Raw genomic sequence first — 57,671 nt, forward strand, 5'->3', positions numbered from 1 at the left:
AAAGCCATTTGCTAACATCCGGCCTTTCACCGTAACAAGCAGGGTTCGCTGTCCATGAGCAATGTTCGCAGCAAGATCTGCGGGATTACCCGCATCGAAGACGCACTGGCCGCTGCCGAAGCGGGTGCCGATGCCATCGGCTTCGTCTTCTATGCCAACAGCCCGCGGGCCGTGGATGTGCGCCAGGCACGGGCGATCATCGCCGAGCTGCCGCCATTCGTGAGCACGGTCGGGCTGTTCGTCAACGCCTCGCGTTGCGAGCTGAACGAGATCCTCGAAGTGGTTCCGCTGGACCTGCTACAGTTCCACGGCGATGAAACCCCGCAGGACTGCGAAGGCTACCACCGCCCCTGGATCAAGGCCCTGCGCGTGCGCCCGGGCGACGACCTGGAGGCGGCCTGCCAGCTTTACGCCGGTGCCCGGGGCATGTTGCTGGATACCTACGTGCCGGGCGTGCCCGGGGGCACTGGTGAAGCCTTCGACTGGTCGCTGGTGCCGGCACACTTGAGCAAGCCAATCATCCTCGCGGGCGGCTTGTCAGCCGACAACGTCGGCCAGGCCATTGCCCAGGTACGCCCTTACGCGGTGGATGTCAGCGGCGGCGTGGAGCAGGCCAAGGGCATCAAGGACGCGGCGAAGATCGAGGCGTTCATGCGTGCGGTGAAGCAGGCGTGAGTGGATGTGACGGCTGGCGGCGCGCCATCGTCCATAGCTATCGCAGCCCTGCGGGGCGACCGCCTGCACATCCGGCGGTCAATCGACATATCAACGGTGGGGCGGCATGCGGCAAGCCTGGCAGCCGCTCCATCATCGTTTCATAGAGATTTTGAGCTCAAAGGGCAGGGCAGGCCGGCCACGCCGGTCGCCGCCCGCCGATACTGGAGAAAGAAAGCATGAGCAACTGGTTAGTCGACAAACTGATCCCTTCGATCATGCGTTCCGAGGTGAAGAAGAGCTCGGTGCCTGAAGGCCTGTGGCACAAGTGCCCGTCCTGTGAGGCCGTGCTGTATCGTCCGGAGCTGGAAAAGACCCTGGATGTCTGCCCCAAGTGCAACCACCACATGCGCATCGGCGCACGTGCGCGCATCGACATCTTCCTCGACGCCGACGGCCGTGCCGAGCTGGGTGCCGACCTGGAGCCGGTCGACCGCCTGAAGTTCCGTGATGGCAAGAAGTACAAGGACCGCCTGACCGCCGCGCAGAAGCAGACCGGCGAAAAGGACGCGTTGATCTCCATGAGCGGTACCCTGATGGGCATGCCGATCGTGGTCAGTGCCTTCGAGTTCTCGTTCATGGGCGGCTCCATGGGTGCCATCGTCGGCGAGCGCTTCGTGCGCGCGGCCAACTATGCCCTGGAACACCACTGCCCGATGGTCTGCTTCTCTGCCTCGGGTGGTGCGCGCATGCAGGAAGCGCTGATCTCGCTGATGCAGATGGCCAAGACCTCGGCGGTACTGGCACGCCTGCGCGAAGAAGGCATCCCGTTCATCTCGGTACTGACCGACCCGGTCTACGGTGGTGTTTCCGCCAGCCTGGCCATGCTCGGTGACGTCATCGTCGGTGAGCCGAAGGCGCTGATCGGCTTCGCCGGCCCGCGGGTGATCGAGCAGACCGTACGCGAGAAGTTGCCAGAAGGCTTCCAGCGCAGCGAGTTCCTGCTGGAGCACGGCGCCATCGACCTGATCATCTCCCGTGGCGAACTGCGCCCGCGTCTGGCCCGCCTGCTGGCGCAGATGACCGGCCAGGAAACCCCGGAGCAAGCGCGTGAGGCGGCTGCCGTCGCGTGATGAAACAACGATCCCTGGGCGAATGGCTCGCCTACCTAGAGCAGTTGCACCCCTCGGCCATCGACATGGGCCTGGAGCGGTCGCAGCAGGTGCTTGCCCGGTTGGCGCTGGGCAAGCTGGCGCCACGCGTGGTGACGGTGACCGGCACCAACGGCAAGGGCTCTACCTGCGCCTTCGTGGCCTCGCTGCTGCGTGCCCAGGGGCTCAAGGTCGGCGTGTACAGCTCGCCGCACCTGTTGCGTTACAACGAGCGGGTGCTGATCGATGGCCAAGAGGCCAGTGACCAGCGCCTGTGCGAAGCCTTCGCCGCCGTCGAGGCGGCGCGGGGCGATATTTCCCTGACCTACTTCGAGATGGGCACCTTGGCAGCGTTCTGGTTGTTCTACCAGTCGCAACTGGATGCCGTGGTACTGGAAGTGGGTCTTGGTGGCCGCCTGGACACCGTGAACGTAGTGGATGCCGACCTGGCCCTGGTGACCAGCATTGGCGTCGACCATGTCGATTACCTGGGCGATACCCGCGAGTTGGTGGCCTTCGAGAAGGCCGGCATCTTCCGCCAGGGCAAGCCGGCTGTGTGCGGCGACCTCGACCCGCCACAGCCTTTGCTGGACAAGGCGGGCGAGCTGGCGGCACCGTTGTTCCTGCGCGGGCGTGATTTCGACCTGGCTTGCACCGATGCGAGCTGGAGCTGGCAGGGCACCACTGCCGACGGTGTGCGTGTGCAACTGTGCGACCTGCCATTGCTCGACCTGCCCATGGAGAACGCCGCGCTGGCCCTGCAGGCCTACCTGCTGACGGGCCTGCCCTGGGACGCTGGGCAGATTCGCCAGGCGCTACTGGATACCCGCATCACCGGGCGCCTCGACCGGCGCATGCTGAACTGGCAGGGTAAATCGCTGGAACTGCTGCTGGACGTGGGGCACAACCCGCATGCGGCCCAGTACCTGGCCCGGCGCCTGGCGGCCCGGCCGCTGCCAGGGCGGCGCCTGGTGGTGTTCGGCCTGCTCGCCGACAAGGACCTGGACGGTGTTGTCGCGCCGCTGCTGGGCCTGGTCGACGACTGGGCCGTAGCGCCGCTGGACACCCCGCGCAGCCGTCCGGCTGCGGAGCTGGCCACGGCCTTGACGAACCTCGGTGCCGCGGTGAAGTCTTATGCCAGCGTCGACGCCGCCCTTGAAGGGCAGTGCGCGCAGGCGACGGCAGATGACCAGGTCCTGCTGTTCGGTTCGTTTTTCTGTGTTGCCCAGGCACTGGAATGGCTGGAGCGGCACGCCCAGGAGGGTGGAGTAGATGGCAGTGCTGGATAAAGGGATGAAACAGCGCATGGTGGGTGCGTTGGTGCTGGTGGCGCTGGCGGTTATTTTCCTGCCGATGCTGTTCACCCGCGAGGACGAGATGCGCCAGGTGCACGTCGAAGCCCCGCAAGCACCGGCCATGCCAAGCCTGCCGGAAGTGAAGGTGGAACCGGTCGTCGTGCCGGAGCCGCAGGTCATTGCGCAGGAGCCGCAACAGCCTCCGGTGGTGGTCGACGAGTCCACTGCGCCAGCGAGCACGCCCACCCAGCCGATCACGCCGTCGCCGCAGACCCAGGCGCAGGTTCAGCCGGCCAAACCGCAGGCCCCCGCGCCCAAGGTCGAGCCCAAGCCGGCTGCGCCGGTGGCGAAACCGGCCGCACCTGCGGCGCCGTCGAAGATCGACGTCAACGGCCTGCCGGTCAGCTGGTCGATCCAGCTGGCCAGCTTGTCCAACCGTGCCGGTGCCGAAAAACTGCAGCAAACCCTGCGCAGCCAGGGTTACAACGCCTATATCCGCTCGGCCGGTGGCATGAACCGGGTATACGTCGGGCCGCTGATCGAACGCGCCGAGGCCGAGCGCGTGCGTGACGCGGTCAACCGCCAGAACGGCCTCAAGGGCTTTGTGGTGCGGTTCCAGCCTGAGCGCGGTTGATATCGCCGGGGCGGCTTTGCCGCCCATCGCCCTCCCACAGGGACTGCACATGGCTTGAGGCCTATACAGTCCCTGTGGGAGCTGGCTTGCCGGCGATGAAGCAAACACCAATCCACCTGACATTCCGCTTACCCAAGCCCCCACCGCTCTGGTAAAATGCGCCGCCTCAAACGTCTGCAGGCAGCACCGTGGCATTTACCTTGGTCGATTGGGCGATCATCGCGATCATCGCCGTCTCCACACTGATCAGTCTCAAGCGCGGCTTCGTCAAGGAAGCCTTGTCCTTGCTCATCTGGATCATTGCCGGTGCGGTTGCCTGGATGTTCGGCGGTTCGCTCTCGGTGTATCTTGAAAGCTATATCCAGACGCCGTCGATGCGCGTCATCGCCGGCTGCGCCATTCTTTTCGTCGCCACCTTGCTGGTGGGGGCCATGCTCAACTTCCTCATCGGCGAGCTGATCCGCGTGACCGGGCTGTCCGGCACCGATCGTTTCCTGGGCATGGCCTTCGGCGCCGCGCGCGGGGCCTTGCTGGTGGTGGTGGCCATCGGGCTGCTCAGCCTGGGGCCGGTTCAACAAGACACCTGGTGGCAGGAATCACGCCTGATACCACAATTTCTATTGGTCGCCGACTGGTCGAAAAACCTGATCCTGGGTTTCACCGGCCAGTGGATGTCCAGTGGGGCGATCAGCACTCCGGCTGATCTTCCGTTCAAGGAACAGTTGCTCGGGCCAGCCAGGCCCTGAGCGCTATTCACTCAAGTTTCGTCAAAGTAGGGGTTGCGTCGCATGTGTGGCATCGTCGGTATCGTCGGTAAGTCGAACGTCAATCAGGCGCTGTATGACGCGCTTACGGTCCTCCAGCACCGCGGCCAGGACGCTGCCGGTATCGTGACCAGCCATGACGGCCGGTTGTTCCTGCGCAAGGATAATGGCCTGGTGCGCGATGTCTTCCAGCAGCGCCACATGCAGCGCCTGGTCGGCAGCATCGGTATCGGCCATGTGCGCTACCCAACTGCAGGCAGCTCGACCTCGGCCGAGGCCCAGCCGTTCTACGTCAACTCGCCGTACGGCATCACCCTGGCCCACAACGGCAACCTGACCAACGTCGAGCAGTTGGCCAAGGAGATCTACGAGTCCGACCTGCGCCACGTCAACACCAACTCCGACTCGGAAGTGCTGCTGAACGTGTTCGCCCATGAGCTGGCGGTGCGCGGCAAGCTGCAGCCGACCGAAGAAGACGTATTCGCCGCGGTTTCCCACGTGCACAGCCGCTGCGTCGGCGGTTACGCCGTGGTGGCGATGATCACCGGCTACGGCATCGTCGGCTTCCGTGACCCCAACGGCATCCGCCCGGTGGTGTTCGGCCAGCGCCACACCGACGAAGGCGTGGAATACATGATCGCCTCGGAAAGCGTGGCCCTGGACGTGCTCGGTTTCACCCTGATCCGCGACCTGGCACCGGGCGAAGCGGTGTACATCACCGAAGAAGGCCAGCTATACACCAAGCAGTGCGCCGAAGCGCCGAAATTGCAGCCGTGCATCTTCGAACACGTCTACCTGGCCCGCCCGGACTCGATCATGGACGGTGTGTCGGTGTACAAGGCGCGCCTGCGCATGGGCGAGAAGCTGGCCGAGAAAATCCAGCGCGAGCGCCCGGACCACGACATCGACGTGGTCATCCCGATCCCGGACACCAGCCGTACCGCAGCGCTGGAGCTGGCCAACCACCTGGGCGTGAAGTTCCGCGAAGGCTTCGTCAAGAACCGCTACATTGGCCGTACCTTCATCATGCCGGGGCAGGCCGCGCGCAAGAAGTCGGTACGCCAGAAGCTCAACGCCATCGAACTGGAGTTCCGCGGCAAGAACGTGATGCTGGTGGACGACTCGATCGTGCGCGGCACCACTTGCAAGCAGATCATCCAGATGGCCCGCGAAGCTGGCGCCAAGAACGTCTACTTCTGCTCCGCAGCCCCTGCGGTGCGCTACCCCAACGTCTACGGCATCGACATGCCGAGCGCTCACGAACTGATCGCCCACAACCGTACCACCGAGCAGGTGGCCGAGTTGATCGGCGCCGACTGGCTGGTCTACCAGGACCTGCCGGACCTGATCGAATCGGTCGGTGGCGGCAAGATCAAGATCGAGCATTTCGATTGCGCAGTGTTCAACGGTGAATACGTCACCGGCGATATCGACGAAGCCTACCTCGACCGCATCGAACAGGCTCGTAATGACCTGGCCAAGGTCAAGAACCAGGCGGTCAGCGCGATCATCGACCTCTACAACAACTGATTTAGGGAGCGACGGCATGACGGATCAATGGGATGCCGGGCGACTGGACAGTGACCTCGAGGGTGTCGGTTTCGACACCCTGGCGGTGCGCGCCGGTCAGAACCGTACACCGGAGGCCGAGCACAGCGAAGCGCTGTTCCTGACCTCCAGCTATGTATTCCGCACGGCTGCCGATGCGGCCGCACGCTTTGCCGGTGAAACACCGGGCAACGTCTATTCGCGCTACACCAACCCGTCGGTGCGGGCCTTCGAGGAACGCCTGGCGGCCATGGAGGGCGCCGAGCAGGCTGTGGGCACCTCCACCGGCATGGCGGCGATCCTCGCCGTGGTGATGTCGCTGTGCAGCGCCGGTGACCATGTGCTGGTGTCGCAGAGCGTGTTCGGCTCGACCATCAGCCTGTTCGAGAAGTACTTCAAGCGCTTTGGCGTGCAGGTGGACTACGTGCCACTGGTCGACCTCGCTGGCTGGGAAAAGGCCATCAAGGCCAACACCAAGCTGCTGATCGTCGAGTCGCCGTCCAACCCGCTGGCCGAGTTGGTCGATATCACCGCCCTGAGCGAAATCGCCCATGCCCACGGTGCCATGCTGGTGGTGGACAACTGCTTCAGCACTCCAGCGCTGCAGCAGCCGCTGAAGCTGGGGGCCGACATCGTGTTCCACTCGGCCACCAAGTTCATCGACGGCCAGGGCCGCTGCATGGGCGGCGTGGTCGCCGGCCGTGCCGAACAGATGAAGGAAGTGGTGGGCTTCCTGCGTACCGCAGGCCCGACTCTCAGCCCGTTCAACGCCTGGATCTTCACCAAGGGCCTGGAAACCCTGCGCCTGCGCATGCGTGCGCACTGCGAAAGCGCCCAGGTACTGGCTGAATGGCTGGAGCAGCAGGAGGGTGTGGAGAAGGTGCATTACGCCGGCCTGCCGAGCCATCCGCAGCACGAACTGGCCAAGCGCCAGATGAGTGGCTTTGGTGCGGTGGTCAGCTTCGAGGTCAAGGGTGGCAAAGAAGGCGCCTGGCGCTTCATCGACGCCACCCGGGTGATTTCCATCACCACCAACCTGGGTGACAGCAAGACCACCATCGCCCACCCGGCCACCACCTCCCACGGCCGCCTGACGCCGCAGGAGCGTGAAGCTGCCGGTATTCGCGACAGCCTGATCCGCGTTGCCGTGGGCCTTGAAGACGTGGCCGACCTGCAGGCCGACCTGGCGCGCGGGCTGGCCGCATTGTGATCGAGATCAGCGGCGGTATGCCAGGCCATAATGGCCGGGTAGCCTTGGTGACCGGTGCCGCGCGCGGCATCGGCCTGGGCATTGCCGCCTGGCTGATCTGCGAAGGCTGGCAGGTGGTGCTCAGCGACCTTGACCGCCAGCGCGGTGCCAAGGCGGCCAAGGCCTTGGGTGACAACGCCTGGTTCATCACCATGGATGTTGCCGACGAAGCCCAGGTCAGTGCCGGGGTGTCCGAGGTGCTCGGGCAGTTTGGTCGCCTGGACGCGCTGGTGTGCAACGCGGCCATCGCCAACCCGCACAACCAGACCCTGGAAAGCCTGAGCCTGGCGCAATGGAACCGGGTGCTGGCGGTCAACCTCAATGGCCCGATGTTGCTGGCCAAGCACTGTGCGCCGTACTTGCGTGCGCACAATGGGGCGATCGTCAACCTGACCTCCACCCGGGCACGGCAGTCCGAGCCCGACACCGAGGCCTACGCCGCGAGCAAGGGCGGCCTGGTGGCCTTGACCCATGCCCTGGCCATGAGCCTGGGCCCGGAGATCCGCGTCAATGCGGTGAGCCCTGGCTGGATCGATGCCCGTGACCCGTCGCAGCGCCGTGCCGAGCCGTTGACCGAGGCCGACCACGCCCAGCACCCGACGGGCAGGGTAGGGACCGTGGAAGATGTTGCGGCCATGGTCGCCTGGCTGCTGTCGCGCCAGGCGGCGTTCGTCACTGGCCAGGAGTTCGTGGTCGATGGCGGCATGACCCGCAAGATGATCTACACCTGAGCGTAATGCTCTGCCTGTACTGGCCTCTTCGCGGGCATGCCCGCTCCCACAGGTATTTCACACAGTCAGGATCTGTAGAGAACCTGTGGGAGCGGGCGTGCCCGCGAAGGGGCCAGCACAGTACCGGCAGGTAAATCGCTTTTGCTCTTTCTTGAAAAAAATTCAATGGGGCTATTGACTTAGCTCTGTCACCTGCGTAAATTTCGCGGCCTCAGCGAAGCAAACGCAACAAGCAACATCGCGAGGGTGATTAGCTCAGCCGGGAGAGCATCTGCCTTACAAGCAGAGGGTCGGCGGTTCGATCCCGTCATCACCCACCACTTCCTGAGATGTTCCTGGCGCTTGAGGTTTTGCAAAAAGCCGAAAGCCAGAGAGGAACGCACTGCGCAGCGGTAGTTCAGTCGGTTAGAATACCGGCCTGTCACGCCGGGGGTCGCGGGTTCGAGTCCCGTCCGCTGCGCCATTTTTCAGTAACAGATGGGTGCCTGGCACCGGTCTGAAGCCACAAGGCAAATCGCCTTGGGCTGATCCCAGTTTCAATCGGGCGCAAGCCTGAACGATACGCAGCGGTAGTTCAGTCGGTTAGAATACCGGCCTGTCACGCCGGGGGTCGCGGGTTCGAGTCCCGTCCGCTGCGCCATCTTCGTTTCGAGGTCCCTTGAACACCTTGAAGCAAACACAAGAGAAGCGATCATGTCATCGCTTTTTTTGTGCCTGCCCTGAGGCCATCGCGCCGCAAGGGGAGACCCAGGTTTCAATCGGGCGCAAGCCTGAATGATACGCAGCGGTAGTTCAGTCGGTTAGAATACCGGCCTGTCACGCCGGGGGTCGCGGGTTCGAGTCCCGTCCGCTGCGCCATCTTCGCCTCGAGGCCCCTTGAACGCCTCGAAGCCACGAAAAAGCGACCTTCGGGTCGCTTTTTTCGTTTGTGCGTCTTGCAACCCTGCGCGCTGGCGACCAGATTTACACGAACCTGACAGACTCTTCACCGATTGAAGGTTCCTGCGGCCGCATGCGGTGTTGCACAATAGGCACCTTCTTGACTTACCCGGAATTCGCAATGACCAGATCATCCGTCTTTGGTGCGCTCGGGCTGGCCCTGGTGCTGGCGGGCGTGACCGGTTGTTCCTCGAAAAAAACCGCCATCTACGAGCACGAGAACTTCGATGACTCGGGCACCTTCTCGCGCAGTTTCCCGGTGAGCGATGCCGGCTCTTGCGAGGCCGCCCGGCGTGCCTTGCTCAGCCAGGGCTACATCATCACCAACAGCGGCGCCAACCAGGTGATGGGTAACAAGAGCTTCCAGCAGAACAGCGAGAACCACCTGCAGATCAGCTTCAACGTCACCTGCGCGCCGGATGTGAGCGACGAGCAGCGCTCGACCATGTTCGCCCATGCGCTGCAGGACCGCTACACCCTGAAAAAGTCCAACACTTCCGCCAGCCTGGGCGTGGGTGTGCTGGGATCGGTGTCGATGCCAATCGGCTCCAGCGACGACTCGATGGTCAAGGTGGCCAGCGAGACGGTGACGGCGGCGCAGTTCTATGACCGTTATTTCGCATTGGTGGAGAGCTATTTGCCCAAGCCCAAGCCGCAGATGGTGAGCAAGGCCAAGGTCGAGGAGCCGGCGCCCAAGGTGGAAAAGCCGGCGGTTAACCTGGGGCTGCCGGAGCAGGCCGCGGCGGCACCGGAGGCACCGGCTCCGGCTGTTGCGCCTGTGGCTGAAATTGCACCCGCACCGGCAGCCGTTGCCCCGGCCAGTGAGGCAGCAGTGGCGCCGGTGGTGGATGACAGCCAGGGGTCGCAGCCGGTAGCGCCGCCGGCGGAGGCGGCGCCGATTGAGGTACAGCAGGATGCGCAGCCAGCCGAGACCGTGCCCCCATCCCTTTGATGGGTTGCCTGCTCTGGCCCTATCGCCGGCAAGCCAGCTCCCACCTCGACGGCATAGGCCTCAAGCCCTGTGCAGTACCTGTGGGAGCTGGCTTGCCGGCGATGAGGCCAGTCCAGGCAATACATGACAGTTGCTCCCACAGGTTCACCACAGGCTCCGAAAACTGTGCAGTGCCTGTGGGAGCTGGCTTGCCGGCGATAGGGCCAGAGCAGGCAGCACAAATCCTGTGTTACAGACGCTCGGCGATAACTTCCTGAACACCTGCTACGTTTACCACTCATAAGCTTGTCATCATTCCTTCATCCCACCGACTTAGGGTGAAGACGACACCGATAAAGAACATGAGAAAAGAGGACGCAGGGCTATGGATGAATACCAGGAAGAACTACTCGAATTTCAGGCATACGAGCTGGACACCCCGGAGCCGGCCGACGACGCCACCGAGCTTTAACCCGCCCGTCGCTGGCTGCGGCGGAACTCCCCCGGTGTAAGGCCCGTCCAGCGCTTGAATGCGCGCTGGAAGGCCTCGGCCGAAGCGAACCCCAACAGATAGGCAATCTCGCCAAAAGCCAGCTCCGTATCACGGATGTAGGTCTCGGCCAGGTCGCGCCGTGTTTCGTTGAGCAAATCGCGAAAACGCGTGCCTTCCTCGGCCAGTTTGCGGCGCAAGGTCCAGGTCGGCAGTTGCAGCTGCAGTGCCACTTCTTCCAGGTCTGGTTCGAGGCCACCATTGAGCAGCGGGCCCAGCAGGTGAGTGATGCGCTCACCCAGGCTGCGCACCCGTGTGCGCTGGAGCATTTCTGCCTCGCACAGCTGCTGCAGGTGCTGCCACGTGCTCGGGCAATGCCTGGGGTTGGGCAACTGCAGCGTGGCGCGGCTCAGGCGCAGCTGGTTGCCGTCGGCGGCAAACTGCACGGGCGAGCTGCTCAGCGGCTGGTAGCGCGTGGCATAGGCGGGAGCGCTAAATTCGATGTCCAGGCGTTCGGCCTGCACCGGCTTGCCGGCCAGGTCGGCAAGCTGCGCCAGCCAGCCGGCGAGCAGCGAATCGACGACGAAACGGTTGTAGGCGTTGTAAGGGCTGATGGAGTAGAAACGCAGCCATGCGCCCTGGGCATCTTCCTGGAAGCTGGAATGGCCACGGTAGTTTGCCGCGTACAGCGGCTCGAAGCGCAACAGGGTGCGTGCCGCCTCGCCCAGGGTCGGCGCCTGGGCGGCGGTAACGCCCGCCAGGCCGGCATGCGCCAGGCGGCTCAGGCGCCCCATGTGCAGGCCCAGTGCGGGGTCACCGCACAGCTCGATGGCCGCGTGGCCCAAGTGCATGTAGCGGGGGATCGACAAGCGCGCGCCGGCTTCAGCCAGGCGCGCCGCATCCAGGCCATAGCGGCGTAGCAGCGGTTCGGGGTCGTGGCCCTGTTCGCGCAGGGCCTCGGTCAGCGGTTGCACAAAACCTACCGAAAGGTCACCCAGGCGCACACGGGGGCGGGTCATGGGCTTACAGCCACAGGTTCAGCAGGCGGGCGCCTGGGCTGGGAGTACCGGCCAGCAACTCACCCGCCTGGCGGGCAAAGCCCTGGCCGTCGCTGCCCTGTTCCCAGAACTGCCCACGCATGAACACGCTCATGCTGCTGACACCCGCCCCGGCCGCCTCGGTCAAGCGCTGCCAGGCGGCCTGTTCGCTGACTTCACCGCGCTGCACGGGCAGCCCGGAGCTGGCATGCTGGTGGCGATTGCCACGCCATGGCGCTTCCCAGCTGCCCTTGCCGCTCAGGAACACCGGGTTGGCGATCAGTTGTACCGCTTGTTGCGCCAGTTGCTGGTGGTTTTCCGGGTACCAGCTGTCACTGCCCACCAGCACCCCCAGGCGCCCGGCAGGGGTTTGCACTACCTGCAACGGGTGCTGGCGGCCATCGTGGACGTAGCGGCGCATTTCGCTGTCGGGGAACTGTTGGCGCTGGGGTTGGCCCAGCGGTGAGCCATCACTGGCAAACACCACGCTGCTGTTGAACAGCGGGCCGCTGCCGGCATGCAGCACGCCCTGTTTGACGTAGGGTGCAGGCAGCACGATCGAGCCGGCCACCAGGGTGACGCCGAACTCCTTGGCCAGGCCACCGAACAGCAACTGGTAGTCCGCGGCCATCTGCTCGGCCTTCATGCGCAGGTGCGCGTCGGCACGCCAGTCGTCGCCATCGGCGCCGAGCATGGCCAGGCCATAGCGCAGTGGGTTGCTTAGCTCCAGCCATTGCAAGGCCTCGCGGCTTTGCGTGACCTGGTACATCTCGTTCTTTTCACCGCGTGCCCACAGCCAGGTGCCAATATGCTCCGGCAGCACCACCACTGTGCGCGGGCCCACCAGCCCTTGGCTGCGCGCCTGCTCCAGGTAGGCCGCGAGCTTGCGGTGCAGGCGTTGCAGGTTCTGGTAGTCACCCGGGTACAGCAGTGGTTCGACGCCCAGCAGGTTGCCGTGCTCGCCAGGCACGCCGTGGTTGAGGGCCAGCTCGATGCGCAGGTCGGACAGGTAGTGGCCTTCCGGGCGCTGCAGGGTCCAGAAACCGTAGCCACAGAGGGCGGCAAGGATGACCAGCGCCAGGGCGCCAGCAAGCAGTTTTCGCATTGAGCCGTGTCTATTCAGTTGGAACTGTGACAAGGGTACGAGCAAACTGGCGCCGAGCGGAAGGTCAATTGTGCTATTCGCTGCGACCGGGGCCGAGAAACCGGTCCCGGTCGCCGGTTCAGAACTTGCCGCTCAGGCTGACCAGGAAGCTGCGTGGCTCGCCATACAGGTTGCCATAGCCAGTCGAGGACACCGTGCTGTAATAGGTCTTGTCGAACAGGTTGTTGGCGTTCAGAGCCAGCGTCCAGTGCTCGTCCAGGTCATACGCGGCACGTGCCGAGTAGATGGCGTAGCCGCTCTCGACGAACGAGTAGTCCAGCGACTCGCTGCCACCCAATGGCACCACGGTGCCCGATTCGCTGTGCTCGCTCTGGGCGATCACCCCGGCGCCAAGGCTCAGCGCTGGCAGGCGTTGGAAGCGATAATCGGTCCACAGCTTGAACAGGTGGCGGGGGGTATGGGTGCTGAAGCGGGCATCGCCGTCACGCTTGTTCTCGTTGGCGTTGTAGGTGTACCCCAACGCCACCTGCAGCCCCGGCATCACTTCGCCGTTCAGCTCGATTTCGAAACCCTGGCTCAGCTGATATCCATTGCCGACATAGCAGCAGGAAGTGACGGAGCCCCACTGACGTGGATAGTTGGGATCGATCTGGCCCTCGCCCTTTTTCTCGATGCGATACAGGGCGAAGCTGGCCAGCAGCCGGCCATCGGCCAGTTCGCTCTTGATGCCGACTTCGTAGTTGGTGCCGGTCAACGGGTCCAGGGCCTTGCTGCCAGGTGGCGGGCCCTGCAGCAAGGTCGCCTGCGACTTGTAGATCTCGGCGTGGCTGGCATACAGGCTGGTGGTTTCGCTGAGGTCGTAGACGATGCCGTAGTACGGCACGAACTGGCGGTCCTCATCGATGGAGTTCAGCTTCTCGCCGTTGGCGCCGACGTACTCGGTGTCTTCCATGAGCGTGTAGCGGCCACCGATGATCAGCGACAGGTCTTCCACGGGGCGGATACGCAGCGAGGTATAGGCGCCAGCTTTGCGTACATCGGTGCTGGTGTCGGGGAAGTTTTCCGCGGTGGGGAAGTGGCTCGGCAGGGTTGGCGAGAAGATCAGGTCGTCGTAGAGGAAGTTCCAGTAGCTGCCGCCACGGCTCTTGAGCTTGCTGCCATCCACCCCGACGGTCAGGTCGTGGACTTGGCCGAAGGCAGCGAACGAACCTTGCAGGTTCAGGTCCAGGGTGGTGTTGGTGGTACGGAAATCATGTTGGTTGTTCCACCATGAACCGCCGGTGCCGGTGGCCGGGTCGATGGGGTTTTCCAGTTCCACCACGTTCTGCGCGTTGCGGTTGATGTTGTGGCGCACATTGGCCACGGCTTTCCAGTTGTCGCTCAGTTGCTGGTCCAGGCGGGCGAACACCGTAGTGTTCTCGATATCGTTCCAGCTCCATGGTGTGGTCAGGTTGGTGCTGCGAGACAGGCCCAGATCGCTGCCGTCGGAGAAGCGCCCCAGGGTGTTGCGCACGCCATTGAGGTCGTCACGCTGGTGGCTGGCTCCGAAGAACAGCAGGGTGTCGTCGCTGGCATCGAGTTCGAACGAAACATAGTTGAGGTTGCGTTTCTTGTGGTCGTAGTCGACGAAGTTGTGCTTGTCCTCCAGCACACCCACATAGCGCCCGCGCAGGCGCCCGTCCATCGCCAGGGGGCCGGTCACATCGAATTCGCCGCGGTAGTTGTCCCAGCTACCGGCCGAGGTCAGGGTCTTGACCTGCGGCTGTGCCAGTGGGCGCTTGTAGCTGAAATTGATGACGCCGCCCGGTTCACCTGCGCCGTACAGGCCATCGGCACCCCGTAGCAGGCCGACGCTGTCGAACTGTGCAAGGTCTTCGTAACGGCTGCTGTCGAGCATGCTCGAGGTGGCGCCGCCTTCGTAGCGCACATCGTTGATTTCGAAGCCGCGTGACACATAGGTGTTCTTGGCCCACGCCTCCTTGCGGGTGACGCCGGTCATCTGGTTCATCACCTGGTCCATGTTGCGCAATTGCTGGTCCTGCAGGCGCTGGTCGGTGATAACGGTCACCGACTGGGGGATCTCGCGCAGTTTCTGCGGGCCTTTGCCGCCCATGGTGGTGGTGCCCGGCGCGTAGCTGCCGGTGTTTTCCGTATTGGCGCCCAGCCATTGGCTTTCAATGTTGGTGGCGGACAGTTCCAGTGCGGGTGAGACTTGCTTGCCGCCTTCCTTGGCAGCCTCCTGTGTCGTCAGGTCCAGCGTTTCGGCGCGCAGGGCGCTAGTGGGCAATGCCGCGGCGACGCCGAGGCACAGGTGCAGCGACAGGGGAGACAGCCGGGTGAGACGGGCTTTGACCATGAAAACGGCATCCAAGTGGTAATTATTTTCGGATGCGAATTATTTACAATTGGTTGTGGTTTTCAATACACAAGATGAAATATTTTTACAATTGTTGACATGGCCGCAGAAAAAAAGGGCTCGTTCAGTAACCGAGCCCAAAGGGAGGAAGGGTAAAGCAGGTTCTAGAGGCTTACAGGTACATCCGCCTCGCCGCCACCAAGCGCTTTGTAAAGTGAAATCAGGTTGTTGATCCTTGCCAGTTTCACCGTGATCAGGTCCTGTTCGGCGCTGAACAGATTTCTCTGTGCATCCAGGGTATTGAGAAACGTATCGACCCCTTCGCGATAACGGCTGTTGGCCAGCGCATAGCTTTTGCCGTTGGCCTGTACGCGCTTGTGTTCGGCAACCACTTGCGCATCCAGGTAGGACTTCGCCACCAACCCATCAGAGACCTCGCGGAACGCGGTCTGGATGGCCTTCTGGTAGTTCGCGACCTCGATCGAGGATTGAACCTTGGCTACATCGAGGTTCGCCTTGTTCCGGCCATGGTTGAAGATCGGAATATTGATCGACGGTATGAACGACCACGCGCCTTGCCCGCCGGCGAACAGCTCACCCAGTTGGGCGCTGGCCGAACCGGCCGAGGCGGTCAGGGTGATGCTTGGGAAAAACGCCGCACGGGCTGCCCCCACGTTTGCATTGGCAGCCTTGAGCTGGTGTTCCGCGGCGAGAATGTCGGGGCGGGCCGTCAGAAGTTGCGACGGCACGCCGGCCGGTAGATCTTCCTGCAGCTTCAGCTGGTCCAGCTCGACGGCTGCGAATGCGGCCTCGGGCAGTGGTTTGCCGACCAGCAGCACCAGTGCGTTCTTGTCCTGTTCGACAAGGCGCTGATAGCGAGCCTGGGCCGACTCGGCGGTCCTGACCGTGCTTTCGGCCTGGCTCAGGTCAAGCTCGGTCGCGACTTCGTGGTCATAGCTGCTCATGACCAGGTGGTAGCTTTGCTGCTGGCTTGCCAGGGTGCGCTGCGCGATGGCAAGGAGTTGCTGGTCTGCCTGGAGTTGGTAGTAAGCCGACGCCACCTCTGCGATCAATGCCAGTTTGGCGCTGCGCTTGGCCTCGATAGTAGAGAAATAGGTTTCCAGCGCCTGTTGGTTCAAGCTGCGCACACGGCCGAAAAAGTCCAGCTCATAGGAGGTGAAGCCCAACCCGGCGCTATAGGTATGCGTGGTTTCTGCCTGGCCGGTGCTACTCAGGTCCTGAGGTAGCCGTTGACTGCTGCCTGCGCCAGTTGCATTGATCGACGGCAGCAAGTCCGAGCGCTGGATGCGGTACAGTGCCTGCGCACGCTCAATGTTCAGGGCCGCGACGCGGTAGTCCCGGTTGTTCTCCAGCGCCTCCTGAATCAAAGCCTGCAGCCCTTGGCTCTGGAAGAATTGCTGCCAGGTCACGACCGCGCCGTCATCCGGCGCAGGTACGCTATAGGCAGGGGCGACAGGCGCTGATGGTCGCTCGTACTTGGGTATCAGCGAACAACCGCTGACCGACAGTAACGCAAGCGTCACCGCTGCATGGAGTAGTTTCTTTTTCATGCATTTGCCTCGTGCGAGTCGGATGCGTCGGCGTGTTTCACACGTTTCTTGACGAAGAGTTGGCAGATCACCACGTAGAACATTGGCACGAAGAACACCGCCAGGAAGGTCGCGGTGATCATGCCGCCGATCACGCCGGTACCGATGGAGTGCTGGCTTCCGGAACCTGCACCGTTGGAGATCGCCAGGGGCAGCACCCCCAGCATGAAGGCCAGAGAGGTCATGATGATCGGTCGCAGACGCAAGCGTGCGGCTTCGATGGCGGCATCCACCAGTGGTTTGCCCTGTTCCTCATGCAGCGCCTTGGCGAACTCGACGATCAGAATGGCGTTCTTCGCCGAAAGGCCCACGGTGGTCAGCAGGCCGACCTGGAAGAACACATCGTTCGACAGGCCACGGCCCAGGGTCGCGATGAGCGCGCCGATCACACCCAGCGGTACCACCATCATGACCGCTACGGGGACCGACCAGCTTTCATACAGCGCCGCCAGGCACAGGAACACGATCAGGATCGACAGCGCATACAGCGCGCCCGACTGAGAACCTGACAGGCGTTCCTCGTACGAGATACCGGTGAACTGCAGGCCGATGCCATCGGGTAGCTGTTTTTCGATCTCCTCTACCGCATCCATTGCATCACCCGAGCTGTAGCCCAAGGCCGGTTCCCCTTGGATCTGCACGGCTGGCACACCGTTGTAGCGCTCCAGCTTCGGCGAGCCGTAGGTCCAGTTGCCACTGGCGAACGAGGAGAACTTGACCATCTCTCCCTTGGCGTTGCGCACGTACCACTTCTCGAAGTCTTCAGGAGAGATACGCGATTGAATCTCGCCCTGGACGTAGACTTTCTTGACACGCCCACGATCGACGAAGTCGTTCACGTAGGCCGAGCCCCACGCGGTACTCATCGTCTCGTTGATGTCGGCGATGCTGACCTGCAGCGCACGGGCCTTTTCGTTGTCGATCCTGACTTGATATTGCGGCTCGTCATTCAGGCCATTGGGCCGTACGTTCATCAGGCGCGGGTCTTTGGCGGCAAGTGCCAGGAACTGGTCACGCGCTTCCATCAGGCGCGTATGGCCGAGGCCGGAACGGTCCTGCAGGAACATGTCGAAGCCCTTGGCATTGCCCAGCTCGAGAATGGCCGGCGGCACGATCGCGATCACGTTGCCATCCTTGATCTGCGCTGCACGTGCCTGGATACGCTTGGCCAGCGAGAAGATCGAGGTATCGTCGCCGCTGCGTTCTTCCCAGGCTTTCAGGCCAATGAACAGCATCCCCGAGTTCTGCCCGCGACCGGCGAAGTTGAAGCCGTTGACGGTATAGGCAGACTCCACCACAGCGGTTTCTTTCGTGAGCAGATAGTCGCGCATTTCGTCGAGCACGGCCTGGTTGCGCTCGGCACTGGCGTTGGGCGGCATCTGCACCTGGACCACCATGGTGCCCTGGTCCTCGTCGGGGAGAAACGCGGTAGGAATGCGATTGAACAACAGCACCACGCCCCCCACCACGCACAGGTAGATCACCAGGAACAGGCCTTTGCGTCCGAGGATGCCGGCCACCCCGGACTGGTAGCGGTCCGCGTTGCGCTCGAACATTCTGTTGAACCAGCCGAAGAAGCCTTTCTTCTCCAGGTGGGCGTGGTCGACAGGCTTGAGGATGGTCGCGCACAAGGCCGGGGTGAAGATCAGCGCCACCACCACCGACAGTGCCATCGCCGAGACGATGGTGATCGAGAACTGCCGGTAGATGATCCCGGTCGCCCCGCCGAAAAACGCCATGGGCACGAATACGGCCGACAGGACCATGGCGATGCCGACCAGGGCACCCTGGATCTCGCCCATCGACTGGCGGGTGGCCTCCTTGGGTGACAGCCTCTTTTCTACCATGAGCCGTTCGACGTTCTCGACCACCACGATCGCATCGTCGACCAGCAAGCCGATGGCCAGCACCATGCCGAACATGGTCAAGGTATTGATGGTGAAGCCGAACGCCGCCAGCACGCCAAAGGTGCCGAGCAACACGACCGGTACCGCCAAGGTTGGAATCAGCGTCGCCCGGAAGTTCTGCATGAACAGATACATCACCAGGAACACCAGCAGGATCCCTTCGAACAAGGTTTTCACCACCTCGTGAATCGAGGCGGAAACCACCGGCGAGGTGTCGTAAGGGAATACTACTTTGAGGCCCTTGGGCAGGTAGGGCTCGATCTCCGCCACGGTCTGGCGCACGGCCTTGACGGTTTCCAGGAGGTTGGCGCCGGTTGCCAGGCGCAGGGCGATGGCCGCAGCAGGCTTGCCGTTATAGCTGCCGGATATCGAGAAGTTCTCGGCGCCCAGGCCCACTTGCGCAACATCCTTGACCCGCACTTGCGAACCGTCCGGGTTGACCTTCAGCAAGATCTCGCGGAACTGCTCGGCCGTCTGCATGCGCGAGGTGCCGAGGATCGTGGCGTTGAGCTGCACACCCTTGCGCGTGGGCAGCCCACCGAGCGAGCCCGAGGAAATCTGTACGTTTTCCGCCTGCACAGCGTTGATGACGTCTTGTGGCGTCAGTTGGTAGCTCAGCAGTTTCTCGGGGTCGACCCAGATACGCATCGCATACTGGGCACCGAGCATCAGGTAGTCGCCAACACCTTTGGTACGGGTGATGGGGTCCTTCATGTTGGAGACGATGAAGTTGCCGATGTCGAAGTCGTCCATCGAGCCGTCTTCGGAGTAGAGGCCCACGATCAGCATGAAGTTGACCTGGTACTTGGCTACCCGCAGGCCTTGCTTCTGAACCTCCTGGGGTAATAGCGGGGTGGCCAGCTGGAGCTTGTTCTGCACCTGCACCTGGGCGATGTCGGCATCGGTCCCTTGGTCGAAGGTGACGATGATGCTCAGGCTGCCATCGCTGTTGCTCTCGGAGGTGATGTAGCGCAACCCGTCGAGGTTGTTGAGCTGTTGCTCGATGACCTGCACCACGGTGTCTTGCACGGTTTGCGCCGAGGCCCCGGGATAGGTGACCGTGACGATGATGGCCGGGGCGGCAATGTTGGGGTACTGGTTGACGGGCAGTTTCAGAATCGACAGCGCGCCTGCCAGCATCAGCACGATGGCGATCACCCAGGCAAAGATCGGCCTGTTGATGAAGAAGTTAGACATTGATAGGTATTCCTTCGCTACGAAAGCCGCTCGTGCTGCTATTGGGCAGCGCTCGCCATCGCCGGGTTGGGTTGAATGTTGCGCGCGGCGACCGCAGTGACCTGGATCCCGTCCTTGACGCGCTGCACGCCTTCGGTAATGACCCGATCCCCGGCCTGCAGGCCTGATCCCACCAGCCATTCATTGCCCAGCGTGCGCAGCACTTGCACTTCCCGCAGCAGCGCCTTGTCGCCGTTGTCCAGCACGAAGGCCGTGGCCTGGCCCTTCAGGTCGCGGGCGATACCTTGCTGGGGCACGAGCACCGCGTTGTCCCGCACACCCTCGGTCAAGGTCGCATGCACGAACATGCCTGGCAGCAGGGTGTTTTCCGGGTTGGGGAATGCCGCCCGGATGGTCACGGCGCCAGTCGTGGGGTCGACCGTCACTTCGGAAAACTTCATGGCGCCAGAGTGGCCATAGAGCGAGCCATCTTCGAGTTTCAGCTCGACCTTGGCCTGCTCAGGGCCTGCCAGGGTGAGTTCCCCGCGCGCCATTTCGCCGCGCAGCCTCAGCAGGTCGACCGAAGCCTGGGTCACGTCCACATAGATCGGATCAAGCTGATGAATGGACGCCAGTGCCTCGGCCTGGTTCTGGCTGACCAAGGCACCTTCGGTGACGGCAGAGCGACTGATCCGGCCATCGATCGGGGCCAGCACCTTGGTGTACTCCAGGTTGATCTGCGCCATCCGCAGGTCTGCCTGCGCCTGTTCTGCCGCAGCAACGGCATCGTCGTACTGCTGGCGGCTGATGGCGCGGCTTTCGACCAGGTGCTGGTAGCGCCGTGCCAGGTTGCTGGTGGTCTTCAGGGTGGCTTGCGCCTTGTCCACGGCCGCCTGATAGGTCGAGGGGTCGATCTGGTAGAGCTGCTGCCCCTTTTTCACCACCGCGCCTTCAGCGAACAAGCGCTTCTGGATGATGCCGCTGACCTGTGGGCGTACCTCGGCCACGCGAAATGCCGAGGTACGCCCGGGCAGATCGCTGCTGAGCAACACGCTTTGCGCCTGCAAGGTGACATAGCCAACCTCGGGTGGCTTGGCTGCGGCCGCGGTCTCCTGGTCCTTGCACGCGGACAAAGCCAGCATGGCCATGGGCAGCGCACACAAAAGCTGTCGACGTCTCATTTTCAACTTTTCCTCCTCAGAACATGCACGTGACCGCCTGGTGACGGTCATCGAAAATATTAACCACGATACGATTCGCTGTATCATAATGCGGTGCATCTGAGCCAGGCAAGGCAGAAAGTGAAACGACCACTCGGCAGAAGGCGATGTAGAATCGCCGCCATTGAGGAATGCACAGGGCTGCGGCCCGTGATGGGAAGGCTTATGAGTGACGAGATCGATAAAGACGGCGAGGGCAGGGCAGGGGGTATCCAGGTTATCGCCCGGGCCAGCGCCATCATGCGCACGCTGGGCGCCAATCCGAAGGGCCTGTCGCTGGCCGCGATTGCTCAGGAGGTTGGCCTGGCGCGCTCCACTGTGCAGCGCATCGTTGCCGCGCTGGAAGACGAAGCACTGGTGGAGCCGGCCCGCCCTGGCAATGGCTTTCGTCTGGGGCCAGCGCTGGCGCAACTGATCCACCAGAGCCACCGGGACATCATTTCGATTGCGCGCCGCTCATTGGAGGCTTTGTGCAATGAAGTGCAGGAGAGCGTCACGCTGTCCTGCATCAGCGGCAATCAGATCGCGGTCATCGACCGGGTGATTGCCGAGCGCGAACTGCGCGTGGTGTTTCCCATGGGCCAGTCGATGCAGATGCATGCCACTGCGGATGGCAAGGCGTTGCTGTCGACACTGAGCGATGGGCAGGTGCGCGAGCTGTTCCCCGAGCCCCTGGCGAAGCTGACCGACACCACCCTGAACCTCGATCAGTTGCTGGCCGAGTTGGCGACCATCCGCAGAACCGGGATTGCCATCGACAATCAGGAGCACACCAGCGGGATCAGTGCCTGCTGCACGCTGATCCCGACGTTCATGGGCCCGCATGCGGTGGCGATCGTTGCCCCCACAGCGCGATTCGCCAAGCACTCCGAGCAATTGATCGATGCGCTGGTTAAATGCAAGGCGTCCATTTCGCAGTTGGCGGGCGGCGGATAACGTTTCGAGAAAGCATTAGCGACCGGTACAAGCGTGCCAGTCGACTACACTGATGGGTATCGAACGTTTTACCCCCTTTTTCAACGTTCGATGAAAGCCCGCCATGGCGGGCTTTCCTTTTGCGGTGTTTCTTTTTCCCTCGGGTGATTAGAAGGTTCTTCGACTCATACAAGCTTCGGCGTCGATTTTTCAAATACGTTTCATCAGTCCACCTGAACAAGCGCATTGTTGGCGCATTTCAGGAAACTAATAGTAGCTATGGCTGCATTGGCCCACCCCCCGAATTGAACTGGTTTACGGGCAAGTTCCGTGGTGGCAAAGTGGAATTATCTAGCATAGTATGCTCTGGATGATCCGTTTTCTCCCGGTTTAGAAGGGTAGCCCCGTGCTGCTGAGTATTCCCACACTCCTGCTTGTCACTGACTTTCTCCTGGCGTTGATGGGGGGATTGACGCTTCATGCATGGAGTCGAGGCGCTCACGAGCCCCCTTTGGCTTATCTGGCGTCGATGCTGTTCATGGCATCACTAGGGTTCGCATTAGTGAGCTACCGCGGTTGGGGGTTTGATTTCGTACCGCTGGTAATGGGCAATATGATTCTGCTGACTTCGGCTGCCATGAGCTGGACAGCAATGCGAGCGTTCGCCGGACGGCCACCCCATTGGCCGGGAATCGTCCTGGGGGCTGGGCTCTGGTTTATCTTCGGTCTCACACCAGGCTTTGATGACTCTTTATCCACACGCGTGGCGATTTACTCGATACTGTCCGCAGGCTATGGTGGTTTGGCCGCGTTTGAACTTTGGCGTAGTCGTACACGCTTACAAGTGTCCTATCTACCGGCATTGCTGCTTTTGACCATGCATGCCGGCTTCTACATAGTACGGGCTTTTGTCGATGACGGAGAGTCGTTGGCGAATGCACTTTCCAAGCGAGAGGCAGAAAACCACTTTTTCTCGTTTATGCTGTTTGAATCAATGATTTATGCTATCGGAATCGCTTATATCACGTTGGCGATGGTGAGGGAGCAGGCGGAATTGAAGTTCAAGGCCGCAGCTTACACCGATATGCTGACGGGGGTAGGTAATCGCCGGGCATTCATGTTGGAGAGTGAAGCGGCATTGGCGGAGGCGCGAGTTCGTCAGAACCCAATGGCCTTGCTTATCTTTGATCTCGATAACTTCAAGCGGCTCAATGACACCCTGGGGCATCAAGCTGGCGACCAGGCGCTGGTGTCGTTCAGCCAAGTGGTGAAGGCGAACGTTAGATTATCTGACGTGTTCGGTCGCATCGGCGGAGAGGAGTTTGCGTGCCTGTTGCTCAATGCCAATGAACAAGATGCTGAACTGGTGGCCAAGAACATATGCTTGCAATTTCATCATTTGGCCTTGCCTTTACCTAAAAGCCAGAGTGTGAGTATAGGTGTTGCCACACATGAAGTTGGAGGGTATACGCTGTCGCGACTTCTCTCTCTGGCAGACGAAGCGTTATATGATGCGAAAAAAGATGGCCGTAATCGGGTGCGGATATACAGTTCCGCTAGTTCCTCTGCTGCACCGGCCACCATAATTGATTATGAGTGAGCAACTTCAGCTTATCGTGCTGCGCTGGGCCTGTCAGGTGAGCTCAAGGGCCGAGGGCTCAATCAGCTTTTGAGCGCGTGATGGTTCAGGACGCTGCGGGTAGTGGTCTCGTAATGAAGGGAAAGTAGCGCGCAGGCCTTCTCGACATCACGGGCTATGGCTGCATCGAGCAATTCACGGTGTTCCCCCGGTACGTCGCGCGTGGCGCTGTCATTGTAGTGCACCGAAAGCATCCGATAACGGGAGGTTTGGTCGCGCAACATTTGCGACAGGCGCAATAGCCAGGGCGAGCGGCAATTGGCGATCAGCGCCTGGTGAAAGGCTTCATGGGCCTTTTCCCACTCCGGTTTCATCAACCGCTCGGGGCCTTCGACGATCGGCAGGCGATCAAGGCGGTGATGGGCGGCGATCAATTGGCTTTCCCACTCCAGGTCGCCATGGCGGATGGATTCCGCCAATGCCTGGCATTCAATGAGCTGTCGCGTGTTGGTGATGTCGACGATCTCTTCGGCGGAGATACGCCCGACACTGAAGCCTTTCTGGTCTTCCGAGGAAACGAAGCCGCTTGTCGCCAGTCGCGACAGCGCTTCACGCAGCGGGATGACCCCCGCGTCGTAATGCTCGGCCAGTTCTTTCAAGCGCAGGCGGCTACCCGGCGCCAGATGACCGTTGATGATGTCTTCGCGCACACGGGCCTCCAATTGCGAGGCCATGGTGCGTTTTTCCGAGGCGGCGGGCTGCGGCGCCCAGCGTTCGGCTCTGTTCATGGGCTGTGCTACGGGTGATGGCTGATGTCCAAGATCATACACATCAGAAGGCATTGTCGATAATCAAAAGAAAATATATTTTTTCGTTGACGGCATATTTTCCTCGGATTAGCTTAGAGCTCATGCCGCTCTGCCTGGCGGCCGTCACGAATCAAAACAAGAGGTGAGCTCCATGCGTTACGTTCGTTTCTCCCATCAAGGTCGCCCGGTGCTGGGCGTTCGCACGGCCGAAGGGGTCAGGATTCTCGGCGAGGAATCGCTGGAGGCTTTGCTGGCACGCGGCGTAGACCTGGCGACGTACGGTGCCGATGCGCAGGGAGCGCTGGTCGAGATCGGCGAGCAGGATTATCTGCCGCTGATGAGCCGTCCCGGCAAAATCATCTGTGTTGGCTTGAACTACGCCGACCACACCAAGGAGTCGCCGTACGCCCAGCCGGACTATCCGACCCTGTTCCCGCGCTTCAACACCAGCCTCACCGCGCACAACAAGCCGCTGGTTCGCCCACGCGTCTCCGACACGCTGGATTACGAAGGTGAAATGGCCGTGGTGCTCAAGAGCGGCGGGCGTCATATCAGCAAGGAGCAGGCGCTGCAGCATGTCGCCGGTTATGCGCTGTTCAACGAAGGCTCGGTGCGCGAGTACCAGTTCAACTCTCCGCAGTGGACGGTGGGCAAGAACTTCGACGATACCGGCGCGTTCGGCCCTGACCTGGTAACCGCGGACGAGCTGCCTGCCGGCGGCAAAGGCCTGCTGCTGCAGACCCGGGTCAACGGTAAAGTGGTGCAGTCGGCCAATACCGAAGACATGCTGTTCGACGTGGCCACCATCATCTCCACCCTCAGCGAGGCGGTGACCCTGGAAGCGGGTGACGTGATCGTCAGCGGCACGCCGGCGGGCGTTGGTTTCGGTATGGACCCGAAGGTCTACCTGAAGGCCGGCGATGTCGTAGAAGTGTCAATCGAAGGCATCGGCACTTTGGTCAACCCCATCGTCGACGAAGCTTGATAGATTCCGGGCATTCCCGGCCTGATCGAAGCCTCCCGCTCCGAGGCTTCGACGCAAGAACAAAAACTGGAGGCGATCATGACTATCACGACCCGTGGTGTGCATTCGATCGATCATTACGCGCTGTTCGTGCCGTCATTGCCTGACGCGCAGGCATTCTTCGCCAGCTTCGGCCTGGACGTCGGGCAAAGCGCGGAAGGCCTGGAACTCAGTGCCGCCGATGGCCATCGCTGGGCACGCATGCTGCCAGGGCCTGGCAAGAGCCTGGCCTACCTGAGCCTGAACTGCTTTGCCGAGGATCATGCCGCGCTGCGCCAGCAGGCCGAGGCCGCTGGTGCCCGCTTCGAACAGGGCAACGGCGAGGGCTTCTGGTTCCGCGACCCTGACGGCAACCTGCTGCAAGTCAAGGTCGGCGCCAAGTACATGCCTGACCGCAAGCATCCCGTGGCCGAGCCGCAACCTGCCGTGCGCGGTGCCTGCACCCGCGACGCGGTAGCCCAGGTGCGTCCACGGCGCCTGTCCCATGTGTTGCTGTTCAGCCCCGACGTGCCGCGTGCCGTCGACTTCTATTCCCGCGCTCTTGGGCTGCGGCTGTCCGACCATTCCCAGGACATCATCGCCTTCACTCACGCCCCGCACGGCTGCGACCACCACTTGGTGGCCTTTTGCAAGAGCAGCGCCAAGGGCTTCCACCATGCCGCCTGGGAAGTCGACAGCGTCGACGACGTCGGTAACGGCGCAGAGCAGATGGCCAACGCGGGTTATCGGCAGGGTTGGGGCACCGGGCGGCATTGCCTGGGTTCGAACTACTTCCACTACGTCCGCGATCCGTGGGGATCGTTCTGCGAGTACTCGGCGGACATGGACTTCATCGACGCCGGCAGTCAATGGCCGGCGGGCGACTTCCCGCCTGAGAACTCGTTGTACCTGTGGGGCCCAGCAGTCCCCGAGTACTTCGTCCTCAACACCGAAACGGACAGCGCGCCCGTCAAGGGCTGACGCTCCAGCGACGCAAGCTGCTTCTGGCCCGCGCACTTCCCTGGCACCCAGGGAGGCGGGGAGCGGCTTGCCCAAGACCCACCCGGTTTCAGGTCAGCAAAGATGAACGAAAACAACAAGATTCATGACGTAGCCATCGTCGGCTACGGCCCTGTCGGACAAACCCTTGCCATCCTTCTCGGGCGCATGGGTTACAGCGTTGCCGTGTACGAACGCTGGCAATCCCTTTACCCCCTGCCGCGCGCGGTGTTCCACGATCATGAGATTCGCCGCGTCTTTCGCATGATGGGCCTGGAGGACGAGCTGCAGACTATCTCCCAGCCGTCGGCCTGCTACCAGTGGTTCAACGCCGACTGGAAAGTGCTGGTGGAGATCGACTGGTCCGCCGAGTCGATCAGTGATGGCCCGTTTGGCTACCTGTTCAACCAGCCTGCCCTGGAAGCGATCCTCGACCGCCGGGCCAAGGCCATCGCTAACGTCGAAATCCACCAGGGCTGGGAGCTGATGGCGCTGAGCCAGGATGCCCAGGGCTGCGACCTGCGCCTGCAGCGTACCCCGCAGAACGGCAAGGCCGAACCAGGCGAGGAGCGCCAGGTGCGCGCCCGTTATGTGATCGGTGCTGACGGCGCCAACAGCCTGGTACGTCGCCAGTGCGGCATCGACTGGCAGGACCTGGGCTTCCAGGAAGACTGGCTGGTAGTCGACCTGCAGCCCAAGCCGGGCGTGCAGCTGGATGTGCCGGATATTGGCCAGTGGTGCAACCCGGCGCGGCCGACCACCATGGTCCCCGGCGGACCCGGTTACCGCCGTTGGGAGTTCATGCGCCTGCCCCACGAGACCCTGGAAGACCTGCAGAACCTGGACAAGGTCTGGGAATTGCTGTCGCCGTGGGTCACCCCGGACACCGCCACGCTGGTGCGCCACGCTGTTTATCAGTTCCGCTCGCGCATCGCCGAAACCTGGCGCCACGGCCGTGTGTTGCTGGCCGGTGACGCCGCGCACCTGATGCCGCCGTTCATGGGCCAGGGGATGTGCTCGGGGATTCGTGATGCCTGGAACTTGTCCTGGCGCCTGGACCTGATCTTCAAGGGCCTGTGCTCCGAGCGCTTGCTGGACAGCTACACCCTGGAGCGTAAACCGCAGATCCGTGCAGTGATCGATGCTTCGGTGGCAATGGGCAAGGTGGTCTGTGTGGCTGATCCACAAAAGGCCGCCGAGCGGGACGCGGCGTTCCTCTCCGGTGAAGTGCCGCCGTTGCCGCCGTTCCCTGGTCTGGTCGATGGGGCGGTGCTCAAGGACCCGCGTACCGGCGCCGCGGTGGGGGCCGCCGGTTCGTTGGGCGTGCATGGCGAGGTCGAGCATGACGGTAGCATTCAGCGCTACGACGATGCGTTCGGCCGTGGCTTCCACCTGCTCAGCGTCGGCGACGATCCGCTGGCCGGCCTGAGCCCTGCGCAGCAGGCCTTGCTCGAGCATCTGCAGGTGAAAAGCGTCCGCCTGAGCCTCGATGGCGCGCCAGGCACCTGCCGCGACCTGTCCGGCAAGTATCACGACTTCCTCCGTGAAGCTGGGTTGCAGGCTGTGCTGGTGCGCCCGGACTTCTACGTCTATGGCGGTGTCAGCGACCTCGGCGAATTGCCGCAACTGCTGGATGCACTGCGTCGCGACCTGGACATCCAGCAAGCCCGAGGCGGCGCCCCTCGGCTGAATCAACCGCTCGCTGCACAGGTGTAGGTTCCGCTGCCGCAGGGGGGCGCCCCCTGCGGCAACGTTCTGAAAACAACAACAAGAGACAGATCGATGCACAACATCAAGGTGAAAGCGCTTGGTGCGGTTCTGGCCGCCCTGGCGATTGTGGAGTGCCATGCCGCCGAAGCACCGGCGCCGGGAGAAGGCACCCTGTTCAAGGGGCTTTTTGGCGACAGCCTGGAGCGTGACTACGGCATTACCGTTTCCAACCTGCTGGACATTGGCTACGTGCGTAACAACCGTTCCAACCATGCCGAACGCAAGGACGGCCTGAGCAATCTACCGCTCACCGGCATGTCCGATGAAGGCCTGGAATGGGGCAGCCTGCACCTGTTCGTGGACAAGGCACTCAACGGCACCTTCGTGCCGCGCATCACACCGCTGCCGGGCCCCAAGCCTGAAGCGTTCGCCTTCGGTTTCACCTTCGAGGCCAACTATGGGCGCAACGCGCAGTTTGCCCGTACCTTCGGCTGGGACATGCACTGGAACATGAACGAGGAGGACAACGCCAAGGCGCAGCAGGACAAGAAGCGCTTCCTGGCCATCCCCAACATCGCCGCCACGGCCTATGTTCCCTATGGCCCAGGCTTCAACTTCATGGCCGGGGTGTTCGGCCCGGCACTCGGCTACGAAATTCCCCCGAACATCCGTCAGGCCCGCAACCCGTTCGCCAGCAAGACCTACGCGTTCGTCAGCGAACCGGGGACGGTTTCCGGGGTGCTGGTCGGCACCCGCCTGCTCGACGGCGACCCAGGCATCCTTGGCCTGGAGCTGGGCGTGGTGCAGGGCTGGAACAACCTGCGTGACAATAACGACGGCAAGTCGTTGATCGGTGCGCTGCGTTGGCGCACGCCGGACATGAACACCTGGGTCGACTATGAATTCATCGTCGGCGATGAACAGAACGACAGCGTCAGCGATGTCCAGGCACCGACCTCGCGGTTGATCGCCGACAGCGGGCAGCTCAAGCAGCAGCACTCGCTCAACGGCTGGCACAAGTTCGACGAGCGCTGGTCGATGGGCGCCGAATTGGTCTATGGCCGCCAGGCCGGCGATGGCAAGGCCTCGACCGTGGATGTGGTGACCGGCCCAGGCTTCGATGGGGCGCATTGGTGGGGCGCGAATGCCGTGCTGACCTACCAGCACCGGCCAGACCTCTCGTTCTCGGTACGGGGTGAGCATTTCAGCGACCCGGACGGTTTCATCCTGTTTCCCACCAGCGTCAGCCGCGGCGATTTCAACGCCCTCACGGCCGGGCTGCGCTGGGATGTCAGCAGCAACCTCTCGCTGCGCCCGGAACTGCGTTACGGCTGGTTCGACGCACGCGGCCATGACCGCCCCTACGGCAACGGCCGAGATCGCTCGCAACTGACCACCATGATCGAAGCGCTGTTCTACTTCTGATCGCCCGCCACTGCCACGAGTACCCATGCCATGCACAACAACGACAAGAAATGGAATGCGCGTCACGAATACACGGCTGTTGCCATGCTCGCCCTGGGCTTTGGCCTGGTCGGCCTGGATCGCTTCATCATCCTTCCGCTGTTCCCGGTGATGATGGCGGACCTGCAGCTGGACTATCAGGACCTGGGCAATATCTCGGCAGTGCTGGCCATTGCCTGGGGGATTTCCTCGATCTTCATGGGCCGGCTGTCCGACCGTATCGGGCGGCGCAAAGTGTTGATCCCGGCAGTGTTGCTGTTCTCCCTGCTGGCCGGCCTGTCCGGGCTGGCCAATGGCATCGCCGCGCTGTTGCTGATCCGCGCGGTGATGGGGGTTTCCGAGGGGGCATTCACACCGACTGCCATTGCCGCCACGGCGGAGTCCTCGCATCCGTCACGGCGCGGGCTGAACATTGGCATCCAGCAGGCCTTCTTCCCGATTCTGGGCCTGGGGCTGGCGCCGATCCTTGCTACCCAGCTGTTGCTGGTGTTGCCTTCCTGGCGCTGGGTCTTCGTGGTGGTGTCATTGCCAGGCTTCCTGCTTGCCTGGTTCATGTATCGACACCTGCGGGAAACCCGCGTGGTGGCGCCGGCTGCTACCGAGGGGCAGGGCCAGCAGCAAGGCCGCTGGATGGATGCACTGCGCTACCGTAACGTGGCGCTGAACATTCTTGGCATGTTCTGCATGCTCACCAGCCTGTTCGTGCTCAGCGTGATGATGCCCAACTACCTCACCGACTATCTGCACCTGAGCCTGCAGCAGATGGGCTTCGTCATGTCCGCCATCGGCCTGGGTGGCTTCATCGGCCAGCTGCTGCTGCCGGCGTTGTCCGACCGGGTAGGGCGCAAGCCTGTGGTACTGGGCAGCTTCGTCGCGACTGCCCTGTGCATTGGCCTGTTGATGCGCACCGGCGCCGAGCCGCTGACGTTGTTCATCCTGTTGTTCATGACCACCTTCTTCAACTTCAGCATGATTTGCATGACTGTCGGGCCGATCACCAGCGAGTCGGTACCACTGCCGCTGGTGTCCACCGCCACCGGCCTGGTGGTGGGCATCGGCGAGGTGTTCGGTGGCGGCGTGGCGCCGGCCCTGGCCGGCTTCATCGCCCAGCAGCACGGCATCCAGTACACCCTTTACCTGGCGCTGGGCGGGGCACTCGTCGGCCTGCTCGTCGCCAGTGCGCTACGCGAGACCGCCCCGGCGCGCCGTGGTGCGTCGGCCACCCAGGCTGGAGACGCAGCCTGAGGCGGTTACCGGTAATGCTGGCTGGAGGTCGGCATGACGAGGCCAGGCGCATCGCCCGGCCTCGTTGTCGTCATGCGCCGGACGCGCATGCCGTTGCAAGCACTACCCGTGCTCTGTGGCGCTATTCCCCCACGCGGAGCTCGGCGGCACCGGTCACAAGCCGGTGCCGTCCGATCTTCATTTCGTTTTCCAGGGATTTTCCAGATGCTGTTTCTGCGTAATCTGAACCTCGCTACCCGCTCTGCGCTGGGTTGGTCCTGATGCTGGGGCTGTTCGCACTGTCGATGATCCAGCGCAGGCGCCGAGCAAACGCGCGGCGCAAGCGAAGAACTGGCGAGGCTGGCCAGTGGGCTACGTGAGGTGGTGGGGACCTTCCGGCTCTAGGCTAAGGGCGCAAGCCATGAAAACATGGCCAAGGCAACCTGCAGCGATCACCGCCCCGGGCTTTTCCTACCCAATGCTGATGAGTATTCCATGATCGAATTCCACAATGTCACCGCGTACCAGCAACACACCCGCGTGCTCGATGGTTTTTCCCTGAACATTGGCGCAGGCGAGAAGGTTGCCATCCTCGGCCCCAACGGTGCCGGCAAGAGCACGCTGCTCAAGCTGATCAGCCGTGAGTTGTATCCGGTCGAGCGCGCCGGTAGCCACCTGAAGCTGTTCGGTGACGAGACCGTCAATCTTTGGCAGTTGCGCAGCCGTATCGGTTTTGTCTCCCAGGATCTGCAAGAGGACTACACCCCCTACACCCAGGCCCTGGATGTGGTGGTCTCCGGATTTTTCGGTGCTATCGGCGCCCACGATCACATGCAACCGAGCGACGAGCAGGTGCAACAGGCCCGCAAGCTTCTGCAGGTGGTGGAAATGCTCGGCCACGAGCGGACCATGTTCCAGCGCCTTTCCACCGGGCAGAAGCGCCGCCTGCTGCTGGCCCGCGCCCTGGTCCACGGGCCCCAGGCGCTGATTCTCGATGAGCCCGCCAATGGCTTGGACATGGGGGCGAGCCTGGGCATGCTCAAACTGCTGAGAAACTTCTGCGGCCAGGGTCACGCCATGATCATCACCACCCATCACATCGATGAGATCATTCCGGAGATCGAACGTGTGGTGCTGCTCGACCAGGGCCGCATCGTCGCTGACGGCCCGAAGAGCGAGGTACTGGACAGCGCTTCGCTTTCCGAGCTTTACCAAACCGAGCTGCGGATTACCGAGCAGAACGGTTGGTACCGTTGCTGGCACGCCTGACGCCGGCCCATCCCTGATTACCCATTGGAGTTCCTTCATGAAAGCAGCCATCGTACACGCCTTCGACCAACCCCCCCGCTATGGTGAGATCCACCCACCACAGGCCGCACCGGGCGAGGTATTGGTGCGGGTTCGTGCTGCCGCGCTCAGCCAGTTGGTGCGTGCACAGGCCAGCGGCAAACACTACAGCAGCGGCAAGACACTGCCGTTGGTACCCGGTGCCGATGGTGTTGGCCTGCTCGAGGACGGCACCCGGGTGTACTTTGCCTTTCCCCGTGGCCCCATCGGCGCCATGGCCGAAATCGTCGCCGTGGACGCACGTAACTGTACGGTGATACCCGATGACATCGACGACATCACCGCGGCTGCGATTGCCAACCCAGGCATGTCGTCCTGGGCGGCGTTGCAGGAGCGGGCGGGTTTCAAACCGGGCGAGCGGGTGTTGATCAATGGTGCCGCGGGTGCCTCCGGCCGCTTGGCAATTCAAGTCGCCAAGCACCTGGGGGCCTCACGGGTGGTCGCCACCGCACGTAATCCCGCTGTGGAGGCGCAGTTGCGCGAACTGGGCGCGGACGACTTCATCTGCCTTGATCAGCCGCCGCAGCAGTTGACCGATGCGCTGCGTCAGGAAATACAAGGTAGAGGGATAGAGGTTGTGCTCGACTTCCTCTGGGGCCAACCGGCCGCCTGCATTCTCGATGCAGTGGTCAGCCATGGTGGAGGGGACTGTGCGCCACGTCTGCGCCTCGTCAATATCGGCGCGATTGCCGGGGCTACTTTGCCGCTGAACCCTGGCGTGTTCCGCAGTTCCGGCCTGGAGCTGCTTGGCAGTGGCTTGGGCAGCGTCTCCAACGAGGGGTTGGTGAAGGTAGTGGGGCAGTTGCTGCAGGCGATCAAGCCGGCAAACCTCAAGGTGGAGGCGAAGGCCGTTGCGCTAAGTGACGTCGAGGCAAGTTGGCAGGGCAATACCAGCGAGCGCATTGTCTTTACTCTGTAATCAAGAGGCCCTGGGCAGTACAGCTCTGCCAGGTGGTGTTCATCAGGATCAATAAGTTGTCAGTTTCGATCATTGAGCCGATTCAAACGGCTGTTTAATGTCGCAGGCAGACAAACGACGGGGCCCGCCGGCCGGTGAGGCTCCCGCATTCCGTGATCACGCCACCAGGGGACCTTTCCATGGCCGCCGACCGCTACCCGCACCTGCTCGCTCCGCTGGACCTGGGCTTCACTACTTTGCGCAACCGTACCCTGATGGGCTCGATGCACACCGGCCTCGAAGAGCGCCCCGGCGGTTTCGAGCGCATGGCCGCGTACTTTGCCGAGCGTGCCCGGGGGGGCGTTGGCCTGATGGTCACTGGCGGTATCGCGCCCAACGATGAAGGCGGGGTGTATTCCGGCGCGGCCAAGCTCAGCACCGAGGAAGAGGCTGACAAGCACCGCATCGTCACCGAGGCGGTGCATGCCGCCGGTGGCAAGATCTGCCTGCAGATCCTGCATGCCGGGCGCTATGCCTACAGCCCACGCCAGGTGGCGCCCAGCGCTATCCAGGCGCCGATCAACCCGTTCAAGCCCAAGGAGCTGGACGAGGCGGGCATCGAGAAGCAGATCGCCGACTTCGTCAATTGCGCGGTGCTGGCGCAGCGCGCCGGTTACGACGGTGTCGAGATCATGGGCTCGGAAGGCTACTTCATCAACCAGTTCCTCGCCGCTCACACCAACCACCGCAGCGACCGCTGGGGTGGCAGCTATGAGAACCGCATGCGCCTGGCGGTGGACATCGTCAGCCGGGTGCGTGGCGCGGTAGGGCCGAACTTCATCATCATCTTCCGCCTGTCGATGCTCGACCTGGTCGAGGGCGGTAGCACCTGGGACGAAATCGAGCTGCTGGCCAAGGCCATCGAGCAGGCTGGCGCGACCTTGATCAACACTGGTATCGGCTGGCACGAAGCGCGCATCCCGACCATCGCCACCAAGGTGCCGCGCGCGGCGTTCAGCAAAGTCACCGCCAAGCTGCGTGGCGTGGTGAACATTCCGTTGATCACCACCAACCGCATCAACACCCCGGAAGTGGCCGAAGCGGTGCTGGCCGAGGGCGATGCCGACATGGTCTCGATGGCCCGACCGTTCCTGGCCGACCCGGACTTTGTCAACAAGGCCGCCGCCGGGCGCAGCGACGAGATCAATACCTGCATCGGCTGTAACCAGGCCTGCCTGGACCACACCTTCGGCGGCAAGCTGACCAGTTGCCTGGTCAACCCGCGCGCCTGCCACGAGACCGAACTCAACTACCTGCCGGTGCGCGCGGTCAAGCGCATTGCCGTGGTCGGTGCCGGCCCGGCTGGCCTGGCTGCGGCCACCGTGGCGGCCGAGCGAGGCCACACGGTGACCCTGTTCGATGCCGCCAGCGAGATGGGTGGCCAGTTCAACGTGGCCAAGCGGGTGCCGGGCAAGGAAGAGTTCCACGAGACCCTGCGCTACTTCCGCAACAAAGTGAACAGCACCGGTGTGGAGTTGCGCCTGAATACCCGGGTCGATGTACAGGCACTGGTGGCCGGGGGCTACGACGAGATCATCCTGGCCACCGGCATCGCCCCGCGCACGCCGGCCATTCCCGGTATCGAGCATGCCAAGGTGCTCAGTTACCTGGATGTGTTGCTCGAGCGCAAGCCGGTAGGCAAGTCGGTCGCGGTGATTGGAGCCGGTGGCATTGGTTTCGATGTGTCCGAGTACCTGGTGCACCAGGGCGTGGCCACCAGCCAGGACCGTGAAGCGTTCTGGAAAGAGTGGGGGATTGATACCCACCTGGAGGCACGCGGTGGTGTGGCGGGGGTCAAGGGCGAGCCGCATGCCCCGGCGCGGCAGGTGTACCTGCTGCAGCGCAAGAAGTCCAAGGTGGGCGACGGGCTGGGCAAGACCACCGGCTGGATTCACCGCACCGGGTTGAAGAACAAGCGGGTGCAGATGCTCAACAGCGTCGAGTACCTGGGCATCGACGATAGCGGCCTGCACATCCGTGTGGCGGATGGCGAGCCGCAGGTGCTGGCGGTGGACAACGTGGTGATCTGTGCCGGGCAGGAGCCGCTGCGCGAGCTGCAGGACGGGCTGGTGGCGGCGGGGCAGTCGGTGCACCTGATCGGTGGCGCCGATGTCGCGGCCGAGCTGGATGCCAAGCGGGCGATCAACCAGGGTTCGAGATTGGCGGCTGAGCTCTGAGACCGCCGGGGCCGCTTTGCGGCCCTTCGCGGGCTTGCCCGCTCCCACAGGGATAGCGCACTCCTGAAATCAGCGCCATAGCTGTGGGAGCGGGCAAGCCCGCGAAGGGCTGCAAAGCAGCCCCAGGATTTCACTGGTAAACTCGCAACATGCTCCTCGACCTCCCCCAAGCCCCCCTGCAGCCCCTGAACCTGCCTTGGCTGGCAACCGCCAAGGTCGAAGCCGCGATCCTGCGCCTGGACCTGATCGACCCGCTGATCAGCGGCAACAAATGGTTCAAGCTACGCCATCACCTGCAGCAGGCTGCAGCCAGCAGCGCCCCGGGCCTGATCAGCCTCGGCGGCAACCATTCCAACCACCTGCACGCTCTGGCCGCGGCCGGCAAGCGCTTCGGCTTCGCCACCGCCGGCCTGCTGCGCGGCCACGCCCAGGACACGCCGACCGTGCGTGACCTGCAGGCGCTGGGCATGGAGCTTCACTGGCTGGGTTATGGCGGCTATCGCGCACGCCATGAGGCAGGTTTCTGGGCGCCCTGGCAGGCGCGTTACCCAGGTTGGCAATGTATCGCCGAAGGCGGCGGCGGGTTGGCCGGTGCGCAAGGCTGCGCGCTGATCATGGCCCAGGCACGCTCACAGCTTGCCGCACTCGGCTGGGCTGACTATGACGCCTGGTGGCTGGCCGCTGGCACCGGCACCACCCTGGCCGGCCTGGTGCTGGCCGAGGCGGGTGCGCATGCCGTACACGGGGCATTGGCCGTGCCCAGGGATCATGGTGTGCCGGAAACGGTGGCAGCGTTGGGCGGTGCCCAGGGTTACCAGCTGCACGACGCCAGCCGTGGTGGTTTTGGCAAATTCGACGAAGCACTCATGGCTTTCATCGCCGACTGCGAGCAGCTCACGGGCGTGCCGCTCGAAGCCCTCTACACCGGCAAGGCCCTGCTGGCCCTGCGTGAACAGGTCGAGGCCGGGCTGTTCGCGCCTGGCACTCGGCTGATTTTCGTCCACACCGGTGGCCTGCAGGGCCGACGCGGTTACTTGTAGGGCAGCATGCGCAGCAGCGTGTTGTCACGTCGCACATAGTGGTGATACAGCCCGGCCAGCGCGTGCAGGCCGATCAGCCAGTAGCCCCAGCTGCCAATGCGTTCATGCCAGCCTTTGATGAACTTGGCCTGGTCCGGGTCCGGGCCGATCAGGTGCGGCAACTCCAGGCCATAGAACGGCACCGGTTTGTCGGCGGCGCTGAGGATCAGCCAGCCGGCCAGCGGCATGCCGATCATCAACAGGTACAGCGCCAGGTGCACCAGGTGCGCAAGGCCGGTCTGCCAGGCGGGTGGCCTGGGCACGATGGGTGGGGTTGGGCGGCTCAGGCGCACGGCCAGGCGCAGCCAGACCAGCACGAACACACTGAGCCCGAGCATGAAGTGCAGGTCCTTCATCAGGTTGCGTTCGGCACTGTCCTTGGGGAACAGGCCGCGCAGTTCGATGCAGGCGTAGACGCTGGCCAGCAGCACCAGCATCAGCCAGTGCAGGGCGATGGACAGGCGCGCATAGTGGGCCGCGGGGGTGGATGAAACCATGGTCGGTCCTCGTCATCAGGTCGGTATTTACGCCTTTATATTTTTGGCGTTTATGAGATCGAGCGCCGCCCGCGCGGCGCTTCGCGGGCAAGTCCGCTCCTACGTTTGTTTCGGGCCAGTAACGCCTGTGGCTGGCGCGCGCGACCGCCTTGTTTGTACTACGCGATATCGCGCCATGCGCCAAGGCGTTCGCGCGCAAATCCCACAGGAATAATTGGCCCGAAACAAACGTAGGAGCGGGCTTGCCCGCGAAGCGCCGCGCGGGCGGCGCTCGATTTCAAAATCAACCAAGCTCCTAAGGCGAATATGGCCAATCATCAGCCACCAGAAACACCCTTTCCGCCTCCTGCCAGGCCCCATCCGCCTCCTCCGACAACCGCACCAGCAGTTGCGCCGGTGCCTGCCGCTCCAGCACATGCAGCCATGCCGCGAACTGCTCCGCCTGCCAGCACTCGTTAGCTTCGACCCGCGCCGGTGCCAGCCAGGCATGCCGCGGCAGCGGCTGCCAACGCTCGCCCTCAGCCATGACCCAGTCCCGCCGCCGCAGCCAGCGCCCGCGCAAATGCTGCGGGTTGGCGCCCTGCGGCGCATCGGCATGCCCGGGCCACGGATAGAACAGATAGCCACCCAGCCACACATGCGCCTGCAACTGCTCGACCCCCAGTTGGGTCAGTAGCTCGCGGCTGTGCGCCGCCGCCGACATGGGCAGCTGGTGCCCGGCCAGGTGCGCCAGCTTGCTCCCCAGCCGGTCATGGCAGCCTGGCCCCAGCCAGGTATCCGGGTCGCGCCCGGCGCCTTCCGGGCCCAGGTACAGCTTGATCGCCAGCTCCAGGTGATGCACGCCGTCGCGGTCGCGCAGCACGATGTCCAGCTCACCCAGGGTGCGCCCGCCCTCGCGAATCGCCAGGCTGGCCGCCAGCAGCTCGATCCCCGGCGCATGGCCCAGGGCGAATTGCCACAGGCGTTCGTAGTAATGCCCCAGGCGCCGGCTACCCAGTTTCGCCAGCCACTCGCGCAGCGGTCGGTCGTCGGCATCCAGCTCCCGCAACCACGCTTCAAGGCGCTGCGGCTGGTCCGCCCACAGGCTGCCCGCCAGCGGGTGGCGCTGGGGGCAGGGCGGGGCGCTGAGCAAGGGCGGCGACAGCAGGGCCCAGGCCAGGTCACGCACGGTGAGGCGTTGTAGCTGCCGGGGCAGGTCATCGAGCAGGGCGAATGGCATCATCCAGCGAGCATAGCCGGTTTGCCGCTGCCCGGTGGTTTCGCCCATAATCGGCCCATCGTCACCCGCCGCAAAGCCTCGCAGGAGCACCATGGAGCAATTTCGCAATATCGGTATCATCGGTCGCCTTGGCAGTTCGCAGGTGCTCGACACCATTCGCCGACTGAAAAAATTCCTCCTCGAGCGCCACCTGCATGTGATCCTCGAGGACACCATCGCCGAAGTCCTGCCCGGCCACGGCCTGCAAACCTCTACCCGCAAGCTGCTGGGCGAGGTCTGCGACCTGGTCATCGTGGTTGGCGGCGACGGCAGCCTGCTGGGCGCCGCGCGCGCCCTGGCTCGGCACAATATCCCGGTGCTGGGCATCAACCGTGGCAACCTGGGCTTCCTCACCGACATTCGCCCCGACGAGCTGGAAGAGAAGGTCGCCGAAGTGCTCGACGGCCACTATCTGGTGGAAAACCGCTTCCTGCTGCAGGCCGAGGTGCGTCGCCATCACGAGGCCATTGGCCAGGGCGATGCGCTGAACGACGTGGTGCTGCACCCGGGCAAGTCCACGCGCATGATCGAGTTCGAGATCTACATCGACGGCCAGTTCGTCTGCAGCCAGAAGGCCGACGGCCTGATCGTCGCCACCCCCACCGGCTCCACCGCCTACGCGCTGTCGGCCGGCGGCCCGATCATGCACCCCAAGCTCGACGCCATCGTCATCGTGCCGATGTACCCGCACACCTTGTCGGGCCGGCCGATCGTGGTGGATGGCAACAGCGAGCTGAAGATCGTGGTGTCCAAGGACCTGCAGATCTACCCGCAGGTGTCCTGTGACGGCCAGAACCACTTCACCTGCGCCCCCGGCGACACCATCACGGTAAGCAAGAAGCCGCAGAAGCTGCGCCTGATCCACCCGCTGGACCACAATTACTACGAGGTCTGCCGCACCAAGCTCGGTTGGGGCAGCCGCCTGGGAAGCAGGGACGACTGATGCTCGATCCGGCGCGAAGTTTCGACATCATCGGTGATGTGCACGGTTGTGCGCTGACCCTTGAACGCCTGCTCGACACCCTCGGTTACAAGCGTGTGGCCGGCGTGTGGCGCCACCCGCGGCGCCAGGCGCTGTTCCTCGGCGACATCGTCGATCGCGGACCACGCATCCGCGAGGCACTGCACATCGTCCACGACATGGTCGAGGCCGGCCAGGCGTTCTGCATCATGGGCAACCACGAGTACAACGCCCTGGGCTGGGTCACCCCGGCGCTGCCTGGCAGTGGCAAGGCCTATGTGCGCGAGCACACGCCACGCCATGCCCGGCTGATCGACGAAACCCTGACCCAGTTCGCCCACCACCCCGCTGACTGGCACGACTTCGTCAACTGGTTCTACCAACTGCCGTTGTTCGTCGACGCCGGGCGTTTCCGCTTGGTGCACGCCTGCTGGGACCCGCGGCTGATCGAGCCGCTGCGCCAGCAGTACCCCGATGGACGCATCGATGAGCACTTCATCCAGGCTTCGGCGGTGAGCGGCAGCTTCGCCGACACTGTGTGCAACCGCCTGCTGCGCGGCACCGACATGCGCCTGCCGGACGGCCTGACCCTGACCGGCGGCGACGGCCTGACCCGCGCCTTCTTCCGCACCAAGTTCTGGGAAGAAGACCCGCAAACCTACGGCGACATCGTGTTCCAGCCCGATGCCCTGCCGGCGGAAGTGGCCAGCACCCCGCTCAGCCACAGCCAGAAGAACGCCTTGTTGCGCTATGCCGAAGACGAGCCCTTGCTGTTCGTCGGCCACTACTGGCGCAGCGGCCGCCCGGCACCGATCCGCGCAAACCTGGCCTGCCTGGACTACAGCGCCGTACTCTACGGCAAGCTGGCCGCCTACCGGCTGGATGACGAAACCCACATCGACCCGCACAAGTTCGTCTGGGTCGATGTCGACCGCCCACAGGCCAACCAATGAACATTATCGAAGTGATGCGCCTGCCGCTGTCGGTCGACCTCAGCGGCTTCGTCCACCTGTTGCAGCGCCTGCAGGTGCCGCATCGGGTCAGCGAGGAGGGCGACGCCCAGGTGCTCTGGGCCCCCGACACCCTTGCCGAAGACGTCCGCGAACTCTATCAACGCTTCCCCGAGGGTAACGCCGACATCCAGGCAACCGATGCCCCCGTAGGAGCGGGTTTACCCGCGAATAGCCCCACACAGCCCTCCCTGACCGAACAAGCCCGCGCCTGCAAAGTCACCACCCTGACCCTGCTGCTGTGCTTCATCGTCGCCGGCCTCACTGGCCTGGGCGACAACTTCACCACCATCAGCTGGTTCACCTTCCTCGACTTCCGCGTCCAGGGCGACTACCTGTACTTCACCCCGCTGGCGCAAAGCCTGGACCAAGGCCAGTGGTGGCGCCTGGTATCGCCCATGCTGCTGCACTTCGGCGTACTGCACCTGGCCATGAACAGCCTGTGGTACTGGGAGCTGGGCAAACGCATCGAACTGCGCCAGGGCCCGTGGCGGCTGCTGGGCCTGACCCTGCTGTTCAGCCTGGTGTCCAACCTGGCCCAGCACTACAGCAGCGGGCCGAGCCTGTTCGGTGGCCTGTCTGGCGTGCTGTATGGCCTGCTCGGGCACATCTGGCTGTACCAGTGGCTGGCCCCCAACCCTTTCTTCAACCTGCCCAAGGGCGTGCTGGTGATGATGCTGATCTGGCTGGTGGTGTGCCTGACCGGCGTGGTCGGCACCCTGGGCCTCGGCCAGATCGCCAACGCCGCCCACGTCGGCGGGCTGCTCATCGGATGCCTGACCGGGCTCTTGGGTGGGGCGCTGGCCCGGCGTAAACTGTCGGCTTGAATCAGGAGACACTATGTCCACTTTCGCGCAAATGATCGAAAACATCACACCCGAAATCTACGAAAGCCTGAAAACGGCGGTGGAAATCGGCAAATGGTCCGATGGCCGCAAGCTCACCGCCGAGCAGAAAGAGCTGTCGCTGCAAGCGGTGATCGCCTGGGAAATGAAAAACCTGCCCGAAGACCAGCGCACCGGCTACATGGGCCCGCAGGAATGCGCCTCGAAGTCCGCGCCGATCGCCAACATTCTGTTCAAGTCGGACTCGGTACATTGATCGAACTCGCTCGTGGCTCGTTGAGCAAGATGGCGGTCAGCCTGGCTGCACCGGTGGTGCAGTACAGTTTCCGCCTGGATGACTCGCAGGTGCCGGTCAACCCGCTGATCGGCCAGCGCCTGCGCCTGGAATACCTCGGCGCCATTCACTGCAGCCATTGCGGCAAGCGCACCAAGACCAGCTTCAGCCAGGGTTACTGCTACCCGTGCATGACCAAGCTGGCGCAGTGCGACGTGTGCATCATGGCCCCGGAAAAATGCCACTACGACGCCGGTACCTGCCGTGAGCCGTCGTGGGGCGAACAGTTCTGCATGACCGACCACGTGGTCTACCTGGCCAATTCGTCGGGGATCAAGGTTGGTATCACCCGCACCACCCAGCTGCCTACCCGCTGGCTCGACCAGGGCGCCAGTCAGGCCCTGCCGATCATGCGCGTGGCCACCCGCCAGCAGTCGGGCCTGGTCGAAGACGTGCTGCGCAGCCAGGTGCCAGACCGTACCAACTGGCGCACGCTGCTCAAGGGCGATGCCGAGGCGCTCGACCTGGTCGCCATTCGCGAACAAATCTTCGACGCCTGCGCCGACGGCCTGCGCGAACTGCAGGCACGCTTCGGCCTGCAGGCGATCCAGCCGCTGCCCGACGCCGAAGTGGTGCAGATGAAATACCCGGTCGAGGCCTACCCGAAAAAGATCGTCAGCTTCAACCTCGACAAGGATCCGGTGGTGGAAGGCACGCTGCTGGGCATCAAGGGCCAGTACCTGATCTTCGACACCGGTGTGATCAATATTCGCAAGTACACGGCCTACCAGTTGGCCGTGCTCCAGTAAAAAGGACCTGCACATGCGTACCGAACAACCGCAAGTGATCTACCTCAAGGATTACCAGGCGCCCGAGTACCTGATCGACGAGACGCACCTGACCTTCGAGCTGTTCGAGGACCACACCCTGGTTCACGCGCAACTGGTCATGCGCCGCAACCCGGCACGCGGTGCCGGCCTGCCGCCACTGGAACTCGATGGCCAACAGCTGGAACTGCTGCGCGCTTCGCTGGATGACCAGGAGCTGCAGCCCGGCGACTACCAGCTCGACGCCGACAGCCTGACCGTGCAGCCCAAGGCCGAGCGCTTCACCCTCGACACCAGCGTGAAGATCCACCCCGAGAGCAACACCGCGCTGGAAGGCCTGTACAAGTCGGGCAAGATGTTCTGCACCCAGTGCGAGGCCGAAGGCTTCCGCAAGATCACCTACTACCTCGACCGCCCGGACGTGATGAGCACCTTCACCACCACGGTGATCGCCGAGCAGCATCGCTATCCGGTATTGCTGTCCAACGGCAACCCGATCGGCAGCGGGCCGGCGGAAGACGGCCGCCACTGGGCGACCTGGGAAGACCCGTTCATGAAGCCGGCCTACCTGTTCGCGCTGGTGGCCGGTGACCTGTGGTGTGTCGAAGACACCTTTACCCGCCAGTCTGGCCGCGACGTGACCCTGCGCATCTACGTTGAGCCCGAGAACATCGACAAGTGCGACCACGCCATGGTCAGCCTGAAGAAGTCCATGCGCTGGGACGAAGAAGTCTATGGCCGCGAGTACGACCTGGACATCTTCATGATCGTTGCGGTCAACGACTTCAACATGGGCGCCATGGAAAACAAGGGCCTGAACATCTTCAACTCCAGCTGTGTGCTGGCCCGCGCCGAAACCGCCACCGATGCCGCACACCAGCGCGTCGAAGGGGTGGTCGCCCACGAGTACTTCCACAACTGGTCGGGTAACCGCGTCACCTGCCGTGACTGGTTCCAGCTGTCGCTCAAGGAAGGCTTCACGGTGTTCCGCGATGCCGAGTTCAGCGCCGACATGAACTCGCGCACGGTCAAGCGCATCGAAGACGTCGCCTACCTGCGTACCCACCAGTTCGCCGAAGACGCCGGCCCCATGGCCCACCCGGTGCGCCCGGACAGCTTCATCGAAATCTCCAACTTCTACACCCTGACCGTGTACGAGAAAGGGGCCGAAGTGGTGCGCATGGTCCGTACCTTGCTGGGCGCCGAGGGCTTCCGCAAGGGCAGCGACCTGTACTTCGAGCGCCATGATGGCCAGGCGGTGACCACCGACGACTTCATCAAGGCCATGGAAGACGCCAATGGCGTGGACTTCACCCAGTTCAAGCGCTGGTACAACCAGGCCGGCACCCCGCGCCTGGAAGTCAGCGAGGCGTATGATGCCGCCGCGCAGACCTATAGCCTGACCTTCCGCCAAAGCTGCCCGCAAACTCCGGACAAGGCCGACAAGCTGCCGTTCGTGATCCCGGTGGAACTGGGCCTGCTGGATGCCGCAGGCAACGACCTGCCGCTGCAACTGGCCGGTGAAGCTGCCCCTGGAGGCGCCAGCCGCGTGCTGTCGGTGACCGAAGCCGAGCAGACCTTTACCTTCCTGGGCATTCAGGGCAAGCCGCTGCCGTCGCTGCTGCGTGGTTTCAGCGCCCCGGTCAAGCTCAGCTTCCCGTATGATCGCGACCAGCTGATGTTCCTGATGCAGCACGACAGCGATGGCTTCAACCGCTGGGAAGCGGGGCAGCAGCTGTCAGTGCAGGTATTGCAGGAACTGATCGGCCAGCATCAGCGCGGTGAAGCGCTGCAGCTTGACCAGCGCCTGATCACTGCCCTGGGCACTGTGCTGGGCAACGAGTCGCTGGACCCGGCCATGGTTGCCGAAATGCTTTCGCTGCCAGGTGAGGCCTACCTCACCGAGATCAGCCAGGTGGCCGACGTGGATGCCATCCACGCTGCCCGCGAGTTCGCCCGCCAGCAGATCGCCGAGCAGCTGTTCGACGCCCTGTGGGCGCGCTACCAGGCCAACCGCGAGGTGTCGCGCAGCACCGCCTATGTGGCCTCCGCCGAGCACTTCGCCCGTCGCAGCCTGCAGAACATCGCTCTGTCGTACCTGATGCAGAGCGGTAAGCCGCAGGTGCTGGAGGCGACCCTGGAGCAGTTCGAGCAGTGCGACAACATGACCGAGCGCCTGACCGCGCTGGCGGTGCTGGTCAACTCGCCGTTCGAAGCCGAACGGGCCAAGTCCCTGGAAGCCTTTGCCGAGCACTTCAAGGACAACCCGCTGGTCATGGACCAGTGGTTCAGCGTGCAGGCGGCCAGCACGCTGCCGGGCGGGCTGGCGCGGGTCAAGGCGCTGATGCAGCACCCGGCGTTCACCCTGAAGAACCCGAACAAGGTGCGCGCACTGATCGGTGCCTTTGCCGGGCAGAACCTGGTCAACTTCCATGCGGCGGATGGCTCGGGGTATCGCTTCCTGGCTGACCTGGTGATCGAGCTGAATGCGCTGAACCCGCAGATTGCCTCGCGTCAACTGGCGCCGCTGACCCGCTGGCGCAAGTATGACGCTGCGCGTCAGGGCCTGATGAAGGGCGAGCTGGAGCGGATTCTGGCTTCGGGTGAGCTGTCCAGTGATGTGTATGAGGTGGTGAGCAAGAGTTTGGCTTGAGGGCCAAGGGGGCTGCTTTGCAGCCCTTCGCGGGTAAACCCGCTCCTACTGGGGATCGCGTCAATCTTGTAGGAGCGGGTTTACCCGCGAAGGGCCGCACAGCGGCCCCGGCTTTCCCAAGCCGACAACAAAACATAACACCCCACCCGTTGTACTCCCGCAAACATCCCCGCTACGATCCCCTCAAGCTATTGCAGGCCTCTAGAGCGGGCTTTTCGCAGTACCTGCAATGCATTGAACCCACCAAGAACAACAATCAGGGGGACAGTCATGAGGGAACAGCTGATGGCGCCGGCCAGGCGTGGCGCCTGGCCACTGGCGGCCAGTGCAGTGCTGGCGCTGGCATTGGGGGTATGGGCCGATAGTGCCCAGGCCGCTGCGGCGGACGAATACTCCACCGAATCGGCCAAGGCCAGCCAGAGCCTGCTGATCGATGCCACCCATGCCGGCAAGCGCCTGGTGGTGGTGGGCGATCGCGGCCACATCCTCTTCTCCGACGACCAGGGCAACACCTGGACCCAGGCCCGGGTGCCCACCCGGCAACTGCTCACCGCGGTGTTCTTCCTCGACGACAAGCGCGGTTGGGCGGTCGGCCATGATGCGCAGATCCTCGCCAGCAGCGACGGTGGCGCCACCTGGACCAAGCAGTTCGAAGACCTTTCCCGTGAAGCGCCTTTGCTCGATGTGGCGTTCCTCGACGCTCAGCACGGCTTTGCCGTGGGTGCCTACGGTGCCTTGCTGGAAACCAGCGACGGCGGCCAGCACTGGCAGGATGTCGCCGAGCGGCTGGACAACCCCGACCAACTGCACCTGAACGGCATTGCCCAGGTGCGCGATGCCGGGCTGTTCATCGTCGGCGAGCAGGGCGGTATGTTCCGCTCCGCCGACAACGGCCAGACCTGGTCTACGGTCCAGGGGCCCTACGAGGGCTCGCTGTTCGGCGTGATCGCCACTGGCCAGCCACACACCCTGCTGGCCTACGGCCTGCGCGGTAACCTGTTCCGCTCTACCGACTTCGGTGACAGCTGGCAGCCGATCGAACTCAAGGCGGCGCGCGGTACCCTCGAATTCGGCCTGGCAAGCGCTACGCTTCTCGATGATGGCACCCTGGTGCTGGTCGGCAATGGCGGCAGCGTGCTGCGCAGCGCCGATGGCGGCCAGACCTTCAGCGTGTACAACCGTGCCGATCGTATCGCCCTGGCCGGTGTCAGTGGCCTGGTCAACGGTGGCCTGCTGCTGGTAGGGCAGGGCGGTGTGCACCTGGCCAGCGCCGAAGGTGCCGAACAGGCAGCCAAGGAGCCACGTCCATGACCAGCAGGGAGAGCATCACCATGCACCCGCATCACCAGGACAAGGCCACGCTGCTCGAGCGCCTGATCTTCAACAACCGCCCCGTGGTCATCGCCCTGTGCGTGCTGGTCAGCATTTTCCTGTTCTGGCAGGCCACGCAGATCCGCCCCTCCACCAGCTTCGAGAAGATGATCCCGCTGGAGCACCCGTTCATCGAACAGATGATGGAGCACCGCAACGACCTGGCCAACCTCGGCAACACCGTGCGTATCTCGGTGGAGGCGGTCAACGGCGACATCTTCGACAAGGACTACATGGAGACCCTGCGCCAGATCCATGACGAGGTGTTCTACATCCCCGGTGTCGACCGTGCCGGGTTGAAGTCGCTGTGGAGCCCCAGCGTGCGCTGGAGCGAGGTCACCGAAGAGGGCTTTTCCGGTGGCGAGGTGATCCCCAACACCTACAACGGCTCGCAGGACAGCCTCGACACCTTGCGCGATAACGTGCTCAAGTCGGGCCAGGTCGGGCGCCTGGTGGGCAACAACTTCAAGTCCAGCATCGTCGACGTGCCGCTGTTGGAGAGCTATCCCGACCCGCAGGACCCGGGCAAGCAGGTGAAGCTCGACTACCAGCAATTCTCCCACCTGCTGGAAGAGAAGATCCGCGACAAGTTCCAGGCGCAGAACCCCAATGTGAAGATCCACATCGTCGGCTTCGCCAAGAAGGTCGGCGACCTGATCGACGGCCTGGTGATGGTGGCGATGTTCTTCGGCGTAGCCCTGGCGATCACCTGGGTGCTGTTGTACTGGTTCACCTGGTGCATCCGCAGCACCATCGCCGTGCTCATCACCACCCTGGTGGCGGTGATCTGGCAGTTGGGGCTGATGCATGCGGTGGGCTTTGGCCTGGACCCATACTCGATGCTGGTGCCATTCCTGATCTTCGCCATCGGTATCTCCCACGGGGTGCAGAAGATCAACGGCATCGCCCTGCAGTCCAGTGGCGCCGACAACGCCCTCACCGCTGCCCGGCGCACCTTCCGCCAGCTGTTCCTGCCGGGGATGATCGCCATCCTGGCCGACGCGGTGGGCTTCATCACCTTGCTGATCATCGACATCGGGGTGATCCGTGAACTGGCCATTGGCGCCTCCATCGGTGTGGCGGTGATCGTCTTCACCAACCTGATCCTGCTGCCGGTGGCCATTTCCTACGTCGGCATCAGCAAGAAGGCCATCGAGCGCAGCAAGAAGGACGCTACTCGCGAGCACCCGTTCTGGCGCCTGCTGTCGAACTTCGCCAGCGCCAAGGTCGCGCCGGTGTCCGTGGCCCTGGCGCTGGTCGCCTTCGCCGGTGGCCTGTGGTACAGCCAGAACCTGAAGATCGGCGACCTCGACCAGGGCGCGCCGGAACTGCGCCCCGACTCGCGCTACAACCAGGACAACAACTTCATCATCAGCAACTACTCGACCAGTTCCGACGTGCTGGTGATCATGGTCAAGACCCCGTCGGAGAGTTGCTCGATCCACTCGACCATGGCGCCGATCGACGAGCTGATGTGGACCATGGAAAACACCCCGGGCGTGCAGTCGGCGATTTCCCTGGTGACCGTGTCCAAGCAGGTGATCAAGGGCATGAACGAGGGCAGCCTGAAATGGGAGACCCTGTCGCGCAACCCGGACATCCTCAACAACTCCATCGCCCGTGCCGATGGCCTGTACAACGCCGACTGCTCGCTGGCACCGGTGCTGGTGTTCCTCAACGACCACAAGGCCGAGACCCTGGAGCGGGTCACCGCCGCGGCCAAGGCGTTTGCCGACAGCCACAACAAGGAAGGCCTGCAGTTCCTGCTGGCGGCCGGCAACGCGGGGATCGAGGCGGCGACCAACGAAGTGATCAAGTCGGCCGAGCTGACCATCCTGATTCTGGTGTACATCTGCGTGGCGGTGATGTGCCTGATCACCTTCCGCTCGTTCGCCGCCACCCTGTGCATCGTCCTGCCGCTGGTGCTGACCTCGGTGCTGGGTAACGCGCTGATGGCCTACATGGGCATCGGGGTCAAGGTGGCGACCTTGCCGGTGGTGGCGCTGGGCGTGGGCATTGGCGTGGACTATGGCATCTACATCTACAGCCGCCTGGAAAGCTTCCTGCGCGCCGGCTTGCCATTGCAGGAGGCCTATTACGAGACCCTGCGCTCGACCGGCAAGGCGGTGCTGTTCACCGGCTTGTGCCTGGCCATCGGCGTGTGCACCTGGATCTTCTCGGCGATCAAGTTCCAGGCCGACATGGGGTTGATGCTGACCTTCATGCTGTTGTGGAACATGTTCGGGGCGCTGTGGCTGCTGCCGGCGCTGGCGCGGTTCCTGATCAAGCCGGAGAAGATGGTGGGCAAGGAGGGTGGGTCGATTTTCGCCCATTGAATGGCAGGGGGCCGCTTTGCGGCCTAATCGCCGGCAAGCCAGCTCCCACAGGGACCGCATCGACCTCATGGCCTGTGCAATCCCTGTGGGAGCTGGCTTGCCGGCGATTGGGCTGCAAAGCAGCCCCAGGGTTATAATGCCGCAACATCCCTTACAGGTATCCCCATGTCCCCCCTCGCCACCGCCCTGCAGTCCTGCGACATGCTCCTGATCGACGGCCTGCACGCTTTCGACTTCACCTCCGACGCCACCGGCCTCACCATCGAATGCATGGACGGCCGCCAGCTGCGCCGCTGGTCCTTCACCCCCGAGCAAGTCGCCGGCGCCATCGCCAGCGGTGATGAATGGCAGCTCAACGATGCCAACGGCGAGCATCGTCTAGTCTGTATGAGTGCCTTTCGTGCCCCGGATGATGACCAAGATGAACCGGATCTGGACGAGCCTGCTGACCGCTAGCCTGATGAGCCTGACTATTCCTGCCCACGCCGCCACCTTGCTGGTGGGCAGCTACACCGATGGCGCCAGCCAGGGCATCTACCGCTATAGGTTCGACGACAAGACCGGCCACATCGCCTCCACAGCACAGCAAGTGGTGAAGAGTGTCAGCCCTTCGTGGCTGGTGCTGTCGGCCGACCAACGCCAGTTGTTCGCGATCAATGAAACCCCGAGTGGCCACGCCAGCAGCTTCAGCGTCAGCGCCAAGGGTGAGATCAAGCCCCTCAACCAGGTGGCCACCCAGGGCGACGAGCCGACCCATGCCAGCCTCAGCCGTGACCAGCGTTACCTGTTCGTGGCCAACTATGCGGTCAAGCCCGAGCCCGGCGGCAGCCTGGTGGTCATCCCGGTGGCCAAGGACGGCAAGCTCAAGCCTGTGGTGCAACAGGCCCGGCACAAAGCCAGCGGGGTCAACCCCGAGCGTCAGGCCGGTGCCCATGTGCATTCGCTGGTGCTGTCGCCGGACGGCCGGCACCTGTATGCCAGCGACCTGGGCGCTGACAAGGTGTTCATCTACCGCTACGACGGCGCCAGCACGGACCACCCGTTGACGCCGGCGATACCCGCCGCCGTGGACTTGCCTGCGGGCAGTGGGCCGCGCCACCTGTTGTTCGACGCGAAGGGCCGGCACGCCTACCTGACCCTGGAGATGAGTGCCGAGGTGGTGATGTTCGATGTGCAGGACGGCAACCTGGTCGAGCGCCAGCGTCTGCCCCTGACCGAGCGCCAGGAGGCGGCGGCGAAAGCGGCCGGCGGCTTGCACCTGTCGGCGGACGGGCGCTTCCTGTATGTGAGCAACCGTGGCACGGCCAACGAGATCGTGGCGTTCAGCGTAGGCGGGGACGATGGCCAGTTGGCGTTCCTGCAGCGCCGTTCGGTGGAGGGCGATCACCCTCGCGAATTCGCCCTCGACCCGAGTGACAACTTCCTGCTGGTTGCCAACCAGAAGAGCAACCAGATCGTGGTCATGCGCCGCGATCCGCGTAGCGGCAAGCTGGGCGAGACGGTGCAGATACTGCCTCAGGACGCACCCTCGGACCTCAAGTTCATCGAGTGATATCGATCGGCGTGATAATCGATACTGCCGCAATGAATTTTTGCGTTCGGCTTTGACGGCGTAAGTTTTGACCCAAGGCCCAACCGGGCCAAGTCAAACCACCGCCGTCGAGGTCAGCCCAGATGAACTTCAATCTCTTCCCGGTCATTGCCGCATCCGCCATTTCCGCTTCGGTCGTAGTGCCGGCACATGCCCATGCCGACAGCAGCGGCAAGGCGTCCGCTACCCATAGTTATACCGAGCAGTACCTGCGCCAAAGTGCCAACTTCCATGCGGCCTTGAGTGGCAAGCACCACCACTGAAACCTGTACTGGCCCTATCGCCGGCAAGCCAGCTCCCACCTTGACCGCATAGGCCTCAAGCTCTGTACAGCACCTGTGGGAGCTGGCTTGCCGGCGATGAGGCCAGTACAGGCAATACAAGACAGTTGCTCCCACAGGGGGTATGCAGGCCCCAGGCCCAGCGCTGTACCTGTGGGAGCTGGCTTGCCGGCGATAGGGCCAGTACAGGAAACAGGTTTCATTTGGCCATGACGGCCTTGAACAGCTCCGAAGCCAGCCACCCCTCCAGCCAGCTCCGCACTCGCGGATAAGCTGCCTCGGCGAACCACTGCGGTTCGACCCCGGCAAACTGGCGCAGCAGGGGTAGCAGCGCGGCATCGGCAATGCTCGGATGATCGGCCAGCAAGTAAGGTCGGCCCGTCAGCAGGCCTTCGAGCTCCGTCAGCCAAGCTTCGGCTTGCTGGCGGTAATGCTCGCGGGAATGTTGTGGGTAGCGCTCGGCATACTTGTACAGGTTCACCTGCGCCTTGAACGTGCTGTCGTTGCGGGCAATCAGTGCTTCGGCCTGCTGTGCCGCCGCAGGGTCGGCCTGCAGCCTCCAGTCCTGCGGGTCGTTTTGCGCCAGCGCCCAACGCATGATGTCCAGGCTCTCTTCCAGCACCCCGGCGCCGGTATCCAGCACTGGCACCGTGCCTTTGGGCGACAAGGCCAGCAGCTCTGCCGGCTTGTTCTTCATTGCCACCTCGCAAATCTCTACTGCGCAGCCGGCATAGCGCAGCGCCAGGCGCGCACGCATGGCCCACGGGCAGCGGCGGAACGAGTAGAGGATCACCCGCATACCTCCACGTCACTCAGGCCGTTGCCCTGGCGGCGTACCTGGATTTGCACCGGGATGCGCTCGTGCATTTCCTGCACGTGGGAAATCACTGCCACCTTGCGGCCCTGGGCCTGCAAGCCGTCGAGGGCGTCCATGGCCAGTTGCAGCGACTCAGGGTCGAGGCTGCCGAAGCCTTCGTCGATGAACAGCGATTCGATGCGCAGGGTGCTGGAGGCCATCGACGCCAGGCCCAGGGCCAGGGCCAGGGACACCAGGAAGGTTTCACCGCCCGACAGCGAGTGCACCGAGCGCAGTTCGTCGCCCATCTCGGTATCCAGCACCAGCAGGCCGAGGGCGCTGCCGCCGCGCTTGAGGCGGTAACGGCGGGCCAGTTGGCGCAGTTGGGCGTTGGCGTGGTGCAGCAGCAGGTCGAGGTTGTAGCCCTGGGCGATCTTGCGGAACACATCGCCCGAGGCCGAGCCGATCAGGGCATTCAGGCGGGCCCAGCGTTGCCATTGTTGCTGAGCCTGTTCGATTTCTGTCGCCAAGGCCTGGTGCGCTTGCTGGCGGCGCTGGTCATCGGCCTGCTGCGCGCGCAGTTCGGCGCACTGCTGCTCGTGGTTGGCCAGGCGTTGGCGCAATTCGCCCAGGGCTTGCTCCAGGGCTTCGGCCGAAGTGTCCACGGTCATTTGCGCGGCATGTTGCTGCAGGCGTTGTTCACGCTCCTGCAGCAACACACGGCCCTGTTCGATGGCTTTTTCGGCAGCTTGCAGGCGCTGGCGCAGTTCGTTGACCTGGGCATCATCCATGGCCAGCAGGCGATCCAGGCCGGCGTCATCCAGTTCCGGGTGTTCGCCGCGCCACTGGGCGATCTGGGCCTGCAACTGCTGGCTCTCGCTGTCCAGCGCCTGTTGCTGTTGGACGTTGGCCTTGAGTTCGCCGGCCAGTTGCACACCCTGGGTGCGCAGCTCCTGCAGGCGCTGGGCGGTGTCGGCGTCGAGGGCGCGGGCTTGCTCCAGTGTGGTGTCCATGTGCTGTTGCCAGGCTTCGGCGCTGGCGTGCGCGCCGAGCAGTTCGCCGAGCGAGGCCTGGGCCTGCTGGCGTTGCTCGTCGAGGATGGCGAGTTGCTGCTGCAATTGCTGCTGGGTTTGCACGCGCGCCTGTTGCTGGTCGCGCAGCTTGTCCAACTGGGCTTGGCGGGCTTGCTGTTCTTCCAGTTCGTCCTTGCGCTGCTCCAGTTGTTGCAAGCGTTGGGCGATTTGCTGGTCGAGGGCGAGGAAGGCATTGGCCGGGTCATCGCTCAGCGCGTTGACGGCTTCTTCGGGCAGCACGCTGGCCAGGTCGCTCAGGCCTTGCTGCAACTGCTGCTCGTCGCTGGCCAGGGCCTGGTGCTGTTGCTCCAGGTGGCGCTGGGCCTGTTGTTGCGCCTCGTGGGCAGCTTGCAACTGCTGGTTGAGGCGGGCGGCGTCCTTCTGCAGGGCGAGCAGGGCGCTCTGGCGCTTCTCGTCGCGGTTGATCTCTTCGTCCAGGCGGCGCAACTGGCTGTCGAGCCAGGCGCTGCGAGCCTTGTCGTCCTGCGGGGCGAGGGCAGGCCAGAGGCTATGCGCTTGCACCTGGGCTTCCAGCGGTTGCAGCTGTTCGCCCAGTTGCTGCTGTTGCTGCTGGTAGTCCTTGAGCTGGGCATTGACCACACCCAGTTGGGTGCGCAGTTCCACCAGCTTGCCGTTGAGGGTTTCGACCTGCTTCTGTGCGGCGTCTTCTTCGGCCTGGTCATGGCGACCGAGGCTTTGCAGCAGGGCTTCGGGTTGATGGAACGGGTGTTCGGCGCTGCCGCATACCGGGCAAGGTTCGCCGTCGCGCAACTGGCCGCGCAGCTCTTCGACGCTGGTGTTGCGCGCCAGGCGCTGGCGTTCCAGCAATTGGCGAGTAAGGTTGAGCGCCTGTTCGGCCGCTTCCAGCTCGGCCTTGGCGGCGGTGCCTTCGCCGATCAACTGCTGGCGTTGCTGCATGGCTTGCTGTTGCCGCTCGCGCACGGTATCCAGCTGCTGGCGCAGCTCCAGCTCACGGCCATGCAGGCGCGCCAGCACTTCGACGCTGCGCTGCTGCTTGCGGTTGTCCTGCAGCATGCCGCCCAGCAGGTCGATCTGCTCGGCCAGGGCCTGGGGCTCGGCCTTGGCTTCGCGGAACAGCAGGTCATAAGCATCGCGCTCGGCCTGCAAGTGCGCATTGGCCTGGCTGGCCTGGGCCTGCAGGCCGGGCAGTTCTTCACGGCCCTTGGCCAGGCGGCCGCCGATCAGCATCACCTGCTTCAATTGTGGCAGGTAGGCATGCCAGGCGTTGGCCAGGCCCGCCAGGTGCTGGCTTTCGGCGAGCGCGGTGTCGATCTGCGCCAGTTGCTGCAGGCTGCGCTGCTGGTTGTCTTCCAGCTGCTGCAACTGCTGCTGGCCATCGGCGACCTGCTGCTGCGCCTGCTGGTTGGCGCTGCGTTGAGCGGCCAGCTCCTGGTCGAGGCGGGCCAGGTTGTCCTGGGCGGCAAAGGCCTGGCGCAGGCGTGGGGCGTTTTCGCCGTGCTGGGCCTGGCTTTCGGCAAGCGCTTGGCGTGCGTTGTCCAGCGCCTGTGCGAGCTCGCTGGTGCGCACTTGCAGCTCGGCTTGTTGCTGCTGCTGTTCAGCGATCTTCGTCGCTACCGGCGCCAGTTGCGCGGTCAGGGTCTGCTGGCGGTGGAACTGGTGGCGCTGCGGAGCCAGGCGCTCCAGGCGCGCAAGGTCCAGGCGCGGTTCGGCCAGTTGCTGCCAGTCCTGTTCGGCAGCCTGCAGCGCGGTGCTGGCTTCGGCGTGCTGGTCCTGCAGTTGGCGCTGCTCATTCAGCCAGTTGCGTTGCTGTTCCAGCTGGCGCTCGCCGGCCTGGTCGGCCTTGAACTGCTGCTGCGCCAGTTCCAGGCGCTGGTCGAGCTCGGCGCGGGCTTCGGCCGCCATCGGCAGCAGGTGGCTGGCGCGGTCCTTCAGGGCGTTGTGGGCTTCGCCGGCTTCGCGCGCCTTGCTGAAGGCACGCTGGCCCAGGCGGGTGTAGATGGCGGTGTTGGTGAGCTTTTCCAGCAGCTCGCTGCGTTCTTTGTCATCGGCCTTGAGGAAGGCGCCGAACTCGCTCTGGGCCAGCATCACCGCGCGGGTGAACTGCTCGAAGTTCAGGCCCAGGCGGGCTTCGACCAGCTGTTTGTATTCGTTCTTGCCGCTGCCCAGCACCTGTTCGCTGTCCAGATCGTAGAAGCTCTGGCGGCTGTGCTGCAGCTTGCCGTTGGCCTTGTCGCGGGCGCGGTTGGCTTCCCAACGGGCGCGATAACGACGGCCGTCGATGCCGACGAAGTCGACCTCGGCAAAACCGCTGCCGGTGCCCCGGCGCAGCAGGTTGCGTGGGTCGGAGGTGGGGATTTCGCCGTCGGCGTCGGGCACCTTGGCTTCGCGGCCGATGTCGTTCAGCCGCGGCACGGTGCCGAACAGCGCCAGGCACAGGGCGTCGAGCAGGGTACTCTTGCCGGCGCCGGTAGGCCCGGTGATGGCGAACAGGCCAGCGCTGGCCAAGGGTTCGGCGGTGAAGTCGATGTCGACCGGGCCGGCCAGCGATGCCAGGTTCTTCAGGCGGATGGCGAGAATCTTCATGGCTGCTCCTCTTCCTGCTGCACGTCCTGCAACAGCAGGGCAAAGTCGGCCAGCGCCTGTTCGTCGACGGGGTTGCCGTAGGCTTGCTCCCAGGCGCGGCTGAACAGGTCTTGCGGGGTCATCTGGGCCAGTTCGACAAAGGCCAGGTCATCGTCTTCGGCGCTGTTGCGGCCAGCGTATTCGGCGCTGATGCGGATCAAGCGCACGGCCTTGCCTTCGAGTGCCGTTTCGATCTGCTGACGCAGGTCGGGTTGCGGCTCGTCCAGTATCACCCGCACTTCCAGCCAGGGCTGGCGGTTGGGGTCTTCGAGCAGGTCGATCACCGGCAGCTCGGCCAGTTGCTCCAGCAGCTCGCCCAGCGGCGCCGGGCCGACCCGTTGCAGGGCCACGGCGCGCGGTACCGGGCGCGGTTCGACGCTTACCAGGCCGTTGCCGTCCAGCTCCACTTCCAGCACCTGGTGCGGGTAGTTGATTTCGGCGAACGACAGCGGGATCGGCGAGCCGCTGTAGCGGATACGTTCTTCGCGGTTGACCTTCTGCGGCTTGTGCAGGTGGCCCAGGGCGACGTAGCTGATGGCCTTGTCGAACAGCTTGGCCGGCAGCGCTTCGGCGTTGCCGATGATCAGGCTACGCTCGGAGTCCTCCGACACCGCGCCACCGGCCATGTGCGCATGGCTGATGGCGATCAGTGCCTGGTCTTTCTTGCGCTTCTTCAGCGCGGCGGCGATCAGTTGCTGGTGCACCTGGGTGATGCCTTGCAGGTAGTCGTCCCCCAGTTGCGGGCCGGTCACCTCGGCCGGGCGCAGGAAGGGCAGGGCCAGGCACCAGGCGGCGACCTTGCCGCGGCCGTTGGTCAGCGGGATCAGCAGGCGCTCGGCATCCAGCTGGCCCTCGTCCAGCCAGTGCACCCGCCCCAGCGCGTGGGTGCGCAGGCGGCGCATGAGCGCGGCGGGCAGCTCGATGCGCGAGCCGGAGTCGTGGTTGCCGGCGATCATCACGATGTCCAGCTTGGGCTGTTGCTCGTGGGCCTGGACGATGAAGTCGTAGAGGCGCTCCTGGGCTTTGACCGGTGGGTTGACCGTGTCGAAGATATCGCCGGCGATCAGCAGCGCATCCGGCTGGCGCAGGCGCAGTTGGCCGAGCAGCCAGTCGAGGAAGCAGGCGTGTTCGAAATCGCGTTCCTGGCCGTGCAGGCTTTGGCCCAGGTGCCAGTCGGAGGTGTGAAACAGACGCATGGATGACCTGTTGGTATCGAGTCGAGCAAGCGGGGGCTTGGCTTGGGGGATGGGCGTTGCGCAAGGGCGGTATGGTAACCCAAGCTGGGTTCGGGGTGCATGGCTGGGGATGGGGTGAGGGCCTGCAGGTGTTCGTCGCTGCATTTTCGGCGCCTGGGAGATCGAGCGCCGCCCGCGCGGCGCTTCGCGGGGCAAGCCCGCTCCCACTGTCTGTTTCGGGCCAGTCCCTCCTGTGAGTCACCTCTGTCCGCCTTGTTTGTTCCCTTCGATATCGGCTGCGCAGCTGCTGTTCATCAATTTCCAGCCATGCACCAGGGCGCGAGTGCGGAGGAGGCAGGAATAACTGGCCCGAAACAGATGTGGGAGCGGCCTTGTGCCGCGAAGCGCCGCGCGGGCGGCGCTCGATCTCACAGGCGCTGAGAATGTGGCGGCGAACACCTGGTCGCCATGATGCGATCACGCTTTTATATTGGAAGTTCCGCAGCAAAATGGTATGGCTTCTAAGTCTGTCTTGGGCTCCGCAAACAAAGCGGCCGTATTGATTAGGAGTGCTAATGGGAGAGTTTGTTGATGAAGGTGCCAGTTTTTTATTGTGATTCTTGGTTTCGCTTCAAGAATACTGCAATAGGCCCTCTCAGTGAAGATGCCGCCAGAAGTCGACATGTTTCTGGAAAGCCATATGTCGCGTTAATCGCTTCAGATATTACTCCATCTTGCTTTGTCGAATTTTTATTGGATAGGAATATGGTGGGTGTTGGCTTTTTAGATGATAAGTGTCGCGAGTATCTTACATATCAATTCCAGTGCTTGAGTTCAGAGAAGCTTTTCCTTGCCATGGCGACCCATCGTGAATTTGATAATGATGGTAAGGTTTCTGTTGGGGCGAGCTATATTTTTAAAGAGAATGGTGGGCTTGTAATTAGGCGTGAAAAATTCAATCCTCATGAACTGGAAGAGGCCAATTCAAGTTTTGATCCGGTAAGTAATTATGAGGGCATTCCAGTGTTCGGTGAATATGCTGGATTAATCAAGAAGAATAGATGACGTAAAAAGTTTCCGATCCACGATCCCCACCTACCGCCAAGCGAGAAGGCAGGCTACCTTGGCATCTCTGGCGAGCAGTTTCACGGCAACAGAACCCAGCTTTAACTCAATAATGTCGTGTTGCACTCGGCCTCTAAAACCGCCCTTGTATTCACATTCAAAGCAAATGCATCGGCCCAACATTAAAGGTCTTCACTTTAAAGTAAATCTAAGTAAGAGCTCGGCAGCAAGCATGAAAAACTCCAAGCTGTACGTCAGTTCACATCATGGCGCGCATCTGATCGCGCCGTTCGGGAAGCGTTCAGCTTTCTGTGACTGGGTTCTCACTCTGCTTGAGACACCAAGCTTGCCCCCAAGGACATGCTGACTTACCCTCTAAGCCGGCCACGATCATGGCTATTCGACACCCACGGACGACAATCACAGGAGCTGCTCCATGGAAGGTATCCCACAAACCCAATCCAACCCAGGCAACCTCAAGCCAAAATGGCAGGAGCGTTTCGCCTTCTTCGATCAGTACGGCGCCCCTACCTCCGAGTCCTACAAAGCCGCTTTCCGCGCCTTGCCCTTCCGCAAGAAGCTGCTGATCAACAACAATTTCATCGCCTTTTTCTTCGGCCCGATCTATTGGTTCGTGCTGGGGTTGTGGAAGAAGAACCTGGTCATGCTGGCCATCATTATCGGCATCGGCTTGCTTGAGGGTATCTTCGAGGCGGCGACGGGTACCGAAATCCCGCGTCCAGTGGATAACGGTATCAGCATGGCGTTTGCGTTTCTGTACAGTTTCCTGACCAACCGTGCCTACTACCTGAAGCAGACCAAAGGGCAACAGGGCTGGAACCCGTTCGAGGGGCAGCGGTTTATCTGAGCCGAGTTGTACATCATCATGCGATGGCATCCTTGGCAGTTTGATTTGTAGGAGCGGCCTTGCCGGGGCGTCGGACCGGTCGGAAAGGGGAGCGCAGCGCCCCTGGGATCCTCGCATCGCCGCGA

Annotated in this window: 45 protein-coding genes and 4 tRNA genes; 37 read left to right on the plus strand and 12 right to left on the minus strand. The window is 63.2% G+C overall.

Annotated features, from left to right (window positions below; all coding sequences use genetic code 11):
• Positions 1 to 54: 54 nt before the first annotated feature.
• From TZ03_RS19370 to TZ03_RS19430, 13 genes are all read left to right on the plus strand, one after another.
• Positions 55 to 675: a phosphoribosylanthranilate isomerase gene (locus tag TZ03_RS19370; RefSeq protein ID WP_051099793.1), complete on the plus strand. Its 621-nt coding sequence runs from the start codon at positions 55 to 57 to the stop codon at positions 673 to 675.
• A gap of 218 nt (positions 676 to 893) precedes the next feature.
• Complete coding sequence (gene accD / locus TZ03_RS19375; protein WP_051099794.1) at positions 894 to 1,787, plus strand: acetyl-CoA carboxylase, carboxyltransferase subunit beta; 894 nt, start codon at positions 894 to 896, stop codon at positions 1,785 to 1,787.
• Positions 1,787 to 3,094, plus strand: coding sequence for a bifunctional tetrahydrofolate synthase/dihydrofolate synthase (gene folC, locus TZ03_RS19380; protein ID WP_051099795.1), 1,308 nt, complete (start codon positions 1,787 to 1,789; stop codon positions 3,092 to 3,094). The genes accD and folC overlap by 1 nt, the downstream gene beginning before the upstream one ends.
• Positions 3,078 to 3,734, plus strand: a complete 657-nt coding sequence (locus TZ03_RS19385; protein ID WP_051099796.1) for an SPOR domain-containing protein — start codon at positions 3,078 to 3,080, stop codon at positions 3,732 to 3,734. The genes folC and TZ03_RS19385 overlap by 17 nt, the downstream gene beginning before the upstream one ends.
• 188 nt (positions 3,735 to 3,922) lie before the next feature.
• Positions 3,923 to 4,480, plus strand: coding sequence for a CvpA family protein (locus TZ03_RS19390; RefSeq protein WP_051099797.1), 558 nt, complete (start codon positions 3,923 to 3,925; stop codon positions 4,478 to 4,480).
• Positions 4,481 to 4,522: 42 nt separating this feature from the next.
• Positions 4,523 to 6,028 carry an amidophosphoribosyltransferase gene (gene purF, locus TZ03_RS19395; protein ID WP_051099798.1) on the plus strand — a complete coding sequence of 502 codons (1,506 nt, stop codon included), beginning with the start codon at positions 4,523 to 4,525 and terminating at the stop codon, positions 6,026 to 6,028.
• 16 nt (positions 6,029 to 6,044) lie between these two features.
• Positions 6,045 to 7,256, plus strand: coding sequence for an O-succinylhomoserine sulfhydrylase (locus tag TZ03_RS19400; RefSeq protein WP_025338247.1), 1,212 nt, complete (start codon positions 6,045 to 6,047; stop codon positions 7,254 to 7,256).
• A 17-nt stretch (positions 7,257 to 7,273) separates the two neighbouring features.
• Positions 7,274 to 8,026 carry an SDR family oxidoreductase gene (locus TZ03_RS19405; protein ID WP_177328489.1) on the plus strand — a complete coding sequence of 251 codons (753 nt, stop codon included), beginning with the start codon at positions 7,274 to 7,276 and terminating at the stop codon, positions 8,024 to 8,026.
• Between the two features lie 244 nt (positions 8,027 to 8,270).
• Positions 8,271 to 8,346: transfer RNA gene (locus tag TZ03_RS19410), tRNA-Val, on the plus strand.
• A gap of 66 nt (positions 8,347 to 8,412) precedes the next feature.
• A tRNA-Asp gene (locus tag TZ03_RS19415) sits at positions 8,413 to 8,489 on the plus strand.
• 100 nt (positions 8,490 to 8,589) lie between these two features.
• A tRNA-Asp gene (locus TZ03_RS19420) sits at positions 8,590 to 8,666 on the plus strand.
• Between the two features lie 141 nt (positions 8,667 to 8,807).
• Positions 8,808 to 8,884 (plus strand) — tRNA-Asp (locus TZ03_RS19425).
• A 202-nt stretch (positions 8,885 to 9,086) separates the two neighbouring features.
• Positions 9,087 to 9,917: a DUF2242 domain-containing protein gene (locus tag TZ03_RS19430; protein ID WP_051099800.1), complete on the plus strand. Its 831-nt coding sequence runs from the start codon at positions 9,087 to 9,089 to the stop codon at positions 9,915 to 9,917.
• Positions 9,918 to 10,364: 447 nt separating this feature from the next.
• Here the strand turns inward: TZ03_RS19430 and TZ03_RS19435 are convergent, their stop codons facing one another.
• The 6 genes from TZ03_RS19435 to TZ03_RS19460 form a co-directional block, all read right to left on the minus strand.
• Positions 10,365 to 11,405, minus strand: coding sequence for an AraC family transcriptional regulator (locus TZ03_RS19435; RefSeq protein ID WP_051099801.1), 1,041 nt, complete (start codon positions 11,403 to 11,405; stop codon positions 10,365 to 10,367).
• A 4-nt stretch (positions 11,406 to 11,409) separates the two neighbouring features.
• Positions 11,410 to 12,528 carry a nitrilase-related carbon-nitrogen hydrolase gene (locus tag TZ03_RS19440; RefSeq protein WP_051099802.1) on the minus strand — a complete coding sequence of 373 codons (1,119 nt, stop codon included), beginning with the start codon at positions 12,526 to 12,528 and terminating at the stop codon, positions 11,410 to 11,412.
• Between the two features lie 118 nt (positions 12,529 to 12,646).
• Complete coding sequence (locus TZ03_RS19445) at positions 12,647 to 14,884, minus strand: TonB-dependent siderophore receptor (protein WP_053388452.1); 2,238 nt, start codon at positions 14,882 to 14,884, stop codon at positions 12,647 to 12,649.
• Between the two features lie 164 nt (positions 14,885 to 15,048).
• Positions 15,049 to 16,455: an efflux transporter outer membrane subunit gene (locus TZ03_RS19450; RefSeq protein ID WP_051099803.1), complete on the minus strand. Its 1,407-nt coding sequence runs from the start codon at positions 16,453 to 16,455 to the stop codon at positions 15,049 to 15,051.
• Complete coding sequence (locus TZ03_RS19455; RefSeq protein WP_051099804.1) at positions 16,452 to 19,598, minus strand: efflux RND transporter permease subunit; 3,147 nt, start codon at positions 19,596 to 19,598, stop codon at positions 16,452 to 16,454. The genes TZ03_RS19450 and TZ03_RS19455 overlap by 4 nt, the downstream gene beginning before the upstream one ends.
• Before the next feature lie 38 nt (positions 19,599 to 19,636).
• Positions 19,637 to 20,758 (minus strand): efflux RND transporter periplasmic adaptor subunit, encoded by a 1,122-nt coding sequence (locus tag TZ03_RS19460; RefSeq protein ID WP_051099805.1) that lies wholly within the window; start codon positions 20,756 to 20,758, stop codon positions 19,637 to 19,639.
• A 204-nt stretch (positions 20,759 to 20,962) separates the two neighbouring features.
• On the opposite strand from TZ03_RS19460, the gene TZ03_RS19465 reads away from it, so the two are divergent.
• Together TZ03_RS19465 and TZ03_RS19470 are read left to right on the plus strand one after the other, a co-directional pair.
• A complete protein-coding gene (locus tag TZ03_RS19465) occupies positions 20,963 to 21,733 on the plus strand; it encodes an IclR family transcriptional regulator (protein WP_051099806.1) in 771 nt (256 codons plus the stop codon).
• A gap of 385 nt (positions 21,734 to 22,118) precedes the next feature.
• Entirely contained in the window at positions 22,119 to 23,312 is a 1,194-nt protein-coding gene (locus TZ03_RS19470) for a GGDEF domain-containing protein (protein WP_051099807.1), read from the plus strand.
• Between the two features lie 62 nt (positions 23,313 to 23,374).
• Here TZ03_RS19470 and TZ03_RS19475 read toward each other — a convergent pair whose 3' ends face one another.
• Entirely contained in the window at positions 23,375 to 24,079 is a 705-nt protein-coding gene (locus TZ03_RS19475; RefSeq protein WP_051099808.1) for a GntR family transcriptional regulator, read from the minus strand.
• 172 nt (positions 24,080 to 24,251) lie between these two features.
• On the opposite strand from TZ03_RS19475, the gene TZ03_RS19480 reads away from it, so the two are divergent.
• The 9 genes from TZ03_RS19480 to TZ03_RS19520 all read left to right on the plus strand — a co-directional run bounded on the left by TZ03_RS19480 (position 24,252) and on the right by TZ03_RS19520 (position 36,022).
• The gene (locus tag TZ03_RS19480) at positions 24,252 to 25,085 is read left to right on the plus strand and encodes a fumarylacetoacetate hydrolase family protein (RefSeq protein ID WP_051099809.1); all 834 of its coding nucleotides are present in this window, start codon (positions 24,252 to 24,254) and stop codon (positions 25,083 to 25,085) included.
• 78 nt (positions 25,086 to 25,163) lie between these two features.
• Positions 25,164 to 26,084 carry a VOC family protein gene (locus tag TZ03_RS19485; protein WP_051099810.1) on the plus strand — a complete coding sequence of 307 codons (921 nt, stop codon included), beginning with the start codon at positions 25,164 to 25,166 and terminating at the stop codon, positions 26,082 to 26,084.
• 102 nt (positions 26,085 to 26,186) lie between these two features.
• Entirely contained in the window at positions 26,187 to 27,818 is a 1,632-nt protein-coding gene (locus TZ03_RS19490; protein WP_051099811.1) for a bifunctional 3-(3-hydroxy-phenyl)propionate/3-hydroxycinnamic acid hydroxylase, read from the plus strand.
• Between the two features lie 66 nt (positions 27,819 to 27,884).
• A complete protein-coding gene (locus TZ03_RS19495) occupies positions 27,885 to 29,237 on the plus strand; it encodes an outer membrane beta-barrel protein (protein WP_051099812.1) in 1,353 nt (450 codons plus the stop codon).
• Between the two features lie 30 nt (positions 29,238 to 29,267).
• Entirely contained in the window at positions 29,268 to 30,521 is a 1,254-nt protein-coding gene (locus tag TZ03_RS19500) for an MFS transporter (protein WP_051099813.1), read from the plus strand.
• A gap of 474 nt (positions 30,522 to 30,995) precedes the next feature.
• Positions 30,996 to 31,769, plus strand: coding sequence for an ABC transporter ATP-binding protein (locus TZ03_RS19505; RefSeq protein WP_051099814.1), 774 nt, complete (start codon positions 30,996 to 30,998; stop codon positions 31,767 to 31,769).
• 37 nt (positions 31,770 to 31,806) lie between these two features.
• Positions 31,807 to 32,766, plus strand: coding sequence for a quinone oxidoreductase family protein (locus TZ03_RS19510; RefSeq protein WP_051099815.1), 960 nt, complete (start codon positions 31,807 to 31,809; stop codon positions 32,764 to 32,766).
• A 179-nt stretch (positions 32,767 to 32,945) separates the two neighbouring features.
• A complete protein-coding gene (locus TZ03_RS19515) occupies positions 32,946 to 34,982 on the plus strand; it encodes an NADPH-dependent 2,4-dienoyl-CoA reductase (RefSeq protein ID WP_051099816.1) in 2,037 nt (678 codons plus the stop codon).
• A gap of 149 nt (positions 34,983 to 35,131) precedes the next feature.
• On the plus strand, positions 35,132 to 36,022 hold the full coding sequence (locus TZ03_RS19520; RefSeq protein WP_051099817.1) for a 1-aminocyclopropane-1-carboxylate deaminase/D-cysteine desulfhydrase: 891 nt from the start codon (positions 35,132 to 35,134) through the stop codon (positions 36,020 to 36,022).
• Here TZ03_RS19520 and TZ03_RS19525 read toward each other — a convergent pair.
• On the minus strand, positions 36,013 to 36,558 hold the full coding sequence (locus TZ03_RS19525; RefSeq protein ID WP_051099818.1) for a cytochrome b: 546 nt from the start codon (positions 36,556 to 36,558) through the stop codon (positions 36,013 to 36,015). The two genes, TZ03_RS19520 and TZ03_RS19525, sit on opposite strands and share 10 nt — an antisense overlap.
• A 295-nt stretch (positions 36,559 to 36,853) precedes the next feature.
• The gene (locus TZ03_RS19530) at positions 36,854 to 37,870 is read right to left on the minus strand and encodes a DUF1853 family protein (protein ID WP_051099819.1); all 1,017 of its coding nucleotides are present in this window, start codon (positions 37,868 to 37,870) and stop codon (positions 36,854 to 36,856) included.
• Between TZ03_RS19530 and TZ03_RS19535 the strand changes: the two genes are divergently transcribed.
• From TZ03_RS19535 to TZ03_RS19585, 11 genes are all read left to right on the plus strand, one after another.
• Positions 37,869 to 38,759 carry an NAD(+) kinase gene (locus tag TZ03_RS19535; RefSeq protein ID WP_008090067.1) on the plus strand — a complete coding sequence of 297 codons (891 nt, stop codon included), beginning with the start codon at positions 37,869 to 37,871 and terminating at the stop codon, positions 38,757 to 38,759. The two genes, TZ03_RS19530 and TZ03_RS19535, sit on opposite strands and share 2 nt — an antisense overlap.
• Complete coding sequence (locus TZ03_RS19540) at positions 38,756 to 39,730, plus strand: metallophosphoesterase (protein WP_177328491.1); 975 nt, start codon at positions 38,756 to 38,758, stop codon at positions 39,728 to 39,730. Before TZ03_RS19535 ends, TZ03_RS19540 begins: the two co-directional genes overlap by 4 nt.
• Positions 39,727 to 40,614 (plus strand): rhomboid family intramembrane serine protease, encoded by an 888-nt coding sequence (locus tag TZ03_RS19545; protein WP_051099821.1) that lies wholly within the window; start codon positions 39,727 to 39,729, stop codon positions 40,612 to 40,614. The genes TZ03_RS19540 and TZ03_RS19545 overlap by 4 nt, the downstream gene beginning before the upstream one ends.
• Positions 40,615 to 40,627: 13 nt before the next feature.
• Positions 40,628 to 40,888 (plus strand): YeaC family protein, encoded by a 261-nt coding sequence (locus tag TZ03_RS19550; RefSeq protein WP_051099822.1) that lies wholly within the window; start codon positions 40,628 to 40,630, stop codon positions 40,886 to 40,888.
• Entirely contained in the window at positions 40,885 to 41,715 is an 831-nt protein-coding gene (locus TZ03_RS19555; RefSeq protein WP_051099823.1) for a DUF2797 domain-containing protein, read from the plus strand. The genes TZ03_RS19550 and TZ03_RS19555 overlap by 4 nt, the downstream gene beginning before the upstream one ends.
• 13 nt (positions 41,716 to 41,728) lie before the next feature.
• On the plus strand, positions 41,729 to 44,386 hold the full coding sequence (pepN, locus tag TZ03_RS19560) for an aminopeptidase N (protein WP_051099824.1): 2,658 nt from the start codon (positions 41,729 to 41,731) through the stop codon (positions 44,384 to 44,386).
• Between the two features lie 270 nt (positions 44,387 to 44,656).
• The gene (locus TZ03_RS19565; protein WP_051099825.1) at positions 44,657 to 45,697 is read left to right on the plus strand and encodes a YCF48-related protein; all 1,041 of its coding nucleotides are present in this window, start codon (positions 44,657 to 44,659) and stop codon (positions 45,695 to 45,697) included.
• Between the two features lie 20 nt (positions 45,698 to 45,717).
• Positions 45,718 to 48,093, plus strand: a complete 2,376-nt coding sequence (locus tag TZ03_RS19570) for an efflux RND transporter permease subunit (RefSeq protein WP_051099850.1) — start codon at positions 45,718 to 45,720, stop codon at positions 48,091 to 48,093.
• 165 nt (positions 48,094 to 48,258) lie between these two features.
• The gene (locus TZ03_RS19575) at positions 48,259 to 48,549 is read left to right on the plus strand and encodes a DUF5629 family protein (protein WP_051099826.1); all 291 of its coding nucleotides are present in this window, start codon (positions 48,259 to 48,261) and stop codon (positions 48,547 to 48,549) included.
• On the plus strand, positions 48,515 to 49,645 hold the full coding sequence (locus TZ03_RS19580) for a lactonase family protein (protein ID WP_236692855.1): 1,131 nt from the start codon (positions 48,515 to 48,517) through the stop codon (positions 49,643 to 49,645). The genes TZ03_RS19575 and TZ03_RS19580 overlap by 35 nt, the downstream gene beginning before the upstream one ends.
• 122 nt (positions 49,646 to 49,767) lie before the next feature.
• Positions 49,768 to 49,947 carry a hypothetical protein gene (locus tag TZ03_RS19585; protein WP_051099828.1) on the plus strand — a complete coding sequence of 60 codons (180 nt, stop codon included), beginning with the start codon at positions 49,768 to 49,770 and terminating at the stop codon, positions 49,945 to 49,947.
• A 217-nt stretch (positions 49,948 to 50,164) separates the two neighbouring features.
• Here TZ03_RS19585 and TZ03_RS19590 read toward each other — a convergent pair whose 3' ends face one another.
• From TZ03_RS19590 to TZ03_RS19600, 3 genes are read right to left on the minus strand one after another with little or no spacing between them, the layout of a single operon-like run.
• A complete protein-coding gene (locus TZ03_RS19590; protein ID WP_051099851.1) occupies positions 50,165 to 50,758 on the minus strand; it encodes a glutathione S-transferase in 594 nt (197 codons plus the stop codon).
• Positions 50,755 to 54,399 (minus strand): SbcC/MukB-like Walker B domain-containing protein, encoded by a 3,645-nt coding sequence (locus tag TZ03_RS19595; RefSeq protein ID WP_051099829.1) that lies wholly within the window; start codon positions 54,397 to 54,399, stop codon positions 50,755 to 50,757. Before TZ03_RS19595 ends, TZ03_RS19590 begins: the two co-directional genes overlap by 4 nt.
• The gene (locus TZ03_RS19600; protein WP_051099830.1) at positions 54,396 to 55,634 is read right to left on the minus strand and encodes an exonuclease SbcCD subunit D C-terminal domain-containing protein; all 1,239 of its coding nucleotides are present in this window, start codon (positions 55,632 to 55,634) and stop codon (positions 54,396 to 54,398) included. The genes TZ03_RS19595 and TZ03_RS19600 overlap by 4 nt, the downstream gene beginning before the upstream one ends.
• A gap of 570 nt (positions 55,635 to 56,204) precedes the next feature.
• Between TZ03_RS19600 and TZ03_RS29030 the strand changes: the two genes are divergently transcribed.
• The gene (locus TZ03_RS29030) at positions 56,205 to 56,678 is read left to right on the plus strand and encodes a lytic transglycosylase (RefSeq protein WP_082056671.1); all 474 of its coding nucleotides are present in this window, start codon (positions 56,205 to 56,207) and stop codon (positions 56,676 to 56,678) included.
• A gap of 436 nt (positions 56,679 to 57,114) precedes the next feature.
• Positions 57,115 to 57,546 (plus strand): DUF2628 domain-containing protein, encoded by a 432-nt coding sequence (locus TZ03_RS19605; RefSeq protein WP_051099831.1) that lies wholly within the window; start codon positions 57,115 to 57,117, stop codon positions 57,544 to 57,546.
• Positions 57,547 to 57,671: the final 125 nt, after the last annotated feature.

Source organism: Pseudomonas sp. 10-1B (genome assembly GCF_000935045.1).
Classification (GTDB): domain Bacteria; phylum Pseudomonadota; class Gammaproteobacteria; order Pseudomonadales; family Pseudomonadaceae; genus Aquipseudomonas.

Bases quoted from the DNA above. Each gene is read 5' to 3' on its own strand.
- TZ03_RS19485 (WP_051099810.1), top strand. From the start codon at position 25,164: ATGACTATCACGACCCGTGGTGTGCATTCGATCGATCATTACGCGCTG.
- TZ03_RS19450 (WP_051099803.1), bottom strand. From the start codon at position 16,455: ATGAAAAAGAAACTACTCCATGCAGCGGTGACGCTTGCGTTACTGTCG.
- TZ03_RS19525 (WP_051099818.1), bottom strand. From the start codon at position 36,558: ATGGTTTCATCCACCCCCGCGGCCCACTATGCGCGCCTGTCCATCGCC.
- TZ03_RS19585 (WP_051099828.1), top strand. From the start codon at position 49,768: ATGAACTTCAATCTCTTCCCGGTCATTGCCGCATCCGCCATTTCCGCT.
- TZ03_RS19370 (WP_051099793.1), top strand. From the start codon at position 55: ATGAGCAATGTTCGCAGCAAGATCTGCGGGATTACCCGCATCGAAGAC.
- TZ03_RS19520 (WP_051099817.1), top strand. From the start codon at position 35,132: ATGCTCCTCGACCTCCCCCAAGCCCCCCTGCAGCCCCTGAACCTGCCT.
- TZ03_RS19460 (WP_051099805.1), bottom strand. From the start codon at position 20,758: ATGAGACGTCGACAGCTTTTGTGTGCGCTGCCCATGGCCATGCTGGCT.
- TZ03_RS19575 (WP_051099826.1), top strand. From the start codon at position 48,259: ATGTCCCCCCTCGCCACCGCCCTGCAGTCCTGCGACATGCTCCTGATC.
- TZ03_RS19505 (WP_051099814.1), top strand. From the start codon at position 30,996: ATGATCGAATTCCACAATGTCACCGCGTACCAGCAACACACCCGCGTG.
- TZ03_RS19445 (WP_053388452.1), bottom strand. From the start codon at position 14,884: ATGGTCAAAGCCCGTCTCACCCGGCTGTCTCCCCTGTCGCTGCACCTG.
- TZ03_RS19565 (WP_051099825.1), top strand. From the start codon at position 44,657: ATGAGGGAACAGCTGATGGCGCCGGCCAGGCGTGGCGCCTGGCCACTG.
- TZ03_RS19510 (WP_051099815.1), top strand. From the start codon at position 31,807: ATGAAAGCAGCCATCGTACACGCCTTCGACCAACCCCCCCGCTATGGT.
- purF (WP_051099798.1), top strand. From the start codon at position 4,523: ATGTGTGGCATCGTCGGTATCGTCGGTAAGTCGAACGTCAATCAGGCG.
- TZ03_RS19570 (WP_051099850.1), top strand. From the start codon at position 45,718: ATGCACCCGCATCACCAGGACAAGGCCACGCTGCTCGAGCGCCTGATC.
- TZ03_RS19595 (WP_051099829.1), bottom strand. From the start codon at position 54,399: ATGAAGATTCTCGCCATCCGCCTGAAGAACCTGGCATCGCTGGCCGGC.
- TZ03_RS19605 (WP_051099831.1), top strand. From the start codon at position 57,115: ATGGAAGGTATCCCACAAACCCAATCCAACCCAGGCAACCTCAAGCCA.
- TZ03_RS19430 (WP_051099800.1), top strand. From the start codon at position 9,087: ATGACCAGATCATCCGTCTTTGGTGCGCTCGGGCTGGCCCTGGTGCTG.
- TZ03_RS19495 (WP_051099812.1), top strand. From the start codon at position 27,885: ATGCACAACATCAAGGTGAAAGCGCTTGGTGCGGTTCTGGCCGCCCTG.
- TZ03_RS19475 (WP_051099808.1), bottom strand. From the start codon at position 24,079: ATGAACAGAGCCGAACGCTGGGCGCCGCAGCCCGCCGCCTCGGAAAAA.
- TZ03_RS19465 (WP_051099806.1), top strand. From the start codon at position 20,963: ATGAGTGACGAGATCGATAAAGACGGCGAGGGCAGGGCAGGGGGTATC.
- TZ03_RS29030 (WP_082056671.1), top strand. From the start codon at position 56,205: ATGAAGGTGCCAGTTTTTTATTGTGATTCTTGGTTTCGCTTCAAGAAT.
- accD (WP_051099794.1), top strand. From the start codon at position 894: ATGAGCAACTGGTTAGTCGACAAACTGATCCCTTCGATCATGCGTTCC.
- TZ03_RS19535 (WP_008090067.1), top strand. From the start codon at position 37,869: ATGGAGCAATTTCGCAATATCGGTATCATCGGTCGCCTTGGCAGTTCG.
- TZ03_RS19385 (WP_051099796.1), top strand. From the start codon at position 3,078: ATGGCAGTGCTGGATAAAGGGATGAAACAGCGCATGGTGGGTGCGTTG.
- pepN (WP_051099824.1), top strand. From the start codon at position 41,729: ATGCGTACCGAACAACCGCAAGTGATCTACCTCAAGGATTACCAGGCG.
- folC (WP_051099795.1), top strand. From the start codon at position 1,787: ATGAAACAACGATCCCTGGGCGAATGGCTCGCCTACCTAGAGCAGTTG.
- TZ03_RS19480 (WP_051099809.1), top strand. From the start codon at position 24,252: ATGCGTTACGTTCGTTTCTCCCATCAAGGTCGCCCGGTGCTGGGCGTT.
- TZ03_RS19550 (WP_051099822.1), top strand. From the start codon at position 40,628: ATGTCCACTTTCGCGCAAATGATCGAAAACATCACACCCGAAATCTAC.
- TZ03_RS19580 (WP_236692855.1), top strand. From the start codon at position 48,515: ATGAACCGGATCTGGACGAGCCTGCTGACCGCTAGCCTGATGAGCCTG.
- TZ03_RS19440 (WP_051099802.1), bottom strand. From the start codon at position 12,528: ATGCGAAAACTGCTTGCTGGCGCCCTGGCGCTGGTCATCCTTGCCGCC.
- TZ03_RS19600 (WP_051099830.1), bottom strand. From the start codon at position 55,634: ATGCGTCTGTTTCACACCTCCGACTGGCACCTGGGCCAAAGCCTGCAC.
- TZ03_RS19545 (WP_051099821.1), top strand. From the start codon at position 39,727: ATGAACATTATCGAAGTGATGCGCCTGCCGCTGTCGGTCGACCTCAGC.
- TZ03_RS19515 (WP_051099816.1), top strand. From the start codon at position 32,946: ATGGCCGCCGACCGCTACCCGCACCTGCTCGCTCCGCTGGACCTGGGC.
- TZ03_RS19530 (WP_051099819.1), bottom strand. From the start codon at position 37,870: ATGGTGCTCCTGCGAGGCTTTGCGGCGGGTGACGATGGGCCGATTATG.
- TZ03_RS19405 (WP_177328489.1), top strand. From the start codon at position 7,274: ATGCCAGGCCATAATGGCCGGGTAGCCTTGGTGACCGGTGCCGCGCGC.
- TZ03_RS19500 (WP_051099813.1), top strand. From the start codon at position 29,268: ATGCACAACAACGACAAGAAATGGAATGCGCGTCACGAATACACGGCT.
- TZ03_RS19400 (WP_025338247.1), top strand. From the start codon at position 6,045: ATGACGGATCAATGGGATGCCGGGCGACTGGACAGTGACCTCGAGGGT.
- TZ03_RS19435 (WP_051099801.1), bottom strand. From the start codon at position 11,405: ATGACCCGCCCCCGTGTGCGCCTGGGTGACCTTTCGGTAGGTTTTGTG.
- TZ03_RS19490 (WP_051099811.1), top strand. From the start codon at position 26,187: ATGAACGAAAACAACAAGATTCATGACGTAGCCATCGTCGGCTACGGC.
- TZ03_RS19455 (WP_051099804.1), bottom strand. From the start codon at position 19,598: ATGTCTAACTTCTTCATCAACAGGCCGATCTTTGCCTGGGTGATCGCC.